Annotated in this window: 46 protein-coding genes (1 of these 46 cut by a window edge); 26 read left to right on the top strand and 20 right to left on the bottom strand. The window is 66.5% G+C overall.

The genetic code is table 11. From position 1 onward, the window contains the following. Positions 1-593, top strand: the 3' portion of a protein-coding gene (gene lepB / locus H9654_RS03230) for a signal peptidase I (RefSeq protein ID WP_191769006.1). It extends 34 nt beyond the left edge of the window; 593 of the gene's 627 nt are visible here — the last part of the coding sequence; its start codon lies off the left edge, out of view; it ends in the stop codon at positions 591-593. 163 nt (positions 594-756) lie between these two features. Continuing rightward, the gene (locus H9654_RS03225) at positions 757-2049 is read left to right on the top strand and encodes an MFS transporter (protein WP_191769004.1); all 1293 of its coding nucleotides are present in this window, start codon (positions 757-759) and stop codon (positions 2047-2049) included. On the opposite strand, the gene H9654_RS03220 is transcribed toward H9654_RS03225, so the two are convergent. Next, the gene (locus tag H9654_RS03220; RefSeq protein WP_191769002.1) at positions 2015-2923 is read right to left on the bottom strand and encodes a LysR family transcriptional regulator; all 909 of its coding nucleotides are present in this window, start codon (positions 2921-2923) and stop codon (positions 2015-2017) included. The genes H9654_RS03225 and H9654_RS03220 overlap by 35 nt on opposite strands. A gap of 760 nt (positions 2924-3683) precedes the next feature. On the opposite strand from H9654_RS03220, the gene H9654_RS03215 reads away from it, so the two are divergent. Together H9654_RS03215 and H9654_RS03210 are read left to right on the top strand one after the other, a co-directional pair. Beyond that, entirely contained in the window at positions 3684-4229 is a 546-nt protein-coding gene (locus tag H9654_RS03215) for a hypothetical protein (protein ID WP_191769000.1), read from the top strand. A gap of 455 nt (positions 4230-4684) precedes the next feature. Beyond that, entirely contained in the window at positions 4685-5041 is a 357-nt protein-coding gene (locus H9654_RS03210; protein WP_191768999.1) for a DUF6984 family protein, read from the top strand. A gap of 76 nt (positions 5042-5117) precedes the next feature. Here the strand turns inward: H9654_RS03210 and H9654_RS03205 are convergent, their stop codons facing one another. Beyond that, entirely contained in the window at positions 5118-5432 is a 315-nt protein-coding gene (locus H9654_RS03205) for a helix-turn-helix domain-containing transcriptional regulator (protein ID WP_191768997.1), read from the bottom strand. Positions 5433-6005: 573 nt separating this feature from the next. Between H9654_RS03205 and H9654_RS03200 the strand changes: the two genes are divergently transcribed. Continuing rightward, positions 6006-6539 carry a hypothetical protein gene (locus H9654_RS03200; protein ID WP_191768995.1) on the top strand — a complete coding sequence of 178 codons (534 nt, stop codon included), beginning with the start codon at positions 6006-6008 and terminating at the stop codon, positions 6537-6539. 309 nt (positions 6540-6848) lie between these two features. Here H9654_RS03200 and H9654_RS03195 read toward each other — a convergent pair whose 3' ends face one another. Next, positions 6849-7814 carry a LysR family transcriptional regulator gene (locus H9654_RS03195; protein WP_101098326.1) on the bottom strand — a complete coding sequence of 322 codons (966 nt, stop codon included), beginning with the start codon at positions 7812-7814 and terminating at the stop codon, positions 6849-6851. A 109-nt stretch (positions 7815-7923) separates the two neighbouring features. Here H9654_RS03195 and aceB point away from each other — a divergent pair, with 109 nt between their 5' ends. From aceB to H9654_RS03175, 4 genes are all read left to right on the top strand, one after another. Next, positions 7924-9561: a malate synthase A gene (gene aceB, locus H9654_RS03190; protein ID WP_191768993.1), complete on the top strand. Its 1638-nt coding sequence runs from the start codon at positions 7924-7926 to the stop codon at positions 9559-9561. Between the two features lie 57 nt (positions 9562-9618). Next, positions 9619-10911 (top strand): isocitrate lyase, encoded by a 1293-nt coding sequence (gene aceA / locus H9654_RS03185; RefSeq protein WP_191768991.1) that lies wholly within the window; start codon positions 9619-9621, stop codon positions 10909-10911. Between the two features lie 171 nt (positions 10912-11082). Further along, positions 11083-12126 carry a GGDEF domain-containing protein gene (locus H9654_RS03180; protein WP_191768989.1) on the top strand — a complete coding sequence of 348 codons (1044 nt, stop codon included), beginning with the start codon at positions 11083-11085 and terminating at the stop codon, positions 12124-12126. A 12-nt stretch (positions 12127-12138) separates the two neighbouring features. After that, the gene (locus tag H9654_RS03175) at positions 12139-14676 is read left to right on the top strand and encodes a putative peptide modification system cyclase (protein WP_191768987.1); all 2538 of its coding nucleotides are present in this window, start codon (positions 12139-12141) and stop codon (positions 14674-14676) included. Here the strand turns inward: H9654_RS03175 and H9654_RS03170 are convergent. Next, positions 14631-14933, bottom strand: a complete 303-nt coding sequence (locus H9654_RS03170) for an NHLP-related RiPP peptide (RefSeq protein WP_101098331.1) — start codon at positions 14931-14933, stop codon at positions 14631-14633. The genes H9654_RS03175 and H9654_RS03170 overlap by 46 nt on opposite strands. Before the next feature lie 132 nt (positions 14934-15065). Here H9654_RS03170 and H9654_RS03165 point away from each other — a divergent pair, with 132 nt between their 5' ends. Beyond that, positions 15066-16238, top strand: coding sequence for a putative peptide maturation dehydrogenase (locus tag H9654_RS03165; protein WP_191768985.1), 1173 nt, complete (start codon positions 15066-15068; stop codon positions 16236-16238). A 271-nt stretch (positions 16239-16509) separates the two neighbouring features. On the opposite strand, the gene H9654_RS03160 is transcribed toward H9654_RS03165, so the two are convergent. The 5 genes from H9654_RS03160 to H9654_RS03140 form a co-directional block, all read right to left on the bottom strand. Beyond that, positions 16510-16701, bottom strand: a complete 192-nt coding sequence (locus H9654_RS03160; RefSeq protein WP_191768984.1) for a hypothetical protein — start codon at positions 16699-16701, stop codon at positions 16510-16512. A 67-nt stretch (positions 16702-16768) separates the two neighbouring features. After that, positions 16769-18532, bottom strand: coding sequence for an ABC transporter transmembrane domain-containing protein (locus H9654_RS03155; RefSeq protein ID WP_191768982.1), 1764 nt, complete (start codon positions 18530-18532; stop codon positions 16769-16771). Further along, positions 18525-19130 carry an IMPACT family protein gene (locus tag H9654_RS03150; protein WP_191768980.1) on the bottom strand — a complete coding sequence of 202 codons (606 nt, stop codon included), beginning with the start codon at positions 19128-19130 and terminating at the stop codon, positions 18525-18527. The genes H9654_RS03155 and H9654_RS03150 overlap by 8 nt, the downstream gene beginning before the upstream one ends. Positions 19131-19182: 52 nt before the next feature. Beyond that, positions 19183-20097, bottom strand: coding sequence for a hypothetical protein (locus H9654_RS03145; protein ID WP_191768977.1), 915 nt, complete (start codon positions 20095-20097; stop codon positions 19183-19185). After that, positions 20094-20735 carry an RNA polymerase sigma factor gene (locus H9654_RS03140; RefSeq protein WP_406833450.1) on the bottom strand — a complete coding sequence of 214 codons (642 nt, stop codon included), beginning with the start codon at positions 20733-20735 and terminating at the stop codon, positions 20094-20096. The genes H9654_RS03145 and H9654_RS03140 overlap by 4 nt, the downstream gene beginning before the upstream one ends. 122 nt (positions 20736-20857) lie before the next feature. Between H9654_RS03140 and H9654_RS03135 the strand changes: the two genes are divergently transcribed. Beyond that, on the top strand, positions 20858-23686 hold the full coding sequence (locus tag H9654_RS03135; RefSeq protein WP_225211849.1) for a bifunctional diguanylate cyclase/phosphodiesterase: 2829 nt from the start codon (positions 20858-20860) through the stop codon (positions 23684-23686). Here H9654_RS03135 and H9654_RS03130 read toward each other — a convergent pair. Both H9654_RS03130 and H9654_RS03125 read right to left on the bottom strand, forming a co-directional pair. Next, the gene (locus tag H9654_RS03130) at positions 23683-24276 is read right to left on the bottom strand and encodes an LOG family protein (RefSeq protein ID WP_057687281.1); all 594 of its coding nucleotides are present in this window, start codon (positions 24274-24276) and stop codon (positions 23683-23685) included. The two genes, H9654_RS03135 and H9654_RS03130, sit on opposite strands and share 4 nt — an antisense overlap. Positions 24277-24388: 112 nt before the next feature. Further along, the gene (locus H9654_RS03125; RefSeq protein ID WP_191768975.1) at positions 24389-25885 is read right to left on the bottom strand and encodes an aminotransferase class III-fold pyridoxal phosphate-dependent enzyme; all 1497 of its coding nucleotides are present in this window, start codon (positions 25883-25885) and stop codon (positions 24389-24391) included. Between the two features lie 213 nt (positions 25886-26098). Between H9654_RS03125 and queA the strand changes: the two genes are divergently transcribed. The 6 genes from queA to fabV all read left to right on the top strand — a co-directional run bounded on the left by queA (position 26099) and on the right by fabV (position 33710). Next, complete coding sequence (queA, locus tag H9654_RS03120) at positions 26099-27163, top strand: tRNA preQ1(34) S-adenosylmethionine ribosyltransferase-isomerase QueA (RefSeq protein WP_191768973.1); 1065 nt, start codon at positions 26099-26101, stop codon at positions 27161-27163. 446 nt (positions 27164-27609) lie between these two features. Next, positions 27610-28740, top strand: a complete 1131-nt coding sequence (tgt, locus tag H9654_RS03115) for a tRNA guanosine(34) transglycosylase Tgt (protein ID WP_191768971.1) — start codon at positions 27610-27612, stop codon at positions 28738-28740. 132 nt (positions 28741-28872) lie between these two features. Then, a complete protein-coding gene (gene yajC / locus H9654_RS03110; protein ID WP_042615071.1) occupies positions 28873-29217 on the top strand; it encodes a preprotein translocase subunit YajC in 345 nt (114 codons plus the stop codon). 62 nt (positions 29218-29279) lie between these two features. Next, the gene (secD, locus tag H9654_RS03105) at positions 29280-31133 is read left to right on the top strand and encodes a protein translocase subunit SecD (protein ID WP_191768969.1); all 1854 of its coding nucleotides are present in this window, start codon (positions 29280-29282) and stop codon (positions 31131-31133) included. A 19-nt stretch (positions 31134-31152) separates the two neighbouring features. Further along, entirely contained in the window at positions 31153-32127 is a 975-nt protein-coding gene (secF, locus tag H9654_RS03100; RefSeq protein WP_101099745.1) for a protein translocase subunit SecF, read from the top strand. Positions 32128-32450: 323 nt separating this feature from the next. After that, positions 32451-33710, top strand: coding sequence for an enoyl-ACP reductase FabV (fabV, locus tag H9654_RS03095; protein WP_191768967.1), 1260 nt, complete (start codon positions 32451-32453; stop codon positions 33708-33710). Between the two features lie 57 nt (positions 33711-33767). Here fabV and H9654_RS03090 read toward each other — a convergent pair whose 3' ends face one another. From H9654_RS03090 to H9654_RS03080, 3 genes are all read right to left on the bottom strand, one after another. Continuing rightward, positions 33768-35837 carry a GGDEF/EAL domain-containing response regulator gene (locus H9654_RS03090; protein WP_182655623.1) on the bottom strand — a complete coding sequence of 690 codons (2070 nt, stop codon included), beginning with the start codon at positions 35835-35837 and terminating at the stop codon, positions 33768-33770. A 64-nt stretch (positions 35838-35901) separates the two neighbouring features. Then, a complete protein-coding gene (locus H9654_RS03085; RefSeq protein WP_191768965.1) occupies positions 35902-37086 on the bottom strand; it encodes a BaiN/RdsA family NAD(P)/FAD-dependent oxidoreductase in 1185 nt (394 codons plus the stop codon). Positions 37087-37091: 5 nt separating this feature from the next. Further along, positions 37092-37640: a YaeQ family protein gene (locus tag H9654_RS03080; RefSeq protein WP_042615066.1), complete on the bottom strand. Its 549-nt coding sequence runs from the start codon at positions 37638-37640 to the stop codon at positions 37092-37094. Between the two features lie 42 nt (positions 37641-37682). Here H9654_RS03080 and H9654_RS03075 point away from each other — a divergent pair, with 42 nt between their 5' ends. The 5 genes from H9654_RS03075 (at position 37683) to H9654_RS03055 (ending at position 42156) form a co-directional block, all read left to right on the top strand. Continuing rightward, positions 37683-38585 (top strand): pseudouridine synthase, encoded by a 903-nt coding sequence (locus tag H9654_RS03075; RefSeq protein WP_191768963.1) that lies wholly within the window; start codon positions 37683-37685, stop codon positions 38583-38585. A gap of 284 nt (positions 38586-38869) precedes the next feature. Beyond that, positions 38870-39079 (top strand): cold-shock protein, encoded by a 210-nt coding sequence (locus H9654_RS03070; protein ID WP_042615064.1) that lies wholly within the window; start codon positions 38870-38872, stop codon positions 39077-39079. A 159-nt stretch (positions 39080-39238) separates the two neighbouring features. After that, on the top strand, positions 39239-39928 hold the full coding sequence (locus H9654_RS03065) for a glutathione S-transferase (protein ID WP_191768962.1): 690 nt from the start codon (positions 39239-39241) through the stop codon (positions 39926-39928). A gap of 42 nt (positions 39929-39970) precedes the next feature. After that, complete coding sequence (locus H9654_RS03060; RefSeq protein WP_191768960.1) at positions 39971-41539, top strand: protein adenylyltransferase SelO; 1569 nt, start codon at positions 39971-39973, stop codon at positions 41537-41539. A gap of 80 nt (positions 41540-41619) precedes the next feature. Then, on the top strand, positions 41620-42156 hold the full coding sequence (locus H9654_RS03055) for an adenine phosphoribosyltransferase (protein ID WP_191768958.1): 537 nt from the start codon (positions 41620-41622) through the stop codon (positions 42154-42156). Between the two features lie 81 nt (positions 42157-42237). Here the strand turns inward: H9654_RS03055 and dbpA are convergent, their stop codons facing one another. Beyond that, complete coding sequence (gene dbpA / locus H9654_RS03050; RefSeq protein WP_191768956.1) at positions 42238-43614, bottom strand: ATP-dependent RNA helicase DbpA; 1377 nt, start codon at positions 43612-43614, stop codon at positions 42238-42240. 37 nt (positions 43615-43651) lie between these two features. Between dbpA and H9654_RS03045 the strand changes: the two genes are divergently transcribed. Beyond that, positions 43652-45556, top strand: a complete 1905-nt coding sequence (locus tag H9654_RS03045; protein WP_191768954.1) for an ATP-binding cassette domain-containing protein — start codon at positions 43652-43654, stop codon at positions 45554-45556. Positions 45557-45690: 134 nt separating this feature from the next. Here the strand turns inward: H9654_RS03045 and H9654_RS03040 are convergent, their stop codons facing one another. After that, positions 45691-46155: a c-type cytochrome gene (locus H9654_RS03040; protein ID WP_101099753.1), complete on the bottom strand. Its 465-nt coding sequence runs from the start codon at positions 46153-46155 to the stop codon at positions 45691-45693. A gap of 11 nt (positions 46156-46166) precedes the next feature. Then, positions 46167-46574: a c-type cytochrome gene (locus H9654_RS03035; protein ID WP_191768952.1), complete on the bottom strand. Its 408-nt coding sequence runs from the start codon at positions 46572-46574 to the stop codon at positions 46167-46169. Positions 46575-46777: 203 nt separating this feature from the next. Here H9654_RS03035 and H9654_RS03030 point away from each other — a divergent pair, with 203 nt between their 5' ends. Genes H9654_RS03030 through H9654_RS03020 form a run of 3 tightly spaced genes read left to right on the top strand, consistent with a single transcriptional unit; the run spans position 46778 to position 54536 of the window. After that, entirely contained in the window at positions 46778-47932 is a 1155-nt protein-coding gene (locus tag H9654_RS03030) for an efflux RND transporter periplasmic adaptor subunit (protein WP_191768951.1), read from the top strand. Beyond that, positions 47929-51462, top strand: coding sequence for an efflux RND transporter permease subunit (locus H9654_RS03025; RefSeq protein WP_191768949.1), 3534 nt, complete (start codon positions 47929-47931; stop codon positions 51460-51462). Before H9654_RS03030 ends, H9654_RS03025 begins: the two co-directional genes overlap by 4 nt. Next, entirely contained in the window at positions 51459-54536 is a 3078-nt protein-coding gene (locus tag H9654_RS03020) for an efflux RND transporter permease subunit (RefSeq protein ID WP_191768947.1), read from the top strand. The genes H9654_RS03025 and H9654_RS03020 overlap by 4 nt, the downstream gene beginning before the upstream one ends. A gap of 78 nt (positions 54537-54614) precedes the next feature. On the opposite strand, the gene H9654_RS03015 is transcribed toward H9654_RS03020, so the two are convergent. From H9654_RS03015 to H9654_RS03005, 3 genes are read right to left on the bottom strand one after another with little or no spacing between them, the layout of a single operon-like run. Next, entirely contained in the window at positions 54615-55865 is a 1251-nt protein-coding gene (locus H9654_RS03015) for a TraB/GumN family protein (protein WP_191768945.1), read from the bottom strand. 4 nt (positions 55866-55869) lie between these two features. After that, a complete protein-coding gene (locus H9654_RS03010; protein ID WP_191768943.1) occupies positions 55870-56400 on the bottom strand; it encodes a GNAT family N-acetyltransferase in 531 nt (176 codons plus the stop codon). Positions 56401-56422: 22 nt separating this feature from the next. Beyond that, entirely contained in the window at positions 56423-57310 is an 888-nt protein-coding gene (locus H9654_RS03005; protein ID WP_191768941.1) for a carbon-nitrogen hydrolase, read from the bottom strand. Positions 57311-57671 lie beyond the last annotated feature (361 nt).

Raw genomic sequence — 57671 nt, 5'->3', positions numbered from 1 at the left:
GCGCGCTGCACTGGCTGAAGAAAGAAGCACTGCCGCTGCTGGTGATGCTCGGCCTGCTGGCCGCCGCGCGCGACACCCTGGCCAACCACTACGTGGTACCCAGCGGGTCGATGCAGCCCACCCTGGAACCGGGTGACCGCGTGGTCGTGGACATGCGCGCGTATGGCCTGCGCCTGCCGTTCACCCAGCACGCGCTGATGGACGTGGGCGCCCCGCAGCGTGGCGAAGTGGCGGTGTTCGATTCCCCCGCCGATGGCACCCGGCTGATCAAGCGCGTGGTGGCCGTGGCCGGCGACCGCGTGGACGTGCGCAACGGCCACCTCAGCATCAACGGCCAGCCGCTGCAGCAGCCCGGTAACCCCGCCGCCGAACAGTTCGGCAGCCGCATCGCGCAGCTCGGCCTGGACATGGGCGGCGGCCCGGACGTGGACGGCGTGGTGGTGCCGCACGGCAAACTGCTGGTGATGGGCGACCATCGCGGCAACAGCTTCGACGGCCGCTTCTTCGGCTTCGTCGATGCTGACAAGGTCTATGGCAAAGCCGTGGCCGTGTACTACCGCCGCGGCGAAGGCCTGGAGTGGCTGCACCTGTAAGCACTGGTGGGTGACGACCGTTGGTCGTCACGCTCTCACTCCAGACTAACCATACGCCAAACATATCAATCCGTACCCATCAGGTTATGGATCGACTCGATGCAGGGGGCTAGCCTGACCCCATCCCCGCACCCCGGCCGCCTCCCACGGCCCTCCCGATCCCATGAACGGTGACACCGCGGCCGCCCTCGAGCGCCGCATCCCCCCAAGCCCCCCGACCGCCACCCCGGCCGCCGCAACCCACATCGAACAAGGCACGCCCGCGTTCCGGCGCACCGCGGTGGCGCTGTTCCTGGCGGGCTTCTCCACCTTCGGCCTGCTGTACACCGTGCAGCCGCTGCTGCCCGAGTTCAGCCGCCACTTCGGCGTGTCCGCCGCCAACAGCGCCCTGGCGCTTTCGCTCAGCACCGGCCTGCTGGCGGTGATGATGCTGATCGCCGGGCTGGTGTCCGACCGCGTCGGCCGCCGCAACGTGATGATCACCGCGCTGCTGGCCTCCACCGTGCTGTCCGCCGCCAGCGCGCTGGTGACCGACTGGACCACGATGCTGGTGCTGCGCGCGCTGCTGGGCGTGGCGCTGAGCGGCGTGCCGGCCGTGGCGATGACCTATCTGGTCGAAGAGATGGACACCCGGGCGATGGGCCTGGCGATGGGCCTGTACATCGGCGGCAACGCGGTGGGCGGCATGAGTGGGCGCTTGATCGCCGGCATCATCGCCGACCACTGGGGCTGGCGCTGGGGCATCGGCGTGGTATCGCTGATCGCCGTCGCCAGCACCCTGCTGCTGTGGATGCAGCTGCCGCCCTCGCGGCACTTCCAGAGCCGTCGCGGCGGGTTGCGCCAACTGCCCTCGCGCTGGCGCCAGCTGTTCGCCGACCCCGGGCTGCCGTGGCTGTTCGCCACCGCGTTCCTGCTGATGGGCGTGTTCGTCACCACCTACAACTACCTGGGCTACCACCTGCTGGCGCCGCCCTATCGGCTCAGCCAGACCGTGGTCGGATTGATCTTCAGCGTGTACCTGGTGGGCACCTTCAGTTCGGCCTGGATGGGCCAGCAGGCGATCCGCCATGGCCGCGGCCGCGTGCTGTCGATCAGCTACGCCCTGATCATCGCCGGCATCGCGCTGCTGGTGATGCCGTGGCTGTGGACGATGGCGATCGGCATCGCGCTGGTCACCTTCGGCTTCTTCGGCGGCCATTCGGTGGCCAGCAGCTGGGTCGGCAGCCGTGCCGGCGCGATCCGCGCCGAAGCATCCGCGTTGTATCTGTTCTCGTACTACCTCGGTTCCAGCGTGCTGGGCGCGGTGGGCGGATTAGCCTACACCGCGTGGGACTGGGTCGGCGTCTGCGTGTTCACCGGCATGCTGACCGTGATCGGTGCCGGCATCGCCTGGAACCTGTGGCGCCGCTTGCCAGCCGTCACTACCGTTCAAACTCCGCCTGCAACAGCGCAGTGAAGTTGCGGATCAACGGCGTCATCCCTTCCCGCCGCCACACCAGCTGCACTTCCGAATGCGCGCCCTGATCCCCCAGCGCCACGAAGCACGCGCCCTCGATCTGGATGTGGTCACATGACGAGGGCAGGATCGCCGCACCCAATCCCGCCGCCGCCAGGCTGATGAGCGTGGACGCCTCACCGGCCTCCTGCACGATGCGCGGCGTGAACCCTGCCGCCGCACACAGCGCGATCATCTGGTCGTGGATGCCGGCACCCACGCTGCGGTGGAAGCCCACGAACGGTTCGTGGGCGAACTGCTGCAACGGCAGCACCGTGCTGGCCGGATCACGCCCGCGCAGGGCAGGGTGGTCGCGGTGCAGCACCAGCGCCAGCGGATCGGTAAACAGGCTGTGCGCCACCAGTTCCGGCGGCAGCACGCGCTTGCGGATGATGCCCACGTCCAGCCGGTTTTCCAGCAGCGCATCGATCTGCTGCAGGGTGTTCATCTCGCGCAGTTGCAAGCGCACCTGCGGGAAGCGCTCGCGGTAACCAAAAATGGCGCGAGGAATCTGTGGCACCAGCGGCGTGGCGCGGGTCAGGCCGATGTGCAGTTCACCCTGTTCGCCGCGCTGCACCCGCTGCACCTCGTCCACCGCCGCGTCCACCTGCGCCAGGATCGCGCGGGCCTTTGCCTGCAGCAGCGCACCGGCTTCGGTCAGCTGCACCCGCCGATGGCTGCGCACGAACAGCTGCGCGCCAAGCAGGTGTTCCAGCTGGCGGATCTGCTGGCTCAACGGAGGCTGTGACATGCCGAGCCGCTCGGCGGCCTGGCCGAAGTGCAGCGTGTCGGCCACGGCGAGGAAGTAGCGGAGATGGCGGAGTTCGATCGACATGGGGGGATTGTAGAGGCCGCAGCCAAAGACATTAGCCACCGTCTCAGTTACAGCCGCGGCAGGATGCGGAATATGACTATGCTAAAGGGGGGGGGGGGGCGGTGTAGAAACGAGCTCATGCCGGGAGCGGGAGGAATGCGATCTCAGGCGAACTCGTCAACAGCGCGAGGGGCCTTGATGGAGTAGTACCCAGGGCGACCAGCATCACTTGAAGGGTGCGTGCAGAATGACTGGTCTGCGTAGTAGGCTCCTGCAGAGGCAGTCAGAGGTCTTGGAAGTCTTGACGTCGTGCACTATCCGGGAGGGGTAGACCTTGTGTGTCGGTTGCCCCAAGTGCGGAAAGACGCCTATCCACATGTGATATTCGCCAAGGCAAGCGACGAGCCAGTGTCTGCAGGCGCGGTGGGGAGGCCAAGCCATTGTGAAGTTAGTAGCCATGGATCGGTGGGGAACATGGTTGTGAAACTGTTCTTTCTGTTGGGAATCCTGGGGATGCTCTTGAGTTATCCCGCGTACTTCTACCTGCTGTTCGAATTCAGGACACGAATGATGCGTGACCATCCCGATCTTTGGAGGCGCAGGGAAAGTGGTGCGCTCTCTTATTCGGGACAATCGGCCTATAGCGCGCTTCGGTCCGTGCGTGATGGAAGTCTCGACGGTGTAAGTCTGAGTGACGCTGTCGTCGACTCTCACCGGTGGGCGACAATCTTGCTCTATGTCGCTATGAGTTGCTTCATGGTCGCTCTCTTCACAGGGCTCTATGAATCGCTATGGGGCGCTGGAAAGCGATGAAGTCGCCATGACCATGCCCAGGAGCGTCACTGCACCTGTACTCCTGCGTCCGCCGATGGGTGGAGCAGCGTTCCGCGATCAGCAGGCAACCATGAGTGTAATCTTCAGATTTGCATTAGTTCTTGTTATTTGCATTTCAAGCGGATGTAAATCAATTCCTCCGACCCTGCAGGGTCGGTTATGCATGAATCCGGCTCTGTATGACCAGATGATAGCGTCGCTTGACGAAGCGCTGGCCGAGTTCGGAATGGAGAAGGGATTTTCGGATATGGAAGATCTATTGGAGCGCCCAGTTCTTCTCGTTTTTTATGCTCCTAAAGCGGACAGTTGGACCCCCTTGGTGCTTAGTGATGTCAAGGCCGCAGGTGCCGTAGATGTTTGGATATTTCATCAGAAGTTTAAATCTTCTGACGAATATAATAAGTTTGTTAACGTTGTTACAGATAGGCTGAGGCGCTTTGGATCTTTGGAGTTGACCACTTATCCCGTCGAAGCTCCCTGCCCTGCAAACTAGCTTGCAAGTCGTAAAGGTCTACTGAGCCAGGTGCGGTTTGAGTGACGCCATAGAGTCTTCATTGCTTCCGCCGTTGGCCGGCATATTTTACGTACTGGCCGTGTGTCTCTACTGCGGATGGGACCGTGCGGCCGGGGTATTACCTGCTCCATGCGCGCTTCAGTCGGGTCCCGCTGCTTGCGATTGGTGAGGGTGTGGTGGCGCCGGTTGTTGTTGCGGGGCGCTTGCAGGGGGTTACCCAGCTGACGGCCGTGCGCACGATTTCTAAGATCCGGAGGCTTGGTCGAAGACGCCGCGTTGCACGATGAAGTATGGCGAGGGAGTTTATCCGTTGCCTAAGCTCGATCTTGAGGTGGTTGGAGGGGCGCGGGCGACTGATGTCGTTGACGGCCAATGGCCGTCACTACCGCGCGGACGAACACATACTGCTTACATGCTGCCTGATGGATCTATCAATGTCGGAAGAATTACCATTCCAAAGCGGTGAGTTCGCGAGGTTGCTGACATCTAATGAGAAGTTGATTGTGTCTCACTTATTGGGCGGATCAACTCCAGTCGGGCTGGCTGAAGGATGGTTGGATTCTGCGACCGTAATTCCCATGGACGACGGTGGGATGGGGAGCTTACGTTTTGCCTCCACGGACTCCCCTCGGGGGATAACAGAAACCTCGGGCGAGTATTCTTTCCAAGATGATGATGGTGTCGAGGTCCTCGTGTCTCTGAATCTAAACGAAGACGGACTGCCTTTTGAGTTGGATGTATGGAAAACGGATTTTCAACCATTATTGGGTGAGCTGAAGCTACCGCGATGAATTGCCGAAGGTTGCGCTGAAGGCTTGAATTTGGATATTGGCGGTACACAGGTTTTGCTCCAACGCCGCTTCATCGTCATCGTTGCTCGCCGACGCTCACACCAAGCTCCACACCCAACGCCTGCATCGCCCCGATGACCGTGCTGAAGTTGAGCGGGCGCTTGCCGGACAGTTGCCGGTACAACACGTCTGCCGGTACGCCGCAGGCACGCGCCATGCTTCGCAGGGCATGGCGGTCGGCGAGGTAGCACAGGGCTTCGGCAAACACGTGCGGGTCACCGCCGCCTTCCACGATGCATGCATCCAGGTAGGCCGCAATGTCAGCGGGATCAAGCGGGCGTTGCGTCGGGTCGTCGGTCTGCGCGGACAGTACGCGCGTTGCGCTCCTCATCGTTTGTCTCTCAGGGGGCGCCAGCCACGCACACGCGGCTTGGGCCTGTGCCGGCATGCCACGTGGCCCGGCGTCGGGTCGGCGCTGGCCACCCGCACTGGAGGGTTGAAAAGAGCATGCAGGCACGACCTGCAGTGGTGAGTCGAATGCATGGCACAACCTCGCGTCGCGGTTGGCCACCCGAGCCAAGGCAGGGGTGGCGGACGATGCGGGTTGGGATACCGGTGCCTATTGCTGAATAACCGGCGGATACAGGGAATCCCATCGCATCGCCCGCCGTATGACCGGCAAGGCAGTGCATTCTCCGCCGGGCCCAAAGGGCAGCGACAGAGGTATCAGCAACAAGCAGTCAGGATGCCAATCCCGGCGAGCAGATGTGAATGCCCGCGTCATCATCCTGCAGTTAGTCCGGCAGGCGTCCATGAGGAAATCTGTGTTTTGATGTGGATGGTTCGGATGCGCCACTTATGGGAAGTCATGCACCACGGGTATGCAGAGATTCCGGATGATGTGACCAGTCGATCATGGACGGGGGATGCGCCCTCACTCATGACCCTACGAGAGAGATAGCAGATGACGCTTTTCGATGCGATTGAGCTGGATCGCGCCGGTGACCTTCCAGCGGCTGCCTCCGCTTACGAGGCTTGTCTCATCGAAGGGCGTGATCTCCCGCAGGCGATGGCGAACTTGATGGCTTTGTATTTTCAGTCGACAGACTACGGCGTGTGGAGCGGTTCGGGACTGGACCTGGCTTTCGTCCGTCACGCAGGCGAGCGGTTGGGGCAGCTGATCCAGGACGCGGAGCAGGATGAGCTGCGATGGAGCGAAGTCGGGTTCTGGGCCCGTTACATCAAATGGGCAGACTGGGGCGAGGTGTTTTCAATCGAGGAGTGCAGGGAGTTCATGAGGCGCGATCCCGCCAACATTGAGCCCGCGTTTCATCTCTATGCCCTGACAGGCGAGCGTGAGGCCGACGCCGTGAGTTTGTTGCATCCCAAAGGCGGGCTGCCTACCGTGCGTGCGTCCTATGTTTCTGCCGTCGTGCAAAGTGCGATGGACGTGCGGAAGGGGCGCGGAGTGCGTCCAGACGTCCCAGTGAAGGAATAGAAATGAAAGCAGGTTGGTCGTGGTTGTTGCTGGTCGTCTGCCTCGCAGGCTGTACAGACCGAGAGCCCGCCCCGAAGGCAGTGGCCAGGGATATCTGTGCCGGTAGGATGGCACGTTGGGGGTGGTGGAGGGGACGCCGGGGACTGACGGGGTTGACGGCCAGTGGCCGTCAGTACCGGGTTCCAGTGAGAGCTGTGACGACCAACGGTCGTCACCCACCAGGAGTGCGGTCGTCAACCACCAGGACTGCGGCCGTCACCCACCAGAAGCGCGGTTGCTTGACGGCTAGCAGCCGTCACTACCTGGTTGTCAGCGTTCGGAGTGGCCGCTCTGGTCGTATTCGCGGGGCGAGAACAGTTCGGGCTGGATCATTTCGACGAAGGCGCGGGCCTGCGGGGACAGGGCTTTGCCGCGGCGTACGATCACGCCGTAGCTGCGTTCCGGGAACCATTCGCGCATGGAGCGCGCCACCAGCTTGCCGGGGTCGGCATCGTTGAGGCACAGCGCCGGCACGATGGAGATGCCCATGCCCATCGCCACGTACTGCTTGATCACTTCCCAGCCGCCCACTTCCAGCGCCACGGTGTAGGGCAGGCGGTGGCGCTGGAATACCTGGTCCACCAGCCGGTAGGTGATCTGGCGCTTCGGCGGCAGCACCAGCGGGTGCCTGGAGATCGCCTCCAGGCTCAGCGTGCCGCGCGCCAGCGGATGGTCATGCGGGGTGATCAGCATCTGCTCGAAGCGGTAGGCCGGGGCGTAGCTCAGGTCGGCCGGTACGTCGGTCATCGATCCCACCGCCAGGTCGGCGGCGTCGTCGCGCAGCAGGTCGGTGCCGTCGGCGCTGATGGCGTTGTGCAGGGTCAGCCGCACGTCCGGGTGCAGCTGCCGGAAGCGCTCGATGATGCGTGGCAGCAGGTACAGGATGGTGGAACTGTTGGCCGCGATGTTCAGCTCGCCGGCGTCCATGCCGCTCACCTTGTCGCGGAAGCGTGCCTCCAGGCCGTCCAGGTCCTCCACCAGTGGCTGGGCCATTTCGAACAGCAGTTGGCCCTCGCGGCTGGGGACCAGGCGCCGCCCGCTGCGTTCGAACAACACCACCCCCAGCTCCCGCTCCAGGGCCTGCAACTGCTGGCTGATGGCCGGCTGGCTGACGAAAAGTGCCTCCGCCGCGCGTGAAACCGAGCCCAATCGCACCGTCTGGCAGAACGCCCGCAACGGCTTCAGCCGATCGGATTTGTAGGAAAAACGGGGACTTGGCGGCGGGCGTGTGGGCATGGTGTAACGAGTATAAGCACAACTTATCCAATGCATTGCAATAACTGCTTTGTCAAATACATGGGCCGGGAAGCACGGTAGGGCCATCCCTTGCTGCTGGAGTGTCCTGATGTCCGCCGTTGCTTCCGCCATCCCGTCGCCGCCTGCCAAGCCCACCCCGGGGATCACCCTGACCACCCAGGTGGCCGGCCAGTCGGCGCTGTTGCCGGCCCCGCTGCTGGCCCTGCTGGTGTCCCTGCACCGTGCGGTGGAACCCGGCCGCCAGGCCCGCTTGGCCGCCCGCCTGCAGCGCCAGGCGTTCTTCGATCAGGGCGGGCTGCCGGACTTCCGCGCCGATACCGCGCCGATCCGCGCCGAGGACTGGAAGGTGGCGCCGCTGCCGGCGGCGTTGCTGGACCGCCGCGTGGAGATCACCGGCCCGACCGACCCGAAGATGGTCATCAACGCGCTGAACTCCGGGGCCAAGGTGTTCATGGCCGACTTCGAAGACGCCACCGCGCCGACCTGGCGCAACCTGCTGGCCGGCCAGCAGTCGCTGATCGGTGCGGTGCGTGGCGACCTGCAGTTCACCGCTCCGGCCAGCGGCAGCAAGCCGGCCAAGCACTACACGCTGCGTCCGTACGAAGAACGCGCGGTGCTGATCGTGCGCCCGCGCGGCTGGCACCTGGACGAAAAGCATGTGCTGGTGGATGGCCAGCGGCTGGCCGGCGGACTGTTCGATGCGGCGGTGTTCGCCTACCACAATGCCCGCACGCTGATGGCCAACGACCGTGGCCCGTATTTCTACCTGCCCAAGCTGCAGAGCATGGAAGAGGCGGCGCTGTGGGAAACCGCGCTGTCGCACATCGAGGGCATGCTCGGCCTGCCGCACGGCCAGATCAAGGTCACCGTGCTGATCGAAACGCTGCCGGCGGTGTTCGAGATGGACGAGATCCTGCATGCGCTGCGCGATCGCATCGTCGGCCTGAACTGCGGGCGCTGGGATTACATTTTCTCCTACCTGAAGACCTTCCGCCGGCATGCCGACAAGGTGCTGCCCGAGCGCGGCCAGGTGACCATGACCCAGCCGTTCCTGAAGGCCTATTCGGAACTGCTGATCCAGACCTGCCACCGCCGTGGCGCGCATGCGATGGGTGGCATGGCAGCGCAGATCCCGATCGGCAACGATGCGGCCGCCAATGAACAGGCGATGGCGCGGGTGCGCGCGGACAAGCTGCGCGAAGTGACCGCCGGCCATGACGGCACCTGGGTCGCGCACCCGGCGCTGATCCCGGTGGCGATGGCGATCTTCGACGAGCACATGCCCGGTGCGAACCAGCAGCAGGTGCTGCGCCAGGACGTGCGCGTGGACCGCGACCAGCTGATCGCACGGCCGCCGGGCAGCATCAGCCGCGCTGGCTTCGAAGGCAACGTGGAAGTCTGTGTGCGCTACCTGGCGGCATGGCTGGATGGCAACGGCTGCGTGCCGATCCACAACCTGATGGAAGACGCGGCCACCGCCGAGATCAGCCGCAGCCAGCTGTGGCAGTGGCTGCATACCCCCGGCCAGCAGCTGGACGACGGCACCGCCATCGATGCCGCGCTGCTGGACAACACGCTGGTCCAGCTGCCGGCCCGCCTGGGCGACCGCGCGGCCCTGCCCGGTGGCGGCCGCGTGGACGAAGCGATCGCCCTGCTGGCCGAGCTGAGCCGCGCCGACGAACTCAACGATTTCCTGACCCTGCCGGCCTACGCACGCATCGACTGACGCCTGCGCCGGCCCGCTTTTCCTTCCTGCTGTAGCAATGACGAACGGGAGATAGACATGAGCACGCTGCCCACTGCCGAACAGATCCAGCACGACTGGGACACCAACCCCCGCTGGCAGGGGATTGAACGCAACTACACCGCCGCCGACGTGGTGCGCCTGCGCGGCACGGTCCACGTGGAGCACTCGCTGGCCCGGCTGGGGGCGGAAAAACTGTGGAGCTACCTGCAGGAAAAGGACTTCGTGAACGCGCTGGGCGCGTTGACCGGCAACCAGGCCATGCAGCAGGTGAAGGCCGGCTTGAACGCCATCTACCTGTCCGGCTGGCAGGTCGCCGCCGATGCCAACCTGGCCGGCCAGATGTACCCGGACCAGTCGCTGTACCCGGCCGATTCGGTGCCGGCGGTGGTCAAGCGCATCAACAACACCCTGCTGCGCGCCGACCAGCTGCACCATGCCGAAGGCAAGGACGAGATCGACTTCCTGCAGCCGATCGTGGCCGATGCCGAGGCGGGCTTCGGCGGCGTGCTGAACGCCTTCGAGTTGATGAAGGCGATGATCGAAGCCGGTGCCGCCGGGGTGCATTTCGAAGACCAGCTGGCTTCGGTGAAGAAGTGCGGCCACATGGGCGGCAAGGTGCTGGTGCCGACCCGCGAAGCCATCGAGAAGTTGAACGCGGCCCGGCTGGCGGCCGACGTGCTGGGCGTGCCGACCCTGCTGGTGGCGCGTACCGATGCCGAGGCGGCCGACCTGCTGACCAGCGACATCGATGCCAACGACCAGCCGTTCGCCACCGGCGAGCGCACCACCGAAGGCTTCTACAAGACCCGCAATGGGCTGGACCAGGCGATCAGCCGCGGCCTGGCCTACGCCCCCTATGCCGACCTGGTGTGGTGCGAGACCGGCAAGCCGGACCTGGAGTTCGCACGCAAGTTCGCCGAGGCCATCCACGCGAAGTTCCCGGGCAAGCTGCTGGCCTACAACTGCTCGCCCAGCTTCAACTGGAAGAAGAACCTGGACGACGCCACCATCGCCAAATTCCAGACCGAGATCGCCAAGTACGGCTACAAGTTCCAGTTCATCACCCTGGCCGGCTTCCACGCGTTGAACTACTCGATGTTCAACCTGGCCCACGGCTATGCGCGCCGCCAGATGAGTGCCTTCGTGGAGCTGCAGGAAGCCGAGTTCGCCGCCGCCGACCGCGGCTTCACGGCGGTCAAGCACCAGCGCGAGGTGGGTACCGGCTACTTCGATGCGGTGACCCAGGCGATCCAGCAGGGCCAGTCCTCCACCACCGCCCTGACCGGGTCCACCGAGGAAGAGCAGTTCAGCGCCGGCCGCGCGGCGTGATGTGAAGAAGGGAAGGGAGCGGCCACACCCCTGGCCGCTCCCACCCGCAGCCCGCGTTCAACCCCCTGATATTCCACGCACGGATGCAGGAAAATGGGACGCAGCGCACAGTTGCAAGCGGTGATATGCTCCGCACCTCAGGATGGGAAGTCTGATCGGCAGGGCAGGGGAATGACTGGCAGGGGCGCGGTCGTAGACGTGGTGGAACGATCAGGCATTGCCACCACGGCGATGGCTGAGATCGTGCACGCCGTCCTCAGCCCGGAAGAGTTCGACCTGTTCGCCCGCTTCGCCCACCGTCGCACCCTGCGCGCAGGCGATTGCCTGTTCCGTCGCGGCCACCGCGGCAGCAGCATGTTCGTCATCGCCGAAGGCGAGATCGAACTGGATTTCGGCGAAGACCTGGTGCTCAAGCGCCTGGCGGGCAGCGAGTTCTTCGGCGAGCTCGGCCTGCTGATCGGTGACCACCTGCGCAGCGCCGATGCGCGCGCCACCTGCGATACCGATGTGCTGGAACTGGGCCATGTCGATTTCCATCGGCTGGTGGAAACCGAGCCCGGCCTGATCGCCTATTTCCTGCGCCGTACCATCATGCGTGTGGTGGGCAACGAACAGGCGCTGATCAGCCAGCTGCGGCGCCGCAACCATGATCTGGAAACCGCGCTGGACAACCTGTACGTCACCACCCACCAGCTCCGCGATACGCGCGAACTGGTGCGGACCGACGAACTGACCGGGCTGCACAACCGGCGCGGACTGGCGCTGTACCTGCAGGAATGCCGGGCGCACGAAGATGGCCCAGCGCAGGGCCTGCTGCTGATCGACTGCGACCGCTTCAAGCAGATCAACGACGAGTTCGGCCACCAGGCCGGCGACCGCGTGCTGCAGAGCGTGGCCAACATCCTGCGTTCGATGGCCGGTACCGAAGACCTGGCCTGCCGGCTGGGCGGCGATGAGTTCTGCCTGCTGCTGCGCCGTGCCAACGCGGAGATCGTGCAGCATGCCGCCGAGTTCGTGCTGACGGCCGTGCATGGCCTGATCGAACGCAGCCACGGCACCCCGCACGTGTGCTTCCTGAGCATCGGCGCCAGCCTGGTGCACCCCACCGCCGACTGGAGCGAGTGGTACGCCAACGCGGACCGTGCGCTGTACCAGGCCAAGCGGGATGGCGGCGACCGGCTGTGCTGGCCGCACGACGTCGTCGAAACCGGCTGAGCGGAGATTCCCATGAACGGTGGCACGGAAGCGACCTCCCACGTCCCGCAGTTGCGCGCGCTGCTGTTCACCGACCTGTGTGATTCCACCACGCTGGTGGAGCGCATCGGCGATGCCGCCGCTGCCGAACTGTTCCAGCAGCACGACCGCCTGGTACTGGCGATGCAGCAGCGCTGGCGCGGCCAGCAGATCGACCGCTCCGACGGCTTGTTCGTGCTGTTCGAGCGGCCGGTGGATGCGCTGGGCTTCGCGCTGGATTACCAGCAGGCGCTGCGCCAGCTCGGCCAGGCCAACAAGGTGCCACTGCTGGCGCGCGCTGGCCTGCACGTTGGCGAAGTGATCCTGTGGAACAACAGCGCCGAGGCGATCGCACTGGGGTCCAAACCGGTTGAGGTGGAAGGCCTGGCCAAGCCGATGGCTGCGCGCCTGATGCAGCTGGCGCGGCCGGGACAGGTGCTGTTGTCGGCCACCGCCGAATCGATGGTGCGCCGGGTTGCCGACAGCCTGGGGGAGGTCGGCAAGGGGCTGAAGTGGAAGTCGTACGGGCGTTGGCGCTTCAAGGGCGTGGCGCAGCCGATGGACGTCTATGGGGTCGTTTCCGAGGACGTCCCGGCGGTGGGTCGCCCGCGTCCCACGCCCAAGGCGATCCGCGATATCCCGTTCTGGCGCCGGCCGATGGCGATGGCCGCCGAAGCGATGTTCGCGGTGATGCTGGTGCTGGGGGGCTGGCTGCTGCTGCGGCCGCAGCCGGCGATCGCCTTCGCCGAGCGCGACTGGGTGGTGCTGGCCGACGTACGCAACATGACCGGCAACAGCCTGCTGGATGATTCGATGGACCTGGCCCTGCGGGTCAGCCTTGAACAATCCCGCTACGTCAACGTGCTCAGCGACCTGAAGGTGCGTGACACCGAAGCACGCATGCGCCGCAATCCCGATGCTCCGCTGGACAGGAAGGCGGCAGTGGAAGTGGCGATCCGCGAGGGCGCCCGTGCCGTGCTGATTCCTTCCATCGCCGAGGTCAACGGACGCCTGCGCGTGGCGGTGGAAGTGGTGCAACCGCGCGACGGGGTCACGGTGTTCACCGAGTATGCGGACGGACGTGGGCTGGAGTCTGCGCTGCGTTCCACCGATACCGTCGTCGCCTCGTTGCGCACGCGCCTGGGTGAAGCCCTTTCCGACGTGCACAGCAATGCCCGGCCGCTGCCGCAGGTCATCACGCCGGACCTGGATGCACTTCGCGCCTACGCCGAAGGCAGCAACGCACTGGCAGACCGGCGTTACAGTGAGGCACTGCAGTTCTTCGAGCAGGCGCTCAAGCTCGACCCGGAGTTCGCCTTCGCCCACGTCGGCAGGATGCGGATCCACATGGCGCGCGGCGAGGTCAACCAAGCCATGGCGTCGTATCGCAGCGCAGTGGCGCTGCGCGAACGGCTGCCCCCGCGCGACGTGTTGTACCTGGAAGCCTGGGGAAAGCAGCTCGACGGTGCGCCGATCAGCGAGGTTGCCGCGAAATGGAAAATGCTGACCGATCTGTATCCGGACTACTACGCCGGGTATATGAATCGAGCGCGCGCGCTGTACTCGCTGGGCGACTACACCAATGCCCTGAACGCGGCCCGTCGCCTGCTGGCCACGCAGAATCCGATGCGATCGGCGGCCCATGATTTCGTCGGCCGGATCGAACTGGCGATCGGCCGCCACGACACCGCGCGGCGGCATTTCCGCACGGCCAATACGCTGGCCGGACGTACCGCCAGCACCCGCCTGGGGATCGTGTACGCGGTAGAGGGTGACATGCCCGCCGCGCTGGCCAACATCAAGGACGTGCAGGCCTCCAACATGGGCCAGCAGCTCGAACGCGCTGCGGTGCTGGTGGACGCCAATGATGCGTCCAGTGCGATAGCGGGCCTGCAGACTCTGCGCGATGGCTGCGGCGAAGAGGTCATGTGCACCCTGGTCGACGTGGTGGTGAAGAACCTGCAGGGCATAAGCGGGGTGCAGCACCGGGGGTATCGGCAGGACATCCTGAAGCTGCTGCACGAACTGGATGGCGAGGTCGCCGTTCCGGACCAGCAGGAAGTGGCGTTCATCGTGGCCGCAACCGCCTACGTGGCACAGCGAGGCGACCACTCACCCGGCAACCTGCTGCCGCTCATCAAGCGGCAGATCGCCACGCGCGGCGGTGATCGCTCGGCGCAGATGCTGGTGATCGTCGAAGCAACGCAGGCCCGCCTTGATGGCCATCCGGAGCGCGCGCTGGCGATGCTCAAGCCGATGGTCGACGGACGCGAGCTCTACCAGGTGCATGCCGCGTTGCGCGACGCCTATCTTGCGATGGACGATGCCGCCAGCGCGCTGGTCGAACAGAAATGGCTCGCACGCCATCGTGGCCTGGCCTATGCCGAAGACAACGGCAACTACATCCTGCAGGCACTGAACGTGCGCGACAGTCACGACCCACGCGGACAGCCGGCCCGTGGGCCGGCCGCGCTGGCCGTGGCGGCTCAGCCTTCCAGTGCTTCCTGGACCTTGCCGGCTTCGAAGCAGTAAGGCACATCGAAGGAGCCGCGCAGGGCGACGTGTGCCTGCAGCTGCTGCGATACCGAAGCGAACTCTTCCTTGCTGGCCAGCGCCTGCACCGGATCGCACACCGGTCCGGTGAGGTCGGCGACAACACCGAGGCCAGCAAGTGCCTCGGTCGGGCTTGCCGCGAACGCGGAACGGAACGCGTCATCGTTCTGCAGGCGGTCCAGCAGCGTGGCAGCCTGTGCCGGCGTGAGCGGGGTACGTGCGGGGGGAGTTGCCATGGTCGTCGTCCTGGTTGGGTTGGCTCAAGTAGGCTATAGCGGCATATCCGTGCAGAGGTTTAGCAGAGGATGGCTGCATCGGCGCGATGCGTTGCAGCCTAGAATTGTGCAAGCCTCCTGCTGGACATCTTCATGCGCTTCCGCCGTTGCTCCACCCTCATGATGCAGGTCAAGGAAGACCGTGGACTGGATCTGCAGTCCGTGCTGCAAGGGCGCGCCGAACTGCAGACCTTCCTGGCCTGGCAGGCGTTGGCCGGCCATCTGGATGAGCCGGTCGTGCTGAGCGAAGAAGAGGTCAGCGCCTTGGGCAGGATTCCACAGGAAGAGTGGAGCCAAGCCGATGCGTACGAGGGCTGCAGCCAGATCCTGCGCGGATTGATCGTCAAGGGCCTGGTGATCAGCGATGAAGAAAGCGCCGCTGGGTTCGGCGACGCCGATGCGCGCGTGCGGGCCTTGAACGGGTGGCCACTGACCGCGCTGGCACATCGCGCGGGGCGCTGGAGGGGCGTGGACAGCGCCCATGAAATGCGCAGCAACAACCTGGTCACCGCGGTGGAACTGCATGGCCGTTACGGCCCGCCCCCCGCGGCGGTAAGCCACCACGAAGGCACGCCCATCCCGTTGCCGGTCGCCGCAGACGAGGACTTCGATGAACTGATGTCGCGCCGGGTCACCTGCCGCAATTTCGATCCGGACCGCGCGCTGCCGCTGCCGACCGCAGCGAGGATCCTGAAGCGCACGATCATGGCGCACGCGGTGATCCAGCCGGCCCCGGACATGCAGATCCTGAAGAAGAACATTCCCTCCGGCGGTGGCCTGCATCCGCTGGAAACCTATGCCGTGGTACGCAACGTGGAGGGCCTGGAAAACGGCATCCACCACTACGATCCGATCAGCCACTCACTGCGCCGCCTGCCCGACCAGCCGGACGACCTTGATGGCCGCATCCGGCTGATGCTTGCGGGCCAGGACTGGTTCGTCGATGCCGCGTTGCATCTGATCCAGGTGGCGCGTTTTCCCAGGAATTTCTGGAAGTACCGCAGCCACCCCAAAGCGTACCGGGCGATCCTGCTGGACGCCGGCCACTTGTCGCAGCAGCTCGCCATCAGTGCGACCCTTGAGGGGGTCGCGTCCTACGTAACGGCCGCGATCAACGAGTTCGACATCGAAGACACATTGAGCCTGGACGGGATAGCGTCCAGCCCGGTGATGATGTGCGGCATCGGCTGGCGCGCGCAGCAGCTGACCACCACCGAATTCGATCCCGCAGAACGCATCTGGATCAACGGCAAGCAGCACCGGTAACGGTAGCGCCGAGCCATGCTCGGCTGCTCTCTATCCGTAAACCTGAAACTTTCCGCCGCTGCGCAAGCGCGCATCCTGAAGGTTCCATGGCCCCCAGGGACCTGTCGAAGGTGGGGCGGGGTGGGTTGGCGGGGGCGTTGAGCGCCATGGATGGCGCGAAACGAGGCCCGCATGGACGCAGTTTTTGCCGTCCCCCGTTCAGCCCCACCGCCCGGCCCAAACCGATAGCTCGACAACAGCACCCCGCGAGGGGGCGCACCCGTTCGACCGCTCAGATGCTCAACCGGACATCGCCGCCGGGCGTCACGAACTCTCGCCCGCTGCGCACCAGCACACGCCCATCCTCCAGTTCGTAACGTGGCTCGGCGCGCTGGTCCTGCGCGGATGTATCTTCCTGCTTGAACTCGATGATGATGCGGCTTTCGCCATTGGAATCGGTCGCGGGAAACTGACGGAACGACATCGTCTACCTCCTTCACTCCACGGGTCTGCGGGGCAAGCGTGCGCCGCCGCTTGTTATCCGCGCGTGGTCAGTCGATGAACTGCAGGCGAGCCAGTTCCGCGTACAGGCCGCCTTCGGCCAACAGCTGCTCGTGGGTGCCCTGGGCGATGATGCGGCCGTGGTCCATCACCACGATGCGGTCGGCCTTGAGGATGGTCGCCAGGCGATGCGCGATCACCAGCGTGGTGCGGCCTGCCATCAGGCGTTCAAGCGCCTGCTGCACGGCGCGTTCGCTCTGCGCGTCCAGCGCGCTGGTCGCTTCGTCCAGCAACAGGATCGGGGCATCCTTCAACAGGGCGCGGGCGATGGCGATGCGTTGCTGCTGGCCGCCGGACAGGCGTGCGCCGCGCTCGCCCAGCTCGCTGTCATACCCTTCCGGCAACGCACGCAGGAACTCATCGGCTTCGGCGGCGCGGGCCGCGGCTTCCACCTCGGCATCGCTGGCCTCCAGCCGTCCATAGCGGATGTTGTCGCGCGCGCTGGCGGCGAACAGGGTGGGCTGCTGCGGCACCAGCGCCAGCTGCGCGCGCAGCGCCGCTGGATCCATCGCGCGCAGGTCGATGCCGTCCACGCTCAACGTACCGGAGCGCGGATCGTGGAAACGCAGCAACAGCTGCAGCACGGTACTCTTGCCGGCACCGGAGGGGCCCACCAGCGCGACCGTTTCGCCGTGCCGCACATGCAGGCTGAAATGCTCCAGCGCGGCAGTGTCCGGGCGCTGCGGGTAGTGGAACACCACGTCGTGGAAACGGATCTCGCCGCGCAATGGAACCGGCAACACCGCCGGCGAGGCCGGCGCGCGGATCTCAACGTCTTCCTGCAGCAGTTCACTGATGCGCCCCATGCCGCCGGACGCGCGCTGCAGTTCGTTCCACACTTCGGCCAGGGCCCCTACCGACCCGCCACCGATCAGCGCGTACAGCACGAACTGTCCGAGCGTACCGGCAGACAGGCGACCGGCGATCACGTCGTGCGCACCCAGCCAGAGCACGCCGACGATGGCGCCGAACACCAGCAGGATGGCGCTGGCGGTGACCAGCGACTGCGCGCGGATGCGCCGCCGGGCCGCACGGATCGAGTCTTTCAGCGCATGGTCGAAGCGGCCGCGTTCGTAGGGCTCGCGTGCGTGTGACTGTACGGTGCGGACCGCGCCCAGGGTTTCAGCGGCCAGGCTGTTGGCGTCGGCGATGCGGTCCTGGCTGTCGCGCGAAATCCCGCGCAGGCGGCGCGCACCCAGCACGATCGGCAGTACCGCCAGCGGAATCCCGAGCAGTGCCCAAGCGGCCAGCCGCGGGCTGGTCACGAACAGCATCACCAAGCTGCCGACCACGGTAACGCTGCTGCGCAGGGCCACCGACATGGTGGAGCCGATCACGCTGCGCAGCAGTTCGCTGTCGGCGGTCAGGCGCGAGACCAGTTCACCACTGCGATTGCGGTCATGGAAGCCGGCGCCGAGCGTGATCAGGTGGCCGTACAGCTGCGCGCGCAGGTCGGCGACGACCTTTTCGCCGAGCAGCGAGACGAAGAAGAAACGCGCGGCGGTTGCCAGCGCCATCACCACCGCCACCACCATCAGCAAGGCGAAGGCGCGGTTGATCTGGCCGCCTCCGGTGAAGCCATGGTCGATCATCTGCTTGACCGCCGGTGGCAGGCTGAGCGTGGCCGCCGAGGACACCGCCAGCGCCACCAGCCAGGCACTGAACAACCCCACGTGGCGGCGCACGAAGGGCCACAGCGTACCCAGGCTGCCAAGGCGCTTGAGGGCGGGGCGGGACGCGTCGGTGTCAGTCATCAGGGTGGGACTCGGAAGGAGAGTGCAGGCGTACCCGGTTACGGGTGGCGTCGCGCAGGCGCGTTTTCAATGCATCGCACTGGTCGGCCGGCAGTTCGACCCGCATGCTGGCGCCATCGGCGGTGAAGGTTTCTTCCTGCTTGACCGCCAGGTGAGCGGCGAGGGCGGCGTGCAGTGCGCCCAGGTCCTCGAACGGCGCGTGGATCTGCAGGTGTGCCAGCGCCACCAGCGGCTCACGCGGCGCGGTCCGCAGGCACTCGGCGGCGGTACCGCCGTAGGCGCGCACCAGCCCGCCGGCGCCCAGCTTGATGCCGCCATACCAGCGGGTGACCACCACCATGACCCGGTCGAAACCCTGGCCGTCGATGGCCGCGAGGATCGGGCGACCGGCGGTGCCTGATGGCTCGCCGTCATCGCTGGAACGGTACTCATTGCCATGCCGGTAGGCCCAGCAGTTGTGGGTGGCATCGGCCACGGCGACCTGCTGCAGGAACTCCAGGGCGTGGCCGGCATCACGGATCGGCGCGGCGTGGGCCAGGAAGCGACTGTGCTTGATCTCCAGGCAGTGGTCGACGGCAGCGGCGAGGGTATCGAGCATCCCTGCGATCTTACCGTGCGCACGCCAGGCACGTGCCGACCAGGGCGCGGAGTCAATCGGCGAGCAGCGGCTGCAGATCGCGCGGGAGGCGGGTTTCCGGATACTGCGCCAGGTAACGCTCCAGGCTGGCGCGCGCCAGATCCACGTCACCGGCGTCACGCCGATGGCGGATCTTCTGCAGCCACTGCCGCCGCGTAAGCCGTGCATCGGCCTCCACTTCCTGCTGCACCGCCGCTGCACTCAGTGGTGCCGATGCCGTCGCAGCAGCTTCCTCGGCGGTGTCCTGCGCAGCCGTGTCCTGCGGCGTGCGTGCGGGCTTGGCGAACGCCTCCGCGGCAGGCGCCGGTGCGGCCATCACCGCCGCTGCAGGTGCGGGTGCGGCTGGCGGCGCCGGCCGCGATGGGGCCACGCGCGCCGATTCCGCTGCGCGTGCGCGGAATGCCTGCGGCACGGGCGCGGCGTCCACCTGGGCGGGCGCGGTTGCCTGCGCCGGTGCCTCCAGTGCCTGCCCCTGCACGGGCGGCCTCGGCGCTGGCTCAGGTTGCGCACGCTGCGTGGCGGCACTGCCAGGCGTTGCAGGCGCTGTATCTGCGACGGGTCGTGGCGCAGGTGGATCAGCTTCCGGGCGGGGAGCGGGCGTGGCCATCTCCTGCAGCGATGGAGCCGGCGGCGGCTCCCGCTGTGGCTGCATCTGCCAGGCCAGCCCGACGGCGAAAACCACCGACGCGGCAATGCCCGCCACCGTCGGCCAACGCGCACGACGATGCTGCCGGCGCTGGGCCTGCGCCGGTGCGTCGTCCGCGCCCATGGGCCCGGTATCCTGCCCGGCGGCCGCGGACTGCACCGAGGCCCGCGCGGCAGCCAGCACGGCGGCATCCACGGCGGGCGGCGGTGCCTTGTCCAGCCGGCCACCCAGCAGCCGGGCCAGTTCGCGCTCTTCAGGGGTGAGGGGATCGCGGCTGTTCATGGGGCCAATCCTGCACGCAGTTTGTCCATCGCATAGCGCAGGCGCGACTTCACCGTTTCCCGGCCGACGCCGGTGACCTCGGCGATCTCCTCCAGGCTGAGTTCCTGCTCCAGTCGAAGCAGCAGCACCTCGCGTTGCTCCGCCGGCAGGGCATCCATCGCCTGCTGCACCCGGCGCCGTTGTTCGAAGCCGCTCAGTTCGGTTTCCGGGGTGTGGCCGTCGACCACCGCTTCCACCCGCGCTTCGGCGTCAGGCGGTGCGGGTGGCCGGTGGCGCGCCGCGCGCCAATGATCGTTCAGGCGGTTATGCGCGATGCGGAACAGCCAGGTGCTGAAGGCGGCGTCCGGTTGCCAGCCGGCGCGGGCGGCGATCACCCGCTGCCACACGTCCTGGAACATTTCCTCGGCCAGGCCGGGGTCGCGCAGCTGGCGCAGCAGGAACCCGTGCAGGCGCCTGCGGTGGCGCTCGTACAGCGCCTGGAAGGCGGGCAGGTCGCCGCCGGCCCAGGCCAGCATCAAGGCTTCATCGGTTGGCAGGGCGGCGGTATCCACGGGGGACAGGGTAAGGCCTGCCCGCGGCGGCGCATAGCCGCTCATCAGGGGGCGCAGGGAGGTGGTCGAGGGAGCAGGAATGGGCATGTCCGGAGCGTCAACGCGCGCAGGGGCGGAACGGGGTTGCGGCACGACAAATTCAGGTCGCGGAAAGCGCTATGCTCCGCGCACAGGGGAGGTGTCGGGAGTTCCCGCGCCATGGGGTCGTCATGTTGTCCAGTCAGATCGTTGCACCCACGATGGAAACACCGGGCAAGGCGGTGGTGACCAGCGGCTTGCTGGAGGCCCTGTGTGGCCTGTTGCCGGGCCACGCCTGTCTGTGGGTGGACTGGGACGATCCGCTGCTGGGGCAGGGGAGCCAATGCCATCGGCCGCAGGCGATGCCGTCATTGCGCGCGGCCGACCCGCAGCAGGCGCAGCACGAGCAATGGCAGCACGACGGTGCGCGCATCGGCCTGCGTGTCGAAGGCGCAGCGGTGCCCGCGGGCTGGTGGTCGCTCGCCCGCGAAGCGCTTCAACTAGGGCTGCAGCAGGCCCGCCAGGCCGGCCAGATCCACGCCCTTGAAGATGCCAAGCGGCTGCAGCAGGCGCTGTATGAGATCGCCGATCTCTCCGGGGCCGAACTGGAAATGGCCGAGATGCTGCGGCATGTCCATCGCGTCCTCAACACGCTGATGTACGCGCACAACTGCTTCATCGTCGAATATGACGATATCCGGCAGACCATCCGCTTCCTGTACTTCGCCGACCAGATCGATGATTTCATCGCCGATCCGTCGCGCGCTTATGCCGAAAGCGAGCTGCCCGGGAGCCTGACCTTCGCGCTGCTGCAACATGGGCACCCGCTCAGTGGCCCCTCGCGCCAGTTGCTGGCCAGCGTGGGCCAGGACGGGCAGCACTGGCGCGGGCCGGAAAGCCTGGATTGGCTGGGCGTGCCGATGCTGCGCGAAGGCCGCGTGTGCGGGGCGATCGTGGTGCAGAGCTACGACCAGCATGACCGCTATGGCGAGGCGGACCGCGCGCTGCTCGGCTTCGTCGCCCAGCACGTGCGCACGGCGATGGACCGGCGCCAGGCGCAGGTGCAGCTGGAGCGGCAGGTGGAACGACGCACGCTGGAACTGCAGCGCGCCAACCGCAGCCTGCAGGATGAGGTCTTCGAACGTCGCCGTGCCGAAAAGCTGCAGGCCGCGCTGTATGGCATCGCCGAACTGGCGATGCAGGCCGAAAGCCTGTCGCAGTTCCATGCGCAGGTCCATGGCATCGTCGGCACCCTGCTGGATGCGCGCAACTTCTACATCGCCCTGGTCAACGAGGGGGGCGATGGGCTGGAATTCGTCTACTCGGTCGACGAATACACGGTCACGCGCGCGCCGCGCGCCTTCAGCCAGGGGCTGACCGAACACGTAGTGCGCGAGCGGCGACCGCTGCTGGCCGCACGCGCCGACATCGACGCGATGATCGAGGCCGGCAAGGTGCGCGAGTCGGGCGTGCGCTCGCAGTGCTGGCTTGGCGTGCCCCTGCTGCGCGATGACGAAGTGGTCGGGGTGATCGTGGTGCAGAGCTACAGCCCGGACGTGGCCTTCACCGCGCACGACCAGCGCCTGTTGACCTTCGTGGCGCAGAACATCGGCGCAGGACTGGCGCGGCAGCGCGACCAGGAGCGGCTGCGGCTGGCGCATGCCGGACTGGAACAACGCGTGGAGGAACGCACCCGCGAACTGGGCGAAGTGAATGAGAAACTGCTGGGGCAGATCGCCGAACGGCTGCGCGCCGAGCAGCGGTTGACCCACCAGGCCATGCACGATGGCCTGACCGGCCTGCCCAACCGCATCCACCTGCTGGATCGCCTGGAAGATGCGCTGCTGCGCGCACGCAAGGGCGAGGGCGGTGAGTTCGCGGTGCTGTTCCTGGACCTGGATCGCTTCAAGCTGGTCAACGACAGCATCGGCCATGCGGCCGGTGACCAGATGCTGGTCGAGGTGGCCAAGCGCATCGTCTCGATGCTGGGTCCGGACAACGTGGTGGCACGGCTGGGCGGGGATGAGTTCGCCATCCTGCTGCAGTGCCCGCACGGCTTGGCGCAGGCATTGGAGTTCTCCCAGCGCATGCTGCTGGCGCTGCAGGAGTCGATGTGGGTGGCCGGGCGCGAGCTGTTCCCTTCCGGCAGCCTGGGCATCGCGTTGTGGAATGCGCGCTACCAGCGCGGCGAAGAGCTGCTGCGGGATGCCGATGCGGCGATGTACCGCGCCAAGGCGCAGGGCCACGACCGCTGCGCGATCTTCGACGAGGACATGCGCGAGCAGGCGATGCGCAGCCTGGACCTGGAATCGGACCTGCGCCGGGCGATCATCAACCAGGACTTCCTGCCGTACTACCAGCCCATCGTGCGGCTCACCGATGGCGTGGTGGTAGGCCACGAGGCGCTGTTGCGCTGGCAGCACGAGACCCGCGGGATGCTGTTGCCGGGCGCGTTCCTGGATCTCGGCGAGGGCAGTGGCCTGATCGAGCAGGTGGACTGGCTGATCTACGAGCAGGTAATCGCCGGCCTGTCGCGCGGCGGCACCGGCTATGTATCGGTCAACGTATCACCGCGGCATTTCCGCTCGGCCGAGTTCAGCAACCGGTTGTTCGGTTTGATCGAAGCCTTCGACGCCGACCCGCACCGGCTGCGCCTGGAGATCACCGAAGTGGCCCTGCTCGATGAAGGTCCACGCACCCTGCGCGTGCTGCAGGCGCTGCGCGAACGCGGCATCCTGGTGCAGCTGGATGATTTCGGCACGGGCTTCTCGGCGCTGTCCTACCTGCATCGATTCCCGATTTCCACGTTGAAGATCGACCAGAGCTTCATCGCCGGGCTCAACGGCCCGGAGGCACAGAGCACGCTGGCGCTGGTGGAAGGGGTGGTATCACTGGCGCGCACGCTTGGGATCAGCACCATCGCCGAGGGCATAGAAACCGAAAGCCAGCGCCAGATCCTGCTGGGCCTGGGCTGCGACTACGGCCAGGGCTACCTGCTGGGCCGTCCGGCACCGCGTTAGACCAGGGCGTTGCGGCGCTTCTCGTCGATCCACTTGGAGGCCTGCGCGGGCTCGTAGCTGCGCATCCAGTCCAGCATCGCGTCGATGTCCGAGCCGTACCAGAGGTCGGCGCGCTGGGCCGGGTGCAGGAAGCGCTCTTCGACCATGCGGTCGATCATCCCGATCAGCGGGGCGTAGAAACCGTCCACGTCCAGGAAGGCGCACGGCTTGTTGCCGATGCCGAGCTGGCGCCAGGTCAACATCTCGAAGATTTCTTCCATGGTGCCGAAGCCACCGGGCAGCGCGACGAAAGCGTCGGAGAGCTCGAACATGCGCGACTTGCGTTCGTGCATGGAACCGACCACTTCCAGCGTGGTCAGGCCGCGGTGCGCGACTTCCCAGTCGGCCAGCTGCTGCGGGATCACGCCGGTGACTTCGCCGCCGGCTTCCAGCGCGGCATTGGCCACCGTGCCCATCAGGCCGACGTTGCCGCCGCCGTAGACCAGGCGCAGGCCGTCACGGGCGATGCGGTCGCCCAGCGCGATCGCGCGTTCGGTATAGATCGGCTTGCTGCCTGCGTTGGAGCCGCAGTAAACACAGAGGGACTTCATCGGGGATTCCTTGAAACGAAAGCGCCCCGCCGGGGGCGGGGTGCGGGTTGGGGGTTCGACCGCATTTTACCTGCTGGCACCGGACGCTGCCCGGTGCCAGCGGAGGCGGGGTTCAGGCGGCCTGGGCCTGCTCGCGGCGCGGACCTTCGCGCAGGGCGCGGCCGACCATGCCGACCAGCAGTTCCAGCTCGCTGCTGTCCATGCCGAAGTGCGGGGTGAAGCGCAGCGAGCGCTCACCGCCGTGGATCACATTGACGCCCTGGCGGCGCAGCCATTCTTCGGTGGAACCGGCACCGTAGCACTTGAACTGCGGAGCCAGTTCGCAGGAGAACAGCAGGCCGGTGCCCTGCACCTTGGTGATCAGTCCGCCCAGTTCTTCCTTGAGCTTTTCCAGCCGGCGCAGTGCCTCCAGGCCGCGCTCGGCGATGTTGCCGCGCACTTCCGGGGTGAGCTGGGCCAGCGTGGCGCAGGCAACGTCCAGCGCACGCGGATTGCTGGTCATGGTGTTGCCGTAGATGCCCTTGCGGTACAGCTGTGCGGCGCGTTCGTTCACGGCCAGCACCGACAACGGGTACTGGGCGGCATTCAGGGCCTTCGAATAGGTTTCCATGTCCGGCGCATCCAGGCCTTCGAAGCCGGGGTAATCCACGACCGACAGCACGCCGTGGGCGCGCAGCCCGGCCTGGATGGAGTCGATCAGCAGCAAGCTGCCGTGGGCGCGGGTCAGTCCGCGGGCCAGCGCGTAGAACGCCGGCGGTACCGAGCGGCCCGGATCGCCTTCGCCCATCACCGGTTCCAGGAACACCGCTTCGATGAACCAGTTGCTGCGCGCTGCCTCGTCGAACACCGCGCGCAGGGCGGCTTCGTCATACGGAGCGATGGCGATCACCGAGTCTTCGTTGCGATAGCTGGCCAGGTGCTGCTGGTAGGTGCGCCGGCTGGAATCGGAGTACAGGGCCGGGCGGTCGGTGCGGCCATGGAAGCTGCCCTTGATCACCACGCGCTTGACCGCAGCACCGGCATGCGGGGCGCCCGGATCGGTCTGCAGTTTGCTGTTCACATCGGCGATGCGCGCGGCCAGGCCGACCGCTTCCGAACCGGAATTGAGGCACATGAAGCGGGTGAACGGACAACCGCCACGGCGATGGCCGATTTCCGCCCGCAGCGCCTTGACGAAGCGCTGCTGGGACAGGCTCGGGGTCATGATGTTGGCCATCACCTGCGGCTGCGACATCGCCTCCAGCACCGCATCGGGGGTGTGGCCGAAGCCGAGCATGCCGTAGCCGCCGGCGTCGTACAGCACCGCGCCCTTGAGCGTGACCACCCACGGGCCGCGTGCGGTCAAGGCGACATACGGCGTCACCGCATCGTCGGCGTAGAAGTTGATGAAGCCGTCCTGCATTGCGTCGATCTGGGCCTGTTCGTCCAGCGCCAGCACCTCGCCCAGCTCACCCTGGAGGCGGGAAAATTCGGCCGCGGCGGCATCCGCCGCAGCCACCAGCGCGGGGTGGGAGGCGGCAAGACGCTCCAGCGTGGCGTCATCCAGGCCGGTGGTCAGGCGGGTGCCGGGTTGGGCGCGGAGGGGGGCGAGGCGTTCGATGAAGCTCATTGCAGATCTCCTGAAACGATAGGTCGCACGGCCCCGTAAAAGCACAACGCGCGGCAAGCGCGCGCGTCGGGTCATGGCTCGTGCATTCGGACTTCCGTTTCGATGCTAGCACGCGGTTTTTTGCGCGATAACCCCGTCCGTTCGCTGCTGCATGGCAGCATTTTCGCGGGCGTTTGCCGCCAACTACGTTGTCCATCGGTGGCCGGTCGTACAATGCGCGCCATTGCCGACCTGTTGCTGCGTGTTCCCTTGAAGAAGTCCGATTTCCATTACGACCTTCCCGCTGAACTGATTGCCCAGGCGCCGCTGCCGGAGCGCTCGGCCAGCCGCCTGCTGCTGGTGCCTCCTGCGCCAGGCGCGCTGCAGGATGCGCATGTGCGCGACCTGTCCGCGCTGCTGCGCGAAGGGGATCTGCTGGTGTTCAACGATACCCGGGTGATCCCGGCGCGGCTGTTCGGCCAGAAAGCGACCGGCGGCCGGGTGGAGATCCTGATTGAACGCCTGCTGGGCGCGCAGCAGGCAAAGGCGCAGGTGGGGGCCAGCAAGACCCCCAAGCCGGGCAGCAGGATCGCCCTGGACGCCGGTGGCGAGGTGGAAGTGCTGGGCCGCGATGGGGAGTTCTACGTGCTGCAGTTCCATGTGCCTGAACCGCTGGAGCAGTGGTTGCTGCATGCCGGGCGGCTGCCGTTGCCGCCGTATATCCAGCGCGAGCCCGGGCTGGACGATCGCGAGCGCTACCAGACCGTGTTTGCCCGCGAGATCGGTGCGGTGGCCGCGCCGACCGCCGGCCTGCACTTCGATGATGCGCTGCTGGCCGCGCTGCAGGCCAAGGGCGTGGGCTTTGGCCATGTCACCCTGCATGTGGGCGCAGGCACCTTCCAGCCGGTCCGCGCGGACGATCTGAAAGACCATGTGATGCACCGCGAATGGCTGAACGTCGGCGCCGAGCTGGTGCAGCAGGTGCGGCGCACGCGCGAGGCTGGTGGCCGGGTGATCGGGGTGGGGACCACGGTGGTGCGGGCGCTGGAAAGCGCGATGCGCGATGGCGAGCTGCTGCCGTTCGCCGGGGAGACCCAGATCTTCATCACCCCCGGCTACCGGATCCGCAGCGTGGATGCGATGGTGACCAATTTCCATCTGCCGGAGAGCACGCTGTTGATGATGATTTCCGCGTTCGCGGGCAAGGAGCGGGTGTTCGAGGCGTACCGGCATGCGATCGCGCAGCGCTACCGCTTCTTCAGCTACGGCGATGCGATGTTGTTGTTCCCGCAGGGCTGATCGGTTTTCTGTTGGTCTGCGCGTTTTTGTGCCCCCGTGTTGCGAGCCGGGAACAGGCCCCACGGGACACGCCGTGAATCCATCCATGGAGTCTCGTTTCCGCCCGTCCGGGGCTCCAACGGTCCCGTGGGGCCTGTTCCCGGCTCGCCGGACAGTTCACGCGCGCGGCCGGCGAGGAGCGCCCGTGCGGTGGGGTGGGGGATGAAAAGCGGCCGGCCTGTGGCCAGCCACCGCGGCGGGCGCGGAAGCTGGAAGGTGCGGGTGGGGCAGGTTGCACGGGACGCTGAGCCGCATGGATGCGGCGATGCAGCTTACAGGGACGTACTTGCGGCGTGTCCCGTGCAGCCTGCCCCGCCCGCGCCAACTCGGAGCAGCCGGCGCTGCGTTTCGCGGGAAGTCCAAAAGTGCGAGACAATACAAAGCTATCTGTCCCGAACAACCGCATCATGTCCCGACTGCAGTTCCAGCTCCAGACCACGGATGGCCGTGCCCGCCGTGGCCGCCTGACCTTCCCGCGCGGAACCGTGGAAACCCCCGCGTTCATGCCGGTCGGCACCTATGGCTCGGTCAAGGGCATCTTCCCTGACCAGGTGCGCGCCCTGGGCGCGGAAATCATCCTTGGCAATACCTTCCACCTGTACCTGCGCCCGGGCCTGGATGTCATCGCCGACCACGGCGGCCTGCACGGCTTCGCGCGCTGGGATGGCCCGATCCTGACCGACTCCGGCGGATTCCAGGTGTTTTCGCTGGCGCATCGCCGCAAGATCACCGAACAGGGCGTGACCTTCGCCTCGCCCACCGACGGCGCCCGCGTCTTCCTCGGTCCGGAGGAAAGCATGAAGATCCAGAAGGTGCTGGATTCGGACGTGGTGATGATCTTCGACGAATGCACGCCGTACCCGGCCACCGAGGACGTCGCGCGCCGCTCGATGGAGCTCAGCCTGCGCTGGGCCCAGCGTTCGCGCGATGCCCACGATGCCCTGGGCAACGACGCCGCGCTGTTCGGCATCGTCCAGGGCGGGGTGCATACCGACCTGCGCAGCCGCTCTGCCGAGGCCCTGCAGCAGATCGGTTTCGACGGCTACGCCATCGGCGGGCTGGCAGTGGGCGAACCCGAGCATGAACGCAACGCCATGCTGGACCACCTGGACCCGGTGCTGCCACCAGACCGCCCGCGCTACCTGATGGGCGTGGGCCGGCCGGAAGACCTGGTGGAAGGCGTGGCCCGGGGCGTGGACATGTTCGACTGCGTGATGCCCACGCGCAACGCGCGCAACGGCCACTATTTCACCTCTTTCGGCACCGTCCGCATCCGCAACGCGCGCTACGAGCGCGACATGGACCCGATCGAACCGGGCTGCGGCTGCTTCGCCTGCAGCGGCGGTTATACCCGCTCCTACCTGCGCCACCTGGACCGCTGCAATGAAATGCTGGCGCCGATGCTGGGCACCCTCCACAACCTGTTCTATTACGAGAAGCTGATGGCCGACATGCGCGCCGCCATCGCCGCGGGAACCTTCGAGGCCTTCCGTGGGTCTTTCTACGCAGCCCGGGGGGCTGCCGTCCCGCCGCTTTGAGCGGCCGCCCCCTGCCGAAGGGCCCAAGGACGAATCCCTGGGGCCCGTGGCATACTTCACGGCTGACACCGATCTGCGGTCGCGCCCGGCCCCTCATGGCACCGCAGCGCCGCCCAACCAAAGGACTCCACGATGAACCTGCTTGCTTTCCTGATTCCCGCCGCCCACGCCCAGGCTGCCGGCGGCCAACCGCAGGGCTTCACCATGACCACCCTGCTGTTCCCGGTCATCCTGATCGCCATCATGTACTTCCTGATGATCCGCCCGCAGATGAAGCGGCAGAAGGAGCACAAGGCCATGCTGGAGAAGATCAAGCGCGGCGATGAAGTGCTGACCAACGGCGGCATCGCCGGCGTGGTCACCGACATCGGCGACAACTTCGTCACCCTGGAAGTGGCTGACAACGTGCGCATCCGCGTGCAGAAGGGCGCTGTCGGCAACGTGCTGCCGGCCGGTACCCTGAAGTCGGCTGTCTGATCCACTCCCTTTTCTGAAGCACAACCGCGGCGCCGGGGATGGCGCCGCGCGGGAACCTCGCAATGCTCGAATTTCCACGCTGGAAGTACTTCGTCATCCTGATCGTCCTTGCGATCAGTACGTTGTATGCGCTGCCCAACATCTACCAGAAGGATCCGGCCATCCAGATCACCGCCAACCGCGGCGGCCTGGTGGATTCAGCGCTGCGTGACCGCGTGCTGGCCGACCTCAAGCAGGCCGGTGTCACCCCGATGGCGGCCGAAGTGGAAGGCGACAGCCTGATCGTCCGCCTGTCCGACATCCAGGCGCAGACCGCCGCCAACGACGTGCTCAAGCAGAGCGTCGGCGAGGATTACGTGGTGGCATTGAACCTGGCCTCCACGGTGCCGGACTGGCTGTCGAACCTGGGCGCGCGCCCGATGACGCTGGGCCTGGATCTGCAGGGCGGCGTGCATTTCGTGCTGCAGGTGGACCAGAAGGCCGCGCTGGACAAGCGCCTGGACAGCTACACCGAAGACGTGCGTACCACCCTGCGTGATGCGCGTATTCCGTACCAGTCGGTCGAGCGCCGCGCGGACAACACCATCGTCGCCAACCTGAGCCCGAGCGCAGGCGAGGGCGCTGGACTGCGTGCCCGTGATGCGCTGTTCAAGTCGCAGCCGACGCTGGGCTTCGAAGTCACCGGCAACCGGGTGATCGTCAGCCTGCCCGACGCCGAACTGGCCGCCATCGCCAACGGTGCCATCGAGCAGAACGTCAACACGCTGCGCAACCGCGTCAACCAGCTCGGCGTGGCCGAGCCGATCATCCAGCGCCAGGGTGCCGACCGCGTGGTCGTGCAGCTGCCTGGCGTGCAGGACACCGCCGAAGCCAAGCGCATGATCGGTGCCACCGCCACCCTGGAATACCGCGCCGTCATCGAAGGCAACGCGCAGGACGCCGTCGCCACCGGCCGCATTCCGCCCGAAGCCAAGGTCTACCAGCTGCGCGACAACCGCGGCCCGGTGTTGCTGGCCAAGCGCGTGATCGTCACCGGTGACCAGATGGTCGCAGCCCAGGCCACTACCGACCAGAACGGTTCGGCGGCGGTCAGCGTGACGCTGAACAATGTCGGCGGACAGCGCATGTTCGACTTCACCAGCGCCAACGTGAACAAGCCGATGGCGGTGGTCTACACCGAGCGCATCCCCAGCGTTGAAACCGTGGATGGCAAGGAAGTGCGCAGCTTCCGGGTCAAGGAAGAGGTCATTTCGGTGGCCAACATCAACGGCGTGTTCGGCAAGAACTTCCAGACCACCGGCCTGGAGAAGCGTGAGTCCGAAGACCTGGCCAAGCTGCTCAAATCCGGCTCGCTCGCCGCGCCGATGGACTTCGTGGAAGAAAAGATCGTCGGCCCCAGCCTGGGTGCGGAGAACGTGCAGCGCGGTGTCACCGCGGTGGGCTTCGCCTTCCTGTTCACGCTGGTGTTCTTCACCGTCTACTACCGCATGTTCGGTGTCATCACCTCGGTGGCGATGCTGTTCAACCTGCTGATCGTGGTCGCGGTGATGTCGCTGTTCGGTGCCACCATGACCCTGCCGGGCTTTGCCGGCCTGGCGTTGTCGATCGGCCTGTCGGTGGATGCGAACGTGCTGATCAACGAGCGTATCCGCGAAGAGCTGCGTGCGGGCATGCCCGCCAAGGCCGCCATCGTGGCCGGTTATGAAAAAGCATCGGGCACCATCCTCGACGCGAACCTTACCGGCATGCTGGCCGGCGTGGCGCTGTATGCGTTCGGTACCGGTCCGTTGAAGGGCTTCGCCGTGACCATGATCGTCGGCATCCTCGCCTCGATGTTCACCGCCATCACCGTTTCCCGCGCCCTTGCGGTGCTGTTGTACGGCAGCCGCAAGAAGCTCAAGACCCTGGCCATCTGACGGGAAAAGGATCGATACCATGAAATTGTTTCCGCTCCACCTGATCCCGAACGACACCAAGTTCGACTTCATGCGCACCCGATGGATCGCCATCGGCATCGCCGCGCTGGTGTTCATCGCCGCGCTGGGCAGCATCATCGGCAAGGGCTTCAACTACGCATTGGATTTCACCGGCGGGACCGTGGTGGAAGTACGCTTCGACCGCCCGGCCGATGTCGACGCGGTGCGCGGGCACCTGGAGACCGCCGGATATGGTGGTGCCCAGGTGCAGAGCTTCGGCAGCGGCAGCGACCTGCTGATCCGCCTGCAGCCGCAGGCCCAGGCCGAAGGCGAGAGCGTCGGCGATGCCAACAACCGCACGGCCGAGGCGGTGCGCTCGGCGGTATCGCTGGAAGGCAATGCAGCGACCGTGCTGTCTTCGGAGTTTGTCGGTCCGCAGGTCGGCAAGGAGCTGGCCCTGAACGGCCTGTACGCCGCGCTGTTCGTGCTGGTCGGCTTCCTGATCTACATCGGTTTCCGCTTCGAGTGGAAGTTCGCGGTGGTGGCCATCATCACCACCCTGTTCGACGTGCTGGTGGTGGCCGGCTACTTCTCCTTCAGCGGCCGCGAGTTCGACCTGACCGTGCTGGCCGGCCTGCTGTCGGTGATGGGCTTCTCCATCAACGACACCATCGTGGTGTTCGACCGTGTCCGCGAGAACTTCCGCAGTCTGCGCGTCGAGCCGCTGGAAGTGATGAACCGCTCGATCAACCAGACCCTGTCGCGCACCATCATCACCTCGCTGGTGTTCTTCCTGTCGGTGCTGGCGCTGTACATCTACGGTGGCGGTTCGCTGGAAGGGCTGGCCCTGAGCCAGATGATCGGCGCGGTGATCGGCACCCTGTCCTCGATCTTCATCGCCTGCCCCCTGCTGACCATGGGCGTGCTGGCGGTGACCAAGCAGGACCTGCTGCCCAAGGCCAAGGACGAAGAAGCCCTGGCCCGCCGCCCCTGAATGAGGCAGCCGGCAGAAACAGAAAAAGCCGCACGAAAGTGCGGCTTTTTCTTTGCTTTTTTTCCTCCCCGCACACGCCACGGGCGCCGAATCGTCAGCAGAGGCAGCGGGTGGGCCTGGACGGGACGCTGAGCCGCATGGATGCGGCGACGCAGCCTACAAGGACGTACTTGCGGCGTGTCCCGACCAGGCCCACCCGCTGCCTCGAGCGTGAAGCCACGATACGCCCCCGTCGGTTGTGCATATTCCCCCCGCACACTACGATTCCAGCGTTTCGTGCACGCGCGCCAGCGCGACCGCACCTGTCCCACACCGAGGTATCCATGGTCATCAAACCGCGCGTCCGCGGCTTCATCTGCGTCACCACCCATCCCACCGGCTGCGATGCGGCGGTCAAGCAGCAGATCGACTACATCAGCGCCCGGCCGAAGATCGTCAACGGTCCAAAGCGCGTGCTGGTGATCGGCGCCTCCACCGGCTACGGCCTGGCTGCGCGCATCACCGCCGCCTTCGGCAGTAACGCCGCCACCCTGGGCGTGTTCTTCGAAAAGCCCGGCAGCGAGACCAAGCCCGGCAGCGCCGGCTGGTACAACTCGGCCGCGTTCCACAAGTACGCCGGCCAGGCCGGACTGTATGCGAAGAGCGTGAACGGCGACGCGTTCTCCGATGAAGTGAAGGACCAGGTCATCGCGCTGATCAAGGCCGACCTCGGCCAGGTCGACCAGGTGGTCTACAGCCTGGCGTCACCGCGCCGCAAGCATCCCAAGACCGGCGAAGTGATCAACTCCACGCTCAAGCCGATCGGCGCGCCGATCACCCTGCGCGGCCTGGACACCGACAAGGTCAAGCTGACCGAAACCCACCTGGAGCCGGCCACCGACGAAGAGATCGCCGGCACCGTGGCGGTGATGGGTGGGGAAGACTGGCAGATGTGGATCGACGCGCTGGCTGCAGCCGGCGTGCTGGCCGACGGCTGCACCACCACCGCCTTCACCTATGTCGGTGAAGAGATCACCCAGGCGATCTACTGGAACGGCAGCATCGGTGCGGCCAAGAAGGACCTGGACCAGAAGGTGCTGGGCCTGCGCGAAAAGCTGGCCGCGATCGGCGGCGATGCCCGCGTATCGGTACTGAAGGCAGTGGTCACCCAGGCCAGTTCGGCGATCCCGACCATGCCGCTGTACCTGTCGCTGCTGTTCAAGGTGATGAAGGAAAAGGGTACCCACGAGGGCTGCATCGAGCAGCTCGACGTGCTGTACGACATCCTCTACGGCGGCAAGGCCGAGGGCACGGCTGTGGAGCGCTTGCGCCATGAGCTGACCGATGCCGATGGCCGCCACATCGAGCTGATCGACGATGCCGGCCGACTGCGCGCGGACTACAAGGAAATGGCGCCGGGCGTGCAGGCCGAAGTGCTGGAACTGTGGCCGCAGGTGACCGATGAGAACCTGTATGAGATCAGCGACCTGGAAGGCTACAAGGCTGATTTCCTGCGCCTGTTCGGCTTCGGCGTGGAGGGCGTGGACTATGACGCCGACGTGGATCCGGACGTGAAGATCGACAATCTGGTCGACATGACCTGAAGTCGGGCAGGTGACGACCAACGGTCGTCACCCACCGTAGGCCGGGGGCCGGGCGCCTCAGCCGAAATCGAAGTCCATCCGCGGCGTAGCCTCGCCGACGAACTCACCCTGCACGTAATCCACCCCTGCGCTGAACAGCAGGGTCATCGAATTGGCATCGGTGACGAACTCGGCGACGGTGGCGATGTTGGCTGCCTGTGCGCGTTCGGTGATTTCCTTGATCTTGTCGAAGTTCTCGCGCGTGCTCGCCGCATCGCGGGTGAAGCCGCGATCCAGCTTCAGGAACTGCGGCTGGAAATGCGCGAGCAGCTGGAACGAATCCAGCCCCGAACCAAACTGCTCCAGCCCGATCCGGCAGCCCAGCGGGGCAACCGCCTGCAGGAACTGCTGGGCGTTGCGCAGGTGGGTGAAGACCTTGGATTCCGGGGCATGCAGCCACAGCCGGTCGCCGGGCACGCCATGCGCCTGCAGTTCCTGCTTCAGCGTGCTGATCAGCAACGGATCGGCGAAGGATTCCGGGGTGATCTTCACCAGCATGTGGGTGGCATGGCCGGCACGCTGGCGTTCGCCCAGGATGGCGATGGCGCGCCGCACCACCCAGCGGTTGATGTCGGCCAGCAGGCCGTGTTCCTCGGCGATGGCAAGGAAGGCGACCGGGCTCATCAGCTCGCCGTTGTGGTCCAGTCGCAGGTAGGCCTCGTACAGTTCGCGTGATTCCCCCTGCAGGTTCAGCACCGGCTGGTAATGCAGCTGGAAGCCATCGCCTTCCACGGCTTCGCGGATGCGCGCGACCCAGCGTGCGATCCGCTCTTCCTCCACCCGGTCGGTGGCGGCCGGATCGAAGATGCGCACGCTGTTGCCCAGCTCGGCCGCGGCCTGCAGGCACGTGGTGGCGCGCGCCAGCACTTGGCCGATGCTGGCGATCTTCTCGCCGACCTGCACGCCGCCGATGCTCACGGTGACGGTGGCCGAGCGCTCACCGATGCTGAACACATGCGCGGCGTAGGCGCTGCGGATGCGTTCGGCCAAGGCCGCGGTATCGGCGAAGGCACCGTCGAGCAGCACCGCGAAGCTGTGCTCGCCGAAGCGGGCCAGCTGCGCCTGGCTGCCGACCGTATCGTTGAGCAACGCGGCCATGGAGGCGATCAGCGCATCGGCTGAATCCAGCCCGATGTCCGGCAGCAGGCGGGCGTAATGGTCCGGCTCGACCAGCAGCAGGCCGGAACGGCCTTCGCCGCGGCTGGCCTGGGCCACTGCGTTTTCCACCTGCACCATGAAAGTGGGACGGTTGAGCAGGCCGGTGACCTGGTCGCGCTGGCGCAGCTCCTCTACTTCGCGGGCCAGCTCCGGGTCCAGTTCCAGCCGGCGGCGGAAAACCACCTGCAGGCACGATTCGCCTTCGTAGCTGGCACTGGTGAACTCCATGGTCGCCGCGAACGCATTGCCATCCTGGTGGCGTGCATCGATCTGGTACTGCGGCGGCGGCGCCTCGCCCTTGCTCAGGCCCTTGAGCAGCTGCTTGAAGCCTTCCACGTGCTGGGCGGCCACCATGTCCAGCAGCGAAATGCCTTCCACGTCGTCGAAGCTTTCAAACCCGAACATCTCCAGGTAGGCATCGTTGGCGCGGATGTGCATGCCCTCGTGGATATAGGCGATGGGGTCGCGCGAAGAAGCGATCAGCGCGTCACAGCGGCGTTCGGTCTCGCGCATCTGCGCCTCGATCCGGCGCAGGCCGCGACGTGCCTGCAGGTCGATCCACTGGTCGCGCACCACCGCCAGCAGGTGTTCCGGCCGCGGCCGCAGCGCGAGTGCGCGCAGGCCGTGCGCGCTGGCTTCGACCAGCGCGTCCTCTTCGATGTGGTCCACCAGCAGGATCAGCGGCACGTCCTTGCCGCTGGCGGCTATCTGCTGGGAGACCTGCGGCAGGCTGATCGACTGCTGCGGCGCGGCCAGCACCAGGTCGATCGGCTGCGTCGCCAGTACCTGCCCCAGTTCGCCCACGTCCTGCGGCCGCGAAGGCCGCACCGCGATGCCACTGTTGCGCAGCGCGCTGACGATCGCTTCAGCGTTCTCGCCGCTGTCATCCACGATCACCAGGCGCAGCGTGATGTCATTCGAGTTCTGCATTCAAAGGCTCCCCAAGCTGCCCATTAGATACACGATGCGCGCCCGCAGGTCCATGCGCGGGCCCTTACACCACGCTGCCGGCGGCATGGCCGCTGGCCCACGCCCACTGGAAGTTGTAGCCGCCCAGCCAACCGCTGACGTCGAGTACCTCGCCGATGAAATACAGGCCGGCCACCTTGCGCGATTCGAAGCTGGAGGAGGATACCTGCGCGGTGTCCACCCCGCCCAGGGTGACTTCGGCGGTGCGGTAGCCCTCGGTGCCACTGGCCACCAGCGGGAAGCCGGCGAGCACGGCGGCGGCCTGGCGCAGCTGTGGCTCATCGATCTGCTTGACCGGACGGTCCGGCAGCCAGTGCTCGCACAGGCGCTGCGCCAGGCGCTTGGGCAGCACCTCGGCCAGCACGGTGCGCAGTGCCGCGTCCGGGCGCTCGCGCTTCATCGCGCGCAGCCACTGCTCGGCGTCCTGGCCCGGCAGCAGGTCCAGTTCCAGCGCATCACCCGGTTGCCAGAAGGACGAAATCTGCAGGATCGCCGGGCCGCTGATGCCGCGGTGGGTGATCAGCAGCGAGTTGCGGAAGGCCATGCCATTGCTGCGCGCTTCCACCGGCAGCGCCACGCCGGAAAGGTCCGCCAGGCGTTGCTGGTGGGTGCCGCTGAGGGTCAGCGGCACCAGTCCGGCGCGCGTGGGCAGTACATCGTGGCCAAACTGCCTGGCGATCTCATAGCCGAAGCCGGTGGCGCCCAGGCTGGGGATGGACAGCCCGCCGGTGGCCACCACCAGCGAGGCGGCGAAGAACGTTCCGTGGGCGGTCTGCACGTGGAAGCCGTCGCTGCCGCGTTCGATCCGCTGCACCGCGCAGTCGGTGCGGACCTGCACGCCGGCCTCCACGCATTCATCCACCAGCATCTTGACGATCTGCTTGGACGACACGTCGCAGAACAGCTGGCCGAGTTCCTTCTCGTGGTAGGCGATGCGGTGCCGCTCGACCATCTCGATGAAGTCCGCAGGCGTGTAGCGGGCCAAGGCGGATTTGCAGAAATGCGGGTTGGCCGACACGAAGTTGGCCGGGGTGGTGCCGGTATTGGTGAAGTTGCAGCGGCCGCCGCCGGACATCAGGATCTTCTTGCCGACCTTGTTGGCATGGTCGATCACCTGCACCACGCGGCCGCGCTGTCCGGCGGTGAGCGCACACATCAGCCCGGCCGCGCCCGCGCCGATCACCAGCACATCGCACCGCGTTGCCGCCACGCCGCTCACTCCTTGGCGCGCTTGCGCCAGACCGGGATGACATCCAGCTGCATCTGGTCGTTGATCAGCTGTACTTCGGCATCCTGGATGAGCACGCTCCAGCGCATGGCACGCTGGATCTGCTGGCTCCACTGCTCCACGAAGGCGCCGGGCAGGTCGAGCACGGACAGGTTGCTGAAGCGCTCCAGCGCCTTGCCCTGCTTCTGCCACCACACATCCGAGGCATGCCCGGCGTAGGTCACCACCTGCACCTGGCGGCTGCGGTTGCAGGCCTTGCGCACGCGCGATTCATCCGGGTGGCCCAGGTCGATCCAGCGCAGGATGTCACCGGTGTAGTCCTGTTCCCAGAGATCCGGTTCGTCGTCGGTGCTCAGCCCGCGGCCGAACTCCAGCCGGTCCTCGGCATTGAGCGCGAAAGCCAGCAGACGCACCATCAAGCGCTCGTCGGTCTCCGACGGGTGCTGGGCGAGGGTGAGGTTGTGGGTCGCGTAGTAGCCGCGATCCATGTCGCTGATCTGCAACTCGGCCTTGCGGATGGTGGCGGTGAGGGCCATGAGGCTTCCGTGGACAAAGAGCACCATGATAATGGGTGCGCCATGACCCCGTCCGATCCGATCCTTCCCGTCGTTGCCGCCAGTCGTCTCCAACTGCCCCCGGGCAACTGGAAGAGCCTGCTGGACGGACTGTGCGCCCGCTTTGCGCGGATCAGCCGCGCCCAGTGGCAGGACCGTTTCGCGCGCGGCCGGGTGCAGGATGCGCAGGGCAGGGCACTGCTCCCCGGCCAACCGTGGCAGGTGGGGCTGGAAATCCGCTACTTCCGTGAAGTCGAAGATGAACCGGTCATCCCCTTCGCCGAGCGCATCGTGCACCACGACGACCACCTGCTGGTGGCGGACAAGCCGCATTTCCTGCCGGTGGTGCCGGCCGGCGGCCACGTCCAGCAGACCCTGTTGGCGCGGTTGATGGCCGCCACCGGCAATACCGACCTGGTGCCGATGCACCGGCTGGACCGCCTGACCGCCGGGCTGGTGCTGTTCTCCACCCGCCCTGAAAGCCGGGATGCCTACCAGCGGCTGTTCCGTGAGCGGCGGATCGCCAAGGTCTACGAGGCGCTGGCCCCTGCGCTGCCCGGGCACTGCTTCCCGCTGCAGCGCCGCAGCCGGCTGCAGAAGGGCGAGCGGTTCCATTGCATGCGCGAAGAGCAGGGCGAGCCCAACAGCGAGACCCTCATCGACGTGCTTGACCGCACGGGGCCGGTCTGGCGCTACCGGCTGCAGCCGGTGACCGGGCGCAAGCACCAGCTGCGCGTGCACATGGCGGCCCTGGGGGCGCCGATCCTTGGCGATGACCTGTATCCGGCCTACGCGCCTGAGCCGCCGGGTGACTATCGCCGCCCCCTGCAACTGCTGGCCTGCGGCCTGTCGTTCAGCGATCCCATCGACGGGGAACCGCGCCGCTTCACCAGCAGCTTTACGCTGCGTGGACCGGGCTTGGAGTAGGCGGAAAGCTGAATTGGGAGCTTCGTCGGCCCCCGATCCGGCCTCGCGCCTTGGCACAGCTGCGCCGGGGTGGTAGACCATGAACGCACTGCCTATCGCTTTTTGGAGCAAACACGCGTATCGTCCGTCTCACTGTGTTTGCTAGGGTCACCGTAAATCGTGGCCTGGTGCAGTTGATCTCACGATCTGCTCCATCGATCCGCTTTGCCAACGCCTGCAACTCAGTCTCGGCCCCGATATCCGGTGGCTGCGATTTATTTCACATTGTTTCAGGAGTTTCAAAGATGTCTGATCGTCAGAGCGGTACCGTCAAGTGGTTCAACGATGCCAAGGGCTTCGGCTTCATCACCCCGGAAAGCGGCCCGGACCTGTTCGTGCACTTCCGTGCCATCCAGGGCAACGGCTTCAAGTCGCTGCAGGAAGGCCAGAAGGTGACCTTCGTCGCCGTGCAGGGCCAGAAGGGCATGCAGGCTGACCAGGTGCAGGCGGTCTGATCCGCTTGCTGCCGTAAGGTAGCCAAAAACGCCGGAAGCGAAAGCTTCCGGCGTTTTTTTTTGCCAGCGTTGCGGTGGTGGGTGACGACCGTTGGTCGTCACGCTTTCCCCAATCCCCCCTCTCTACCCTGTACCCACCTGACTACCCGGATTCCCCGCATGCTCACCGTCCACCACCTCGACAACTCCCGCTCGCTGCGCGTGCTGTGGATGCTGGAAGAACTCGGGCTGGCCTACGAGCTGAAGCAGTACGCGCGCGATCCGAAGACCATGCTGGCGCCACCGGAACTGCGGCAGGTGCACGGGCTGGGCAAGGCCCCGGTGCTGCAGGACGGCACGCGGGTGCTGGCCGAATCCGGTGCCATCCTGGATTACCTGGCCGACAGTTACGACAGCGAGCGCGTGCTGTCGCCTGCGCCGCTGCCGGCTGGTTCGGACGAGCGCATGGCCTACCGTTACTGGCTGCATTACGCCGAAGGCTCGGCCATGCCGCCGATGCTGCTGACCCTGGTGATGTCGAGGATCCGCAACGCGCCGATGCCGTTCTTCGCAAAACCCATCGCGCGCGCCATCGCCGACAAGGCCGAGAAAGGCTTCGTCGGGCCGCAGCGCCGCCTGCACCTGGACTGGATGGAACAGCGCCTGGTGGAAACCCCGTGGTTTGCCGGCAAGCGCTTCACCGCCGCCGATATCCAGATGAGCTTCCCGATCCAGGCCGCCGCCAGCCGCGGCGACGGGCTGGCCGACAAGCCGGCACTGCGCGGCTTCCTGCAGCGTATTGAACAGCGCCCGGGCTACCAGCGCGCGGTGGCCCGCGGTGGCAGCCTGGAGGCGCTCAGCGGGCGCTGAGTGCGTCTTGCCGCTGCGTCCGGCCGCCCCCATCTCGGGGGCATGGATACTGCTGACACCCTTCGTTTCGACAACCGCCTGATCCAGCGCCTGCCCGGCGATCCGGAGCCGTCCAACCAACGCCGCGAAGTGCGCGGTGCGGCCTGGTCGGCGGTCATGCCGACCCCGGTCGCGGCGCCTTCCACGTTGGCGGTATGGCCTGAAGTGGCCAACCTGCTGGGCCTGCCGGCTGCGTTTGTCGACAGCACTGACTTCGCCGAGGTGTTCGCCGGCAACGCGCTGCTGGAAGGCATGCAGCCGTGGGCCGCCAACTATGGCGGACACCAGTTCGGCCGCTGGGCCGGCCAACTGGGCGATGGACGGGCGATCTCGCTGGGCGAACTGGTCACTGCCGACGGTCGCCACTGGGAGCTGCAGCTGAAGGGCGCCGGACCGACGCCCTATTCGCGTGGCGCCGATGGGCGTGCGGTGCTGCGTTCGTCGATCCGTGAATTCCTGTGCAGCGAGGCGATGCACCATCTGGGCGTGCCGACCACGCGCGCGCTGTCGCTGGTCGGCAGCGGCGAGGGCGTGCTGCGCGACATGTTCTACGACGGTCATCCTGAGATCGAATCCGGTGCCATCGTGTGCCGCGTGGCGCCGTCATTCCTGCGCTTCGGCAGCTTCGAGCTGCCCGCATCGCGCGGCGAGCAGGCGCTGCTGCTGCAGCTGGCGGAAACCTGCATCGCGCGGGACTTCCCCGAGCTGCAGGGCAGTGGCGAATCGCTGCTGGGCGACTGGTTCGCCCAGATCGCCGTGCGCAGTGCGGAAATGGTGGCGCACTGGATGCGCGTGGGCTTCGTCCACGGCGTGATGAACACCGACAACATGTCCGTGCTCGGTCTCACCATCGACTACGGCCCGTACGGCTGGATGGAAGATTACGATCCGGAGTGGACGCCCAATACCACCGATGCGCAGGGACGCCGTTACCGCTTCGGCACCCAGCCACAGGTGGTGTTCTGGAACCTCACCCGGCTGGCGCAGGCGCTGGCACCGCTGTTTGCCGACGTGCAGCCGCTGCAGACCGGACTGGAAGCGTTCCAGGCCACGCTGGGCGCCTGCACCCGCCGCGACGTGGCGGCCAAGCTCGGCCTGTCCGCAGCCGATGAGGCCGATCTGCAGCTGCACCAGCGGTGGCAGCTGCTGATGCAGGACGGGGCGATGGACATGACCCTGGCCTACCGCGCGCTGATGCGGCTGGACGTGGCTGCGCCGGATGCGGGGGTGCTCGATGGCGTGTTCTATGACCCCGCACGCCAGGCGGCCGTGCGCGAGCCGCTGCTGCAATGGCTGCACGACTATGCCGCACGCCTGCGTGCCGATCCGCTGGCCGCGCCCGAGCGCATCGCGCGGATGACCCGCGCCAATCCGCTCTACGTGCTGCGCAACTGGCTGGCCCAGGAAGCGATCGATCGCGCCAGCCAGGGCGACATGGGCGGGGTGCAGGCGCTGCAGGAGGTATTGCGTGATCCGTATACCGAACGTGCCGGGCTGGAGCATTACGCCGGCAGACGTCCGGCGTGGGCAGATCACAAGGCAGGCTGTTCGATGCTGTCCTGCAGTTCCTGAGCGGCCGGCCATCGGGTCCACCGACAGCAGCCCGCCGACCGGCCTGTTACCCTATGCCGCCCTACAACGCTGGCCTTGCAATGACCGACGCACACGTCGAACCGCAGTGGGCATCGCGCCTGCGCGACATCGCTGATTTCCCCAAGCCGGGCATCCTGTTCAAGGACATCATGCCGCTGCTCGCCGATGGCGATGATTTCCGTGCGGCGATCCAGGCCATGAGCGCGCGCTGGCGCGACCTGCGGCTGGATGCCGTGGTCGGCATCGAGTCGCGTGGCTTCATCCTGGGCGCGGCGATGGCGCTGGAGCTCGGGGTCGGCTTCGTGCCGGTGCGCAAGCCGGGCAAGCTGCCGGGCAAGGTGCTGCGCGAGGAGTACACGCTGGAATACCGCAGCGACTGCATCGAAGTACATGCCGATGCCCTGCCGGCCGGTGCCCGCGTAGCGATTATCGATGACGTGCTGGCGACCGGCGGCACGCTGGTGGCCGCGCTGTCGCTGGTGCGTCGACTGGGCGTGGACGTGGTCGGCGCCGGCGTGCTGGTGGAGCTGGATGGGCTGGGCGGCCGTGGCCGCTGGGAAGCCGGCCTGCCGCTGCACACCGAACTGGTTTATTGAGGTCCACGGCCGCCGAGCATGGCTCGGCGCTATTGCCCCGGCTCCGGTAGTGACGACCGCTGGGTCGTCACCGCTGCCGGCTTACATTACGCGGGTACGGAACCTGCGGCCCTTGATCTTGCCTTCTTCCAGCTTGGCCACGGCCCGGTTGGCGTGCTCGCGGGCGATGGCCACGTACGAACGCGTGGGGTAGATCGCGATCTTGCCGATGTGCTTGCCGGCGAGGCCGGCATCGCCGGTCAGCGCACCCAGGATGTCACCGGGGCGCAGCTTGTCGGTCTTGCCGCCGTCGATGCGCAGGGTGCGCATGGCGGCCTGCGGCAGTTCGGCCGGGCGCGAGGTCGCCAGCGGCGTCTTCTGCCAGTCCAGCGGCTTGCCACGCTGCGCTTCCAGCGCCTCGGCGCGGGATTTTTCGCGGCCGGCCACCAGGCTGATCGCCATGCCGCTGGCGCCGGCACGACCAGTACGGCCAACGCGGTGCTGGTAGGTTTCGATGTCGGTCGGCAGTTCGTAGTTGATCACCATCGCCAGGTCTTCCACGTCCAGCCCGCGCGCGGCCACGTCGCTGGCCACCAGCACGTTGCAGCTGCGGTTGGCGAAGCGCACCAGCACTTCTTCGCGGTCGCGCTGTTCCATGTCGCCGTGCAGGGCGAGCGAAGAGAAGCCGAACTGCTGCAGCGAATTGGCGACTTCGTCCACATCCTTGCGGGTGTTGCAGAACACCACCGCCGATTCCGGCGTGTACTTCAGCAGCAACCCGGCCAGCGCCTTCTGCCGGTGCGCCGGCTCCACTTCGCAGAACAGGTGGCGAATGGAGGGAGCATCGTCGGCGCCATCCACGGTCACTTCCACCGGATCGCGCAGCACGTCGCGGCCGATCGCGCGGATCGCATCGGGGAAGGTGGCCGAGAACAGCATCGTCTGGCGGTCCTTGTGGGTGCGCCCGGCGATTTCGCGGATGGGCTCTTCAAAGCCCATGTCCAGCATGCGGTCGCCTTCGTCCAGCACCAGCGTGCGCACCGCGCCGAGGTTCAGCGCGCGCTTGCGGGCCAGTTCCTGCACGCGGCCGGGGGTGCCGACCACCACGTGCGGGTGGTGGGCTTCCAGCGAGGCCAGCTGCGGCGCCAGCGGCGAACCGCCGGTCAGCACCAGCAGCTTCATGTTCGGGATGCCGGTGGCCAGCTTGCGGATCTGCTTGCCGACCTGGTCGGCCAGTTCGCGGGTGGGGCACAGCACCAGCGCCTGCACCCGCTGGGTGGCCGGATCCAGCGCCTGCAGCAGGCCCAGCCCGAAGGCGGCGGTCTTGCCGCTGCCGGTGGGGGCCTGGGCGATCACATCGCGGCGGTCGAGGATGGCCGGCAGGCTGCGCGCCTGGATGGCGGTGAGGGTGGTGTAGCCGAGCGCTTCCAGGCCAGGCTGAAGGGCCGGGCTCAGCGGCAGGGTCGAGAATTCATTCATGGCGCATTGTACGGGGTTAACCCCTTACAATACCCGCATGCCTCTGATTACCTTGCAGAACGTCGACTTCAGCGTCGGCGGCCCGTTGTTGCTGGAAAAAGCCGAACTGTCGATCGAGCCGGGCGAGCGTATCGCCCTGATCGGCCGCAACGGCGCCGGCAAATCCACTTTGCTCAAGCTGCTGTCCGGCGACCACAAGCCCGATGATGGCGAAGTCCGCGTCCAGCAGGGCGTCCGCGTGACCCGGCTGGAACAGGAGGTGCCGCACGGCGCCGCCGGCAGCGTGTTCGACGTGGTCGCCGAAGGCCTGGGCGAACTGGGCCAGTGGCTGGCCGAATTCCACCACCTGAGCGTCGCCGAAGAGTTCGACGGCGATGCGCTGGGCGCGGTGCAGGCCAAGATCGATGCCGCCAACGGCTGGGGCCTGGACCAGCGCGTCAGCGAAACCCTGACCAAGCTGGACCTGGACGGCGATGCCGAATTCGCGCGGCTGTCCGGCGGCATGAAGCGCCGGGTGCTGTTGGGCCGCGCGCTGGTGTCCAGCCCGGATCTGTTGCTGCTGGACGAACCGACCAACCACCTGGACATCGAAGCCATCGACTGGCTGGAAATGTTCCTGAAGAACTGGAACGGCAGTGTGGTGTTCGTCACCCATGACCGTCGCTTCCTGCGCGCACTGGCCACCCGTATCGTGGAAATCGATCGTGGACAGGTCACCAGCTGGCCGGGCGACTGGGCCAACTATGAGCGCCGCCGCGAAGAACGGCTCAACGCGCAGGCACAGGAAAACGCCCGTTTCGACAAGATGCTGGCGCAGGAAGAAGTGTGGATCCGCCAGGGCATCAAGGCCCGCCGGACCCGCGACGAAGGCCGCGTGCGCCGCCTTGAAGCGATGCGCAACGAGCGCTCGTCGCGCCGCGAAATCAGCGGCAACGTCAGGATGGAAGCGGCCCAGGCTGCCAATTCCGGCAAGAAGGTCATCGACATCAAGGACGTGTCGTTCTCCTTCGGCGAGCGCTGCATGGTGCGCGATTTCTCCGCCACCATCCTGCGTGGCGACCGCATCGGCCTGATCGGCCCCAACGGCAGCGGCAAGACCACGCTGCTGAAGCTGCTGCTGGGCGACCTGGCACCGGACCGCGGTGAAGTGCGCGCCGGTACCAACCTGGAAATCGCTTATTTCGACCAGTACCGCTCGGTGCTGCGCGAAGACTGGACCGCCATCGAGAACGTGGCCGAAGGCCGCGATTTCATCGAGTTCAACGGCAAGCGCAAGCATGTGCACGCCTATCTGCAGGATTTCCTGTTCACCCCCGAACGCGCGCGCGCGCCGATCACCCGGCTTTCCGGTGGTGAGCGCAACCGCCTGCTGCTGGCCAAGCTGTTCGCGCAGCCGTCCAACCTGCTGGTGATGGACGAACCGACCAACGACCTGGACGTGGAAACGCTGGAGCTGCTGGAAGAGTTGCTTGGTGATTACACCGGCACGCTGCTGCTGGTCAGCCATGACCGTGACTTCCTCGACAACGTGGTGACCTCCACGCTGGTGATGGAAGGGGAGGGCGTGGTCGGTGACTACGTGGGTGGCTACAGCGACTGGCAGCGCCATGCGGCCTTCGTGGCCGCGCAGCAGGCCAACGCGCCGGTGGTGGCGAGCCGCCCGGCCGCTGCTGCGGCACCGGCCGCCCCTGCCGTCGCAGCGGCCGCAGTCCCGGCGCCGGCCAAGCGCAAGCTCAGCTACAAGGACGCGCGCGAGCTGGAACAGCTGCCGCTGAAGATCGAAACGCTGGAAAAGGACGTCGAAGGGCTGACTGCCGCGATGAACGATCCGGCGTTCTACCAGCGCAGCGCGCCGGACATGGCCGCGCACAACCAGAAGCTGGCCAAGGTGCAGGCCGAGCTGGATGCCGCCTACGCGCGCTGGCAGGAACTGGACGCCTGAACCGCTCGACGGGGTCAGAGTCCTTTTCCTGCGTAAAAGGACTCTGACCCCTTCTGTCAGATTGCCGCTGCGCTCACCGACCATGGGTCGGCGCTACCGAGGTCATGCCCTGTCGTCACGCATTTTCGGGGGGCTTATTTCACCCCGTGCAGGTCACGCAGCTGGGTCGGGCGTGAAGCGAAATAGGCGGCCAGGTCGGCGATCTCCTGGTCGCTGATGCCGGTCGCCTGCGGGGTCATCAACGCGTGCTGGCGATCGCCGGAGCGATACGCCTGCAGCGCGTGCGCCAGGTAATCACTGTATTGCCCTCCCAGCTTGGGGTAGGTCGGGTCGATCGGTGCATTGCCATCGGCGCCGTGGCAGTCGATGCAGCTCTGCCCGGTGGCCTTGCCCTTGACCTGCGCACGCGCCTCGCCGGCGGCGGGGCGACCGGCCGGCAGCCCGGCCGAGGAGGAAGGAGCGGGAAGATCGCCACTGGCCTGGCCCGGCTGGTCGGGCGACTGCGTGCTGCTGTCTTCGTGCGACGGCGAGCAGGCGGCCATCAGGACGGCGACGGACAAGGCGATGGCATGACGCGTGAACTGCGCGGCTTTCGACATGTAGGCGTGCCTTACTTGACGGTGGACAGGTAAACAGCGAGATCGGCGATCTCCTGTTCGCTGAAACTCATCGACTGCGCCTGCATGGTCGGATGACGACGCTTGCCATGGCGGTACTCGGTGAGGGCCTGCAGCAGGTACTGCTCGCTCTGCCCGCCGATCTTCGGCACGCGGTAGCTGGGGTAGGCGTTCTTGTAACCGGTGATGCCGTGGCAGCCCTGGCAGGTGTATGCCAGGACCCGGCCGTTGTCGAAATTGCCGGTGAGGGCGGCGGCCGGCGCCGGTGCCTGCGGGGCCGGAAGCGGCGCTGGAGCGGCAGGGGCGGACGGAGGTGAAGCAGGTGCAGGAGTGGCCACGGCGGCCCCGAAGGGCAGGAGGACGGCCAGAGCAAGACAAGCGGCGAGCGGCTGCGGGCGCATGATGTCGTTTCCGGGCTACGGGTCTGGTCGTTCCGGCGTGGGGTACGGAACGGCCCGAGTATAGCGGCTCGTTTCATGTTGCTGAAATGGGGGCGGCCCGACCGACGGCGTGAAGTCACCGTGACCTTTGGGATATGGTGTAGCCGTGAGGTGGTGCATTACTTTGCTACCACACCTGTTCACGCATCCCCAGGGACCCGACGATGTCACGCCATGCCTTCCTGCCCGCCGGCCGCAGCGGAATCTGCGCCGCCGCGCTGCTCATCTCCACCACGTTGCTGCTGTCTGGCTGCGCGGGTGGCCCCAACAACGAAGCCAAGGCGGCAGACGGCAAGGACGGCAAGTCCGAAGAAAAGAAGGTCGAGGCGGTACCGGTGGAAGTGGCGGTGGCCAGCCATCGCGGCGTGGCCGCCAGCTACACCGGGACCGCCGCACTGGAGCCGCGCGCCGAATCGCAAGTGGTGGCCAAGACTTCCGGCGTGGCGCTGGCGGTACTGGTGGAAGAAGGCCAGCAGGTGCGTGCCGGACAGCCGCTGGTGCGCCTGGATCCGGACCGCGCGCGGCTGGCGGTGGCGCAGAGTGAAGCAGTGATGCGCAAGCTGGAAAACAACTACCAGCGCGCCAACCGCCTGGTGGGCCAGCAGATGGTCAGCGCCGCGGATGTGGACCAGTTGCGTTACGACGTGGAAAACGCCCGCGCGCAGTACCGGCTGGCCACGCTGGAACTGTCCTACACCACGGTCACCGCACCGATCTCCGGGGTGATCGCTTCGCGTTCGATCAAGACCGGCAACTTCGTGCAGATCAACACCCCGATCTTCCGCATCGTCGACAACGCGCGGCTGGAAGCAACGCTCAACGTGCCCGAGCGCGAGCTGGCCACGCTGCGTGCCGGCCAGCCGGTCACCCTGCTGGCCGACGCACTGCCCGGCAAAAGCTTCACCGGTCAGGTCGACCGCATCTCGCCGGTCGTGGATTCCGGCAGCGGCACGTTCCGCGTGGTGAGCATCTTCGACGGCGGCGCGCAGTCGCTGCAGCCGGGCATGTTCGGCCGCATCCGCATCGATTACGACCAACGCGCCGATGCGCTGGTGGTGCCGCGCCTGGCGCTGCTGGACGACGGTGACCCGGCCGTGTTCCGCGTGCGCGCCGGCAAGGTCGCGCGCGTACCGGTGACGCTGGGCTACGCCGAGGGCGCCTGGGTGGAAGTGCGCGAGGGCCTTGCCGCAGGCGACCAGGTGGTCACCGCCGGCAAGGTTGCGCTGCGCGATGGCACTGCGGTGCAGGTGATCGTCCCGGCCGATCCCAAGCAGGTGGCCAAGGCCACGCCGGCTGCCAAGGCAGGGAGCGCCCCATGACATCGGCCGGTGACGACCACGGTCGCGACCCGCACCCGGGTCACGGCCCCGGCAGCATGGGCGGAGGCCTGGTGGAGTTCGCCACGCGCCGCCGCGTGACCATCGCCATGTGCACGGTCACCCTGATCCTGTTCGGGCTGATTGCCCTGAACAGCCTGAAGGTCAACCTGCTGCCGGACCTGAGCTATCCCACCCTGACCGTGCGCACCGAGTACACCGGCGCGGCACCGTCTGAAATCGAAACCCTGATCTCCGAGCCGGTGGAAGAAGCGGTCGGGGTGGTCAAGAACCTGCGCAAGCTGAAGTCGATCTCGCGCACCGGCCAGAGCGATGTAGTGCTGGAGTTCGCCTGGGGCACCAACATGGACCAGGCCAGCCTGGAGGTGCGCGACAAGATGGAAGCGCTGAACCTGCCGCTGGAGGCCAAGGCCCCGGTGCTGCTGCGCTTCAATCCGTCCACCGAACCGATCATGCGCCTGGTGATTTCCAGCAAGGACGCGCCGGCCACCGACGCCGAGGCGATCCGTGAACTCACCGGCCTGCGCCGCTATGCCGACGAAGACCTGAAGAAGAAGCTGGAGCCGGTCACCGGCGTGGCCGCAGTGAAGGTCGGCGGTGGCCTGGAAGATGAGATCCAGGTGGACATCGACCAGCAGAAGCTGGCGCAGCTGAACCTGCCGATCGACACCGTCATCCAGCGCCTGAAAGAGGAGAACATCAACATCTCCGGCGGCCGCCTGGAAGAGGGTTCGCAGCGTTTCCTGGTGCGCACCGTCAACCAGTTCGTCGATCTGGAAGAGATCCGCAACCTGCTGATCACCACCCAGTCCTCCAACGGCAGCGCAGCCGATTCGGCGATGGCGCAGATGTTCGCCATTGCCGCGGCAACCGGCTCGGACGCGGCGATGTCGGCCGCATCGGCAGCGCAGAGTGCATCGGGCGGAAATTCCAGTGTGGTGGCCAATGGCGTGCCGGTGCGGCTGAAGGACGTCGCCAGCGTGCGCCAGGGGTACAAGGAACGCGAGGCGATCATCCGGTTGGGCGGCAAGGAGGCGGTCGAGCTGGCGATCTACAAAGAGGGCGACGCGAACACCGTAGCCACCGCCGAGGCCCTGCGCGCGCGGCTGGAGCAGATCAAGACCACCTTCCCGTCCGATGCCGAGCTCACCACCGTCGAAGACCAGTCGCGCTTCATCGAGCACGCGATCAGCGACGTCAAGAAGGACGCGGTGATCGGCGGCCTGCTGGCCATCCTGATCATCTTCCTGTTCCTGCGCGATGGCTGGAGCACCTTCGTCATCAGCCTGTCGCTGCCGGTGTCGATCATCGCCACGTTCTTCTTCATGGGCCAGCTGGGCCTGAGCTTGAACGTGATGTCGCTGGGCGGCCTGGCACTGGCCACCGGCCTGGTGGTGGATGATTCCATCGTGGTGCTGGAAAGCATCGCCAAGGCGCGCGAACGCGGGCTGGGCGTGTTGCAGGCGGCGATTGCGGGTACGCGGGAAGTGAGCATGGCGGTGGTGGCGTCCACTCTGACCACCATCGCAGTGTTCCTGCCGCTGGTGTTCGTCGATGGCATCGCCGGCCAGCTGTTCCGTGACCAGGCACTGACCGTGGCGATCGCCATCGCGATCTCGCTGCTGGTGTCGATGACCCTGATTCCGATGCTGAGTTCGTTGAAGGGGCGCCCGCCGCTGGCCTTCCCGGAAGAAGCGGCTGGCGAAGCCTGGCATCCGCAGAACCGCTGGTTGAAGCCGGTGGCTGGTGGCCGTCGCGGCTTCGTGGCGGGCATCCGCTGGAGCTTCTTCGGCGCGGCCTGGCTGGTGGTGCGGGTGTGGCGCGGCATCGTGGCGGTGGTCGGGCCGGTGATGCGCAAGGCCAGCGACGTGGCGATGAAGCCCTACGGCGGCGCCGAACGCGGCTACCTGCGCCTGCTGCCCAGCGCACTGGCTCATCCGGGCAAGGTGCTGGGGCTGGCGGCACTGGCCTTCGTGGCGACCATGGCACTGGTGCCGATGCTCGGCGCAGACCTGATCCCGCAGCTGGCCCAGGACCGCTTCGAGATGACCGTGAAGCTGCCGGCCGGCACGCCGCTGAAGCAGACCGATGCGCTGGTGCGCGAACTGCAGCTGGCGCATGGCGACGGCAAGCAGGCGGCCGGTGAAGGCATTGCCTCGCTGTACGGTGTCAGTGGCGCGGGCACCCGGCTGGATGCCAGCCCGACCGAAAGCGGGGAGAACATCGGCAAGCTGACCGTGGTGATGGAAGGGGGGGGCGATGCACGCAGCGAAGCGGCCATCACCGAGCGCCTGCGCGGCACCATGGCTTCGCATCCGGGCGTGCAGGTGGACTTCGCACGACCGGCCTTGTTCAGCTTCTCCACGCCGCTGGAAATCGAGCTGCGCGGGCAGGACATGGCCTCGCTGGAGCAGGCCGGGCAGCGGCTGGCGGCGATGCTGCGCAACAACGCGCACTACGCAGACGTCAAATCCACGGTGGAAGAAGGCTTCCCGGAGATCCAGATCCGCTTCGACCAGGAACGCGCCGGTGCGCTGGGCCTGACCACCCGCCAGATCGCCGATGTGGTGGTCAAGAAAGTGCGCGGCGACGTGGCCACCCGCTACAGCTTCCGTGATCGCAAGATCGACGTGCTGGTGCGTGCCCAGCAGGGCGACCGGGCCAGCGTGGACAGCATCCGCCGGCTGATCGTCAATCCCGGCAGCACCCGCCCGGTGACCCTGGATGCGGTGGCCGAAGTGGTCGCTACCACCGGCCCCAGCGAGATCCATCGTGCCGATCAGACGCGGGTGGCGGTGGTATCGGCCAACCTGCGCGACATCGACCTGGGCGGTGCCATGCGCGAAGTGCAGGCGATGGTGGCCGAACAACCATTGGGCGCTGCGGTGGGCATGCACATCGGCGGACAGGGCGAAGAACTCGCCGAGTCGGCGCGATCGCTGATCTTCGCCTTCGGGCTGGCGATCTTCCTGGTCTACCTGGTGATGGCCTCGCAGTTCGAATCACTGCTGCATCCATTCGTGATCCTGTTCACCATCCCATTGGCCCTGGTCGGGGCGGTGCTGGCGCTGCTGCTGAGCGGCAAGCCGATCTCGGTGGTGGTGTTCATCGGCTTGATCCTGCTGGTGGGGCTGGTGACCAAGAACGCGATCATCCTGATCGACAAGGTCAACCAGCTGCGCGAGGCCGGCGTGGCCAAGCACGAGGCGCTGGTGGAGGGCGCACGTTCGCGCTTGAGGCCGATCATCATGACCACGCTGTGCACGCTGTTCGGCTTCCTGCCGCTGGCGGTGGCGATGGGCGAGGGCGCCGAAGTGCGCGCGCCGATGGCGATCACCGTGATCGGTGGCCTGCTGGTATCTACCCTGTTGACGCTGCTGGTGATCCCGGTGGTGTATGACCTGATGGACCGCAAGGGCGATGCCTACTACCGCGAGCGCGGGCGCAAGCTGGCCCACGACGCGGGCTTCGATGCGCCCAAGGCCGGGCAGGGCCAGGAGGAGCCGGCATGAGCATCGCCGAGTTCTCCATCCGCCGCCCGGTCACCACCATCATGTGTTTCGTGTCGCTGGTGGTGGTGGGCCTGATCGCCTCGTTCCGGCTGCCGCTGGAGGCGCTGCCGGACATCACCGCACCGTTCCTGTTCGTGCAGATTCCGTACACCGGCTCCACCCCGGAAGAAGTGGAACGCACCTTGATCCGTCCGGTGGAAGAAAGCCTGGCGACGATGACCGGGATCAAGCGGATGCGCTCGTCGGCCACCTCCGAAGGGGCCAACATCTTCATCGAGTTCAGTGACTGGGACCGCGACATCGCCATCGCCGCATCCGATGCACGCGAGCGCATCGATGCCATCCGCACCGACCTGCCCGACGACCTGCAGCGCTACAACGTGTTCAAGTGGTCCAGCAGTGACGAGCCGGTGCTGAAGGTGCGCCTGGCCAGCGATACCGACCTGACCGGCGCGTATGACATGCTGGACCGGGAGTTCAAGCGGCGCATCGAACGCATCCCCGGCGTAGCGCGGGTCAACATCTCCGGCGCACCGCCGAACGAGGTCGAGATCGCCATCGACCCGAACCGGCTGAACGCGCACGGCCTGAGCATCAACGAACTCAGCGAGCGCCTGCGCACGTTGAACTTCTCGCTGTCGGCCGGACAGATCGATGACAACGGCCAGCGCGTGCGCGTGCAGCCGGTGGGCGAGATCACCGACCTGCAGGAGATGCGCGACCTGGTGATCAACGCCAAGGGACTGCGGCTGGGCGACATCGCCGAGGTGCGCCTGAAGCCGACCCGCATGAGCTATGGGCGTCGCCTTGACGGCAACCCGGCGATCGGCCTGGATATCTTCAAGGAGCGCAGCGCCAACCTGGTGGAAGTCTCGCGCGCTGCGCTGGCCGAAGTGGAAGCGATCCGTGCACAGCCGAGCATGCGCGATGTGCAGATCAAGGTCATCGACAACCAGGGCAAGACGGTGACGTCCTCGCTGCTGGAACTGGCCGAAGCCGGTGCGGTCGGCCTGATCCTGTCGGTGACGGTGCTGTTCTTCTTCCTGCGCCACTGGCCGTCCACGCTGATGGTGACCCTGGCCATCCCGATCTGCTTCATCATCACCCTGGGCTTCATGTACTTCGTCGGGGTGACGCTGAACATCCTGACCATGATGGGCCTGCTACTGGCGGTGGGCATGCTGGTGGACAACGCCGTGGTGGTGGTGGAAAGCATCTACCAGGAACGCGAGCGGATGCCCGACCAGCCGCGGCTGGCCTCGATCATCGGCACCCGCAACGTAGCCATCGCGCTCAGCGCCGGCACCCTGTGCCACTGCATCGTGTTCATCCCGAACCTGTTCGGTGAAACCAACAACATCAGCATCTTCATGTCGCAGATCGCGATCACCATCTCGGTGTCCCTGCTGGCGTCCTGGCTTGTGGCGGTGAGCCTGATCCCGATGCTGTCCGCGCGCATGGACACCCCGAAGCTGCTGCATTCGAAGACCGGCGTGATCGCGCGCCTGCAGGGCCGCTATGCCGTGCTGCTGGACTGGACCCTGCGCCACCGTGGCTGGAGCCTGCTTGGCATCCTGCTGGTGGTGCTGGTCAGCCTGGTGCCGATGAAGCTGACCAAGGTGGACATGTTCGGCGGCGAAGGCGGCAAGGACGTGTTCATCGGCTACATGTGGAAGAGTGCCTATACCTACCGGCAGATGTCCGATGAAGTGAAGCGCGTGGAAGACTGGCTGGACGCCAACCGCGAGCGCCTGCACATCGCCCAGGTGTATTCCTGGTACAGCGAAGACGAAGGCAGTTCCACCATCGTGACCCTGGACGAGGCGCACGCCGGCGGCCTCAAGGCGATCCAGGAAGAACTGCGCAAGGGCCTGCCGAAATCCGCGCGTGCTGATTATTTCGTCGGCAACCAGGGCGGCGATTCCGGTGGCAGCAACAGCGGCGTGCAGGTGCAGCTGGTCGGCGATTCCAGTTCGATGCTGCAGGAGATCGGCGAGGAAGTCCTGCCGCTGCTGGCGCAGCGCAAGGAACTGCGCGACGTGCGCATCGACAACGGCGAGAAGGGCAGCGAACTGGCGATCAAGGTCGACCGTGAGCGCGCGGCCGCGTTCGGCTTCAATGCCGAACAGGTGGCCAGTTTCGTTGGCCTGGCGCTGCGGGGCGCGCCGATGCGAGAGTTCCGCCGCGGCGATAACGAAGTGCCGGTGTGGGTGCGTTTCGCCGGCGCCGAACAGAGTACGCCGGAGGACCTGGATGGCTTCAGCGTGCGCACCGGCGATGGCCGCACCGTGCCCCTGCTGAGCCTGGTTTCAGTGGAGATCCTGTCCTCGGCCACGCAGATCGGCCGCACCAATCGGCAGACCACGCTGACCATCAAGGCCAACCTGGCTGAGAAGGTCACCGCCCCGGATGGGCGCAAGGCGATCGAGGCGGTGCTCAAGCCGATGAACTTCCCGGCCGGCTACAGCTTCAGCTTCGACGGTGGCGACTTCGGCAACGATGATGAAGCGATGCAGCAGATGCTGTTCAACCTGGTGATCGCGCTGCTGATGATCTACGTGGTGATGGCCGCGGTGTTCGAATCGCTGTTGTTCCCGGCAGCAATCATGAGCGGGGTGTTGTTCTCGATCTTCGGGGTGTTCTGGCTGTTCTGGCTGACCGGCACCTCGTTCGGCATCATGTCCTTCATCGGCATCCTGGTGCTGATGGGCGTGGTGGTGAACAACGGCATCGTGATGATCGAGCACATCAACAACCTGCGCCGGCGCGGCATGGCCCGTACCCAAGCGCTGGTGGAAGGCTCACGCGAACGCCTGCGCCCGATCATGATGACGATGGGCACGGCGATCCTGGCGATGGTGCCGATTTCGTTGACCGACACGCAGATGTTCGGCGACGGCCCACCGTACTACCCGATGGCGCGCGCGATTGCCGGCGGCCTGGCGTTCTCCACGGTGGTCAGCCTGCTGTTCCTGCCGACCATCTACGCGGTGCTGGATGATGCACGCAGTGCGGCGACGCGGCTGATCCGCAGGGCCCGCGGCCGGGGTGTGGACGCCCCGGCGCTGCAGTAGCGCCGAGCCGTGCTCGGCGGGACGCCCGGGCGAGAAGCCCGCTGCGCTCGCCGGCCATGGCTCGGCGCTACCGCTTCTTCATCCGGCGACCTTGCCCCATACCTGGAAGCCGGTCAGCCACAGGCCGAGCATGCTGCCGAGGTTGGTCAGCATGAAGGTCAGCACCACGCGGGTGACGCGGTTGCGGTACCAGCCCTTCAAGCTCTGCGCATCGTCGCGCAGCTTGAGGAAATCCTCGTAGGCCGGCTTTCGCAGGCGCGCTTCCACCAGCGCGGCGAAGGCGCCGGTGGGAATGCTCAGGCGGAACGGCTTGAATGGGGCCACCACGATCGCGGTGAGGATGCTCAGCGGATGGCTTCCGGCCAGCAGGCAGCCCAGGCCGGCCAGGCCCCCGGTGTACATTGCCCAGGTGAGCAGCAGTTCGCCCCCCACCCCCAGCCCGCCGCGGTAGAAGCCCACGCCGATGCCGGTCGCCACGATCGCCAGGATGGCCAGCGTGAACCAGGGAATGTTGCGCTTCTTCGCCACTTCTTCCAGCTGCGCGCGCAGCGGTACCGGCGGCTCATTGTCGGTTTCCAGATACGTGGCCAGGCCGGCCAGATGGCCGGCGCCGACCACCGCCAGCACCTCGCGCTGGGCGGGCTCGGCACCCTGCAGGGCGCGTTCCTCGCGCAGGCGGGTAGCCATGTAGCGGTCGCGCTCGCCGATGATGGCGTCATACAGCGCGGGGCTTTCCTTGGCGAACTCGCCGAAGCTGGACTCCAGCATGTCGCCCTGCTTGAGCTTTTCGATTTCGTCCGTGCCGACCTCGTCGGAGGAGAACAGACCGGCGGCCAGGCCGGTCATCAGCTTGATCTTGCCGAAGAAGCCCAGCTGCGCCGAAGCGCGCTTGAAGGTCAGCCCGACCTCGCGGTCGATCAGGTGCACCGGCAGGCCCTGCTCCCGGGCCAGCAGCACCGCGCGCTTCAGTTCGGCGCCCGGCTCGATGCCCAGCTGTTCGGCCAGGCGACGCTGGTAGGCCGACAGCGCAAGGTTGGCGGCGAACAGCGCCACGCGACCCTTGCGGATCACCTCCACCAGGTCCAGCTTGGCCAGCGTGTCCGGCTCGGTCAGCGCCTGCAGGCGCTGCGGATCCAGTTCCACCGCGACCGCATCGAAGCGGCCACTGTGGATGGCCTTCTCCACCGCTTCCACGCTGGCGTGCGACACGTGCGCGGTGCCCAGAAGGGTATAGCGCACGCCATCGCGTTCGACGATGCGCACCGGTTGGCCGGCGAACAGCGCATCGTCTGCAGTCCCGTCGATGGACAGGGGGAGGGTGTCAGTCATGCATTTACTCGTTTGTAGGGGCGCTGTCGGCGCCGTCGCCCAGTGCACGCTGCATCTGCACGGTGTCCAGCCAGCGGCCGTGCTTGCGGCCCAGGCCCTGGAACACGCCGACCAGGTGGAAACCGAAGCGCTCGTGCAACTTGATGGAGGCGGTGTTGGTGGGTTCGCCGATGACCGCGACCATCTGCCGGTAACCGCGCGCGGTGCAGGCATCGATCAGTGCCTGCAGCAGCGTGGTCCCGACGCGCTGGCCCTGGAAGCGCGCATCGACGTAGACCGAGTTTTCCACCGTCCACTGGTAGGCCACGCGGGTGCGGTACGTATTGGCATAGGCATAGCCGGCGACCTCGCCGTCGACTTCGGCGACAAGGTACGGGAAGCCGCGGGCGACGATGTCCTGCATCCGTCGCAGCATCTCTGCCGCGTCCGGGATGTCGTACTCGTAGGTGTTGACGAAGTCGTTCACTTCCACCGCGTAGATCGCGGTGATCGCGGTGATGTCAGCCTCGCTGGCATCACGGATAAGCACGGCCATGGGCGCAGGTTCCGGCAGGGAATCAGTCGATGTAACGCTTCAGCAGGTCGCCGTAGGCGTCGATGCGGCGGTCGCGCAGGAACGGCCAGATGCGCCGCACGTGTTCGCTGCGCTGCAGGTCGACCTCGCAGACCAGGACGGTTTCTTCGCCACCGGCCTCGGCGATGAATTCGCCCTGCGGACCCAGCACGTGGCTGTTGCCCCAGAATTGGATGCCCGATGCGCCCATCGGCGAGGGTTCGTGGCCGACGCGGTTGCAGCTCAGCACCGGCACGCCATTGGCCACGGCATGGCCGCGGTGGCTGAGTATCCAGGCATCGCGCTGGCGGTTCTTTTCATCCTGCTGGTCATCCGGATCCCAGCCGATGGCAGTGGGGTAGAGCAGCAGTTCGGCGCCGGCCAGCGCCATCAGGCGCGCCGCTTCCGGATACCACTGGTCCCAGCACACCAGCACGCCGAGGCGGCCGACCGAGGTGTCGATCGGGGTGAAACCGAGGTCGCCCGGGGTGAAATAGAACTTTTCGTAGAAACCCGGGTCATCCGGGATATGCATCTTGCGGTACTTGCCGAGCAGGCTGCCGTCCTTTTCGAACACCACGGCGGTGTTGTGGTACAGGCCGGCGGCACGGCGTTCGAACAGCGAGGCGACGAGGACCACGCCATGCTGTTTGGCCAGCTTGCCGATGCGTTCGGTGCTGGGGCCGGGGATCGGCTCGGCCAGGTCGAATTCGTCGACGTTTTCGTGCTGGCAGAAGTATGCGCCGTTATGCAGTTCCTGCAGCAGGATCAGCTTGGCACCCTGTGCGGCCGCTTCAGCGACGCGGGATTCGATCACGGCGAGATTGGCGGCGGCATCACCGTGGTTGCGCTCCTGGATCAGGGCGACGGTAAGGGGCTGGCGGGGGCTCATCCGGAAGCGTTCCTGCGGGGGAAAACGTGCATGTTAACGCGGATGGGAGAGGGTGGCGTGGCGGTGGCTGAATGATGGGTATGAGGGTGTTCTGGCCTGCGGCCGGCAGAGGCGCGAGCAAGGTCAACTGCGTAGAGCGACAGCGCTGCTGCATTGGCTTGGGCGGGGCGGGAGGGGCTGCTGGGAACCGCCGTGAATACGTCCCTGTAGGCTCGCCATCGCCATCCATGGCGATGAGCGTTCCCATCACCCCCACCCGCCCCACCTCCGACAGGTCGACGGTGGCCTAGGGGCCTTCGGTAGCGCCGACCCATGGTCGGCGGATGGTGAGGGGAATGGGGTCTGACGGACTCCGCCGACC

The organism is Stenotrophomonas lacuserhaii (genome assembly GCF_014836545.1).
Classification (GTDB): Bacteria; Pseudomonadota; Gammaproteobacteria; order Xanthomonadales; family Xanthomonadaceae; genus Stenotrophomonas; species Stenotrophomonas lacuserhaii.
The sequence above is the reverse complement of the archived record's forward strand: the minus strand, read 5'-3'. Positions and strand labels throughout refer to the sequence as shown.

Bases quoted from the DNA above. Each gene is read 5' to 3' on its own strand.
- dbpA (WP_191768956.1), bottom strand. From the start codon at position 43,614: ATGAATGAATTCTCGACCCTGCCGCTGAGCCCGGCCCTTCAGCCTGGC.
- queA (WP_191768973.1), top strand. From the start codon at position 26,099: ATGCGCGCCATTGCCGACCTGTTGCTGCGTGTTCCCTTGAAGAAGTCC.
- aceB (WP_191768993.1), top strand. From the start codon at position 7,924: ATGTCCGCCGTTGCTTCCGCCATCCCGTCGCCGCCTGCCAAGCCCACC.
- H9654_RS03135 (WP_225211849.1), top strand. From the start codon at position 20,858: ATGTTGTCCAGTCAGATCGTTGCACCCACGATGGAAACACCGGGCAAG.
- H9654_RS03155 (WP_191768982.1), bottom strand. From the start codon at position 18,532: ATGACTGACACCGACGCGTCCCGCCCCGCCCTCAAGCGCCTTGGCAGC.
- H9654_RS03195 (WP_101098326.1), bottom strand. From the start codon at position 7,814: ATGCCCACACGCCCGCCGCCAAGTCCCCGTTTTTCCTACAAATCCGAT.
- H9654_RS03175 (WP_191768987.1), top strand. From the start codon at position 12,139: ATGAACGGTGGCACGGAAGCGACCTCCCACGTCCCGCAGTTGCGCGCG.
- H9654_RS03070 (WP_042615064.1), top strand. From the start codon at position 38,870: ATGTCTGATCGTCAGAGCGGTACCGTCAAGTGGTTCAACGATGCCAAG.
- H9654_RS03145 (WP_191768977.1), bottom strand. From the start codon at position 20,097: ATGAACAGCCGCGATCCCCTCACCCCTGAAGAGCGCGAACTGGCCCGG.
- H9654_RS03140 (WP_406833450.1), bottom strand. From the start codon at position 20,735: ATGCCCATTCCTGCTCCCTCGACCACCTCCCTGCGCCCCCTGATGAGC.
- H9654_RS03005 (WP_191768941.1), bottom strand. From the start codon at position 57,310: ATGAGCCCCCGCCAGCCCCTTACCGTCGCCCTGATCCAGGAGCGCAAC.
- H9654_RS03030 (WP_191768951.1), top strand. From the start codon at position 46,778: ATGTCACGCCATGCCTTCCTGCCCGCCGGCCGCAGCGGAATCTGCGCC.
- yajC (WP_042615071.1), top strand. From the start codon at position 28,873: ATGAACCTGCTTGCTTTCCTGATTCCCGCCGCCCACGCCCAGGCTGCC.
- H9654_RS03180 (WP_191768989.1), top strand. From the start codon at position 11,083: ATGACTGGCAGGGGCGCGGTCGTAGACGTGGTGGAACGATCAGGCATT.
- H9654_RS03165 (WP_191768985.1), top strand. From the start codon at position 15,066: ATGCGCTTCCGCCGTTGCTCCACCCTCATGATGCAGGTCAAGGAAGAC.
- H9654_RS03080 (WP_042615066.1), bottom strand. From the start codon at position 37,640: ATGGCCCTCACCGCCACCATCCGCAAGGCCGAGTTGCAGATCAGCGAC.
- aceA (WP_191768991.1), top strand. From the start codon at position 9,619: ATGAGCACGCTGCCCACTGCCGAACAGATCCAGCACGACTGGGACACC.
- H9654_RS03205 (WP_191768997.1), bottom strand. From the start codon at position 5,432: ATGAGGAGCGCAACGCGCGTACTGTCCGCGCAGACCGACGACCCGACG.
- H9654_RS03215 (WP_191769000.1), top strand. From the start codon at position 3,684: ATGAATCGCTATGGGGCGCTGGAAAGCGATGAAGTCGCCATGACCATG.
- secF (WP_101099745.1), top strand. From the start codon at position 31,153: ATGAAATTGTTTCCGCTCCACCTGATCCCGAACGACACCAAGTTCGAC.
- H9654_RS03015 (WP_191768945.1), bottom strand. From the start codon at position 55,865: ATGACTGACACCCTCCCCCTGTCCATCGACGGGACTGCAGACGATGCG.
- H9654_RS03055 (WP_191768958.1), top strand. From the start codon at position 41,620: ATGACCGACGCACACGTCGAACCGCAGTGGGCATCGCGCCTGCGCGAC.
- tgt (WP_191768971.1), top strand. From the start codon at position 27,610: ATGTCCCGACTGCAGTTCCAGCTCCAGACCACGGATGGCCGTGCCCGC.
- H9654_RS03020 (WP_191768947.1), top strand. From the start codon at position 51,459: ATGAGCATCGCCGAGTTCTCCATCCGCCGCCCGGTCACCACCATCATG.
- H9654_RS03150 (WP_191768980.1), bottom strand. From the start codon at position 19,130: ATGCTCGATACCCTCGCCGCTGCCGTCGACCACTGCCTGGAGATCAAG.
- H9654_RS03035 (WP_191768952.1), bottom strand. From the start codon at position 46,574: ATGCGCCCGCAGCCGCTCGCCGCTTGTCTTGCTCTGGCCGTCCTCCTG.
- H9654_RS03040 (WP_101099753.1), bottom strand. From the start codon at position 46,155: ATGTCGAAAGCCGCGCAGTTCACGCGTCATGCCATCGCCTTGTCCGTC.
- H9654_RS03090 (WP_182655623.1), bottom strand. From the start codon at position 35,837: ATGCAGAACTCGAATGACATCACGCTGCGCCTGGTGATCGTGGATGAC.
- H9654_RS03170 (WP_101098331.1), bottom strand. From the start codon at position 14,933: ATGGCAACTCCCCCCGCACGTACCCCGCTCACGCCGGCACAGGCTGCC.
- H9654_RS03160 (WP_191768984.1), bottom strand. From the start codon at position 16,701: ATGTCGTTCCGTCAGTTTCCCGCGACCGATTCCAATGGCGAAAGCCGC.
- H9654_RS03075 (WP_191768963.1), top strand. From the start codon at position 37,683: ATGACCCCGTCCGATCCGATCCTTCCCGTCGTTGCCGCCAGTCGTCTC.
- H9654_RS03060 (WP_191768960.1), top strand. From the start codon at position 39,971: ATGGATACTGCTGACACCCTTCGTTTCGACAACCGCCTGATCCAGCGC.
- H9654_RS03025 (WP_191768949.1), top strand. From the start codon at position 47,929: ATGACATCGGCCGGTGACGACCACGGTCGCGACCCGCACCCGGGTCAC.
- H9654_RS03200 (WP_191768995.1), top strand. From the start codon at position 6,006: ATGACGCTTTTCGATGCGATTGAGCTGGATCGCGCCGGTGACCTTCCA.
- H9654_RS03065 (WP_191768962.1), top strand. From the start codon at position 39,239: ATGCTCACCGTCCACCACCTCGACAACTCCCGCTCGCTGCGCGTGCTG.
- fabV (WP_191768967.1), top strand. From the start codon at position 32,451: ATGGTCATCAAACCGCGCGTCCGCGGCTTCATCTGCGTCACCACCCAT.
- H9654_RS03220 (WP_191769002.1), bottom strand. From the start codon at position 2,923: ATGTCGATCGAACTCCGCCATCTCCGCTACTTCCTCGCCGTGGCCGAC.
- H9654_RS03210 (WP_191768999.1), top strand. From the start codon at position 4,685: ATGTCGGAAGAATTACCATTCCAAAGCGGTGAGTTCGCGAGGTTGCTG.
- H9654_RS03130 (WP_057687281.1), bottom strand. From the start codon at position 24,276: ATGAAGTCCCTCTGTGTTTACTGCGGCTCCAACGCAGGCAGCAAGCCG.
- H9654_RS03125 (WP_191768975.1), bottom strand. From the start codon at position 25,885: ATGAGCTTCATCGAACGCCTCGCCCCCCTCCGCGCCCAACCCGGCACC.
- H9654_RS03010 (WP_191768943.1), bottom strand. From the start codon at position 56,400: ATGGCCGTGCTTATCCGTGATGCCAGCGAGGCTGACATCACCGCGATC.
- secD (WP_191768969.1), top strand. From the start codon at position 29,280: ATGCTCGAATTTCCACGCTGGAAGTACTTCGTCATCCTGATCGTCCTT.
- H9654_RS03045 (WP_191768954.1), top strand. From the start codon at position 43,652: ATGCCTCTGATTACCTTGCAGAACGTCGACTTCAGCGTCGGCGGCCCG.
- H9654_RS03225 (WP_191769004.1), top strand. From the start codon at position 757: ATGAACGGTGACACCGCGGCCGCCCTCGAGCGCCGCATCCCCCCAAGC.